This is a genomic window from Micromonospora sp. DT46 (assembly GCF_049841735.1).
Classification (GTDB): domain Bacteria; phylum Actinomycetota; class Actinomycetes; order Mycobacteriales; family Micromonosporaceae; genus Micromonospora; species Micromonospora reichwaldensis.
On the sequence record NZ_JBNCKW010000009.1, the window covers coordinates 1 to 57,671 of the forward strand.

Annotated in this window: 52 protein-coding genes, 1 tRNA gene and 4 pseudogenes (1 of these 57 running past the window's edge); 43 read left to right on the forward strand and 14 right to left on the reverse strand. The window is 72.1% G+C overall.

Annotation, left to right across the window (positions count from 1 at the left end; genetic code table 11):
* Positions 1-920: hypothetical protein (locus tag ACLQ20_RS24455; RefSeq protein ID WP_425857912.1), on the reverse strand; the 920-nt coding region annotated here is incomplete at its 3' end.
* Between ACLQ20_RS24455 and ACLQ20_RS24460 the strand changes: the two genes are divergently transcribed.
* Together ACLQ20_RS24460 and ACLQ20_RS24465 are read left to right on the forward strand one after the other, a co-directional pair.
* Positions 876-1,850 carry a tetratricopeptide repeat protein gene (locus ACLQ20_RS24460; RefSeq protein ID WP_425857905.1) on the forward strand — a complete coding sequence of 325 codons (975 nt, stop codon included), beginning with the start codon at positions 876-878 and terminating at the stop codon, positions 1,848-1,850. The genes ACLQ20_RS24455 and ACLQ20_RS24460 overlap by 45 nt on opposite strands.
* Positions 1,847-2,863 (forward strand): HAD-IIA family hydrolase, encoded by a 1,017-nt coding sequence (locus ACLQ20_RS24465; protein WP_358121541.1) that lies wholly within the window; start codon positions 1,847-1,849, stop codon positions 2,861-2,863. Before ACLQ20_RS24460 ends, ACLQ20_RS24465 begins: the two co-directional genes overlap by 4 nt.
* Before the next feature lie 94 nt (positions 2,864-2,957).
* Here the strand turns inward: ACLQ20_RS24465 and ACLQ20_RS24470 are convergent, their stop codons facing one another.
* A complete protein-coding gene (locus ACLQ20_RS24470; protein ID WP_425857906.1) occupies positions 2,958-3,296 on the reverse strand; it encodes an SCP2 sterol-binding domain-containing protein in 339 nt (112 codons plus the stop codon).
* A 113-nt stretch (positions 3,297-3,409) separates the two neighbouring features.
* Between ACLQ20_RS24470 and ACLQ20_RS24475 the strand changes: the two genes are divergently transcribed.
* The 13 genes from ACLQ20_RS24475 (at position 3,410) to ACLQ20_RS24535 (ending at position 19,183) form a co-directional block, all read left to right on the forward strand.
* Positions 3,410-4,012 (forward strand): hypothetical protein, encoded by a 603-nt coding sequence (locus ACLQ20_RS24475; RefSeq protein ID WP_425857783.1) that lies wholly within the window; start codon positions 3,410-3,412, stop codon positions 4,010-4,012.
* A 28-nt stretch (positions 4,013-4,040) separates the two neighbouring features.
* Positions 4,041-4,349 (forward strand): hypothetical protein, encoded by a 309-nt coding sequence (locus ACLQ20_RS24480; RefSeq protein ID WP_425857784.1) that lies wholly within the window; start codon positions 4,041-4,043, stop codon positions 4,347-4,349.
* 21 nt (positions 4,350-4,370) lie between these two features.
* The gene (locus ACLQ20_RS24485; protein ID WP_425857785.1) at positions 4,371-5,231 is read left to right on the forward strand and encodes a TlyA family RNA methyltransferase; all 861 of its coding nucleotides are present in this window, start codon (positions 4,371-4,373) and stop codon (positions 5,229-5,231) included.
* A gap of 40 nt (positions 5,232-5,271) precedes the next feature.
* Positions 5,272-6,189, forward strand: coding sequence for an NAD kinase (locus tag ACLQ20_RS24490; RefSeq protein WP_151455229.1), 918 nt, complete (start codon positions 5,272-5,274; stop codon positions 6,187-6,189).
* Between the two features lie 115 nt (positions 6,190-6,304).
* Positions 6,305-8,062, forward strand: coding sequence for a DNA repair protein RecN (gene recN / locus ACLQ20_RS24495; RefSeq protein WP_151455228.1), 1,758 nt, complete (start codon positions 6,305-6,307; stop codon positions 8,060-8,062).
* A 119-nt stretch (positions 8,063-8,181) separates the two neighbouring features.
* Positions 8,182-9,360: a putative cytokinetic ring protein SteA gene (steA, locus tag ACLQ20_RS24500; RefSeq protein ID WP_151455227.1), complete on the forward strand. Its 1,179-nt coding sequence runs from the start codon at positions 8,182-8,184 to the stop codon at positions 9,358-9,360.
* Positions 9,361-9,387: 27 nt separating this feature from the next.
* Positions 9,388-10,326, forward strand: a complete 939-nt coding sequence (locus ACLQ20_RS24505) for a copper transporter (RefSeq protein ID WP_151455226.1) — start codon at positions 9,388-9,390, stop codon at positions 10,324-10,326.
* Between the two features lie 61 nt (positions 10,327-10,387).
* On the forward strand, positions 10,388-11,254 hold the full coding sequence (locus ACLQ20_RS24510) for a hypothetical protein (RefSeq protein WP_151455225.1): 867 nt from the start codon (positions 10,388-10,390) through the stop codon (positions 11,252-11,254).
* Position 11,255: 1 nt separating this feature from the next.
* On the forward strand, positions 11,256-12,956 hold the full coding sequence (murJ, locus tag ACLQ20_RS24515) for a murein biosynthesis integral membrane protein MurJ (RefSeq protein WP_425857786.1): 1,701 nt from the start codon (positions 11,256-11,258) through the stop codon (positions 12,954-12,956).
* 55 nt (positions 12,957-13,011) lie between these two features.
* On the forward strand, positions 13,012-14,178 hold the full coding sequence (locus ACLQ20_RS24520) for a glycosyltransferase family 4 protein (RefSeq protein WP_151455223.1): 1,167 nt from the start codon (positions 13,012-13,014) through the stop codon (positions 14,176-14,178).
* Complete coding sequence (locus tag ACLQ20_RS24525) at positions 14,178-16,565, forward strand: hypothetical protein (RefSeq protein ID WP_225852262.1); 2,388 nt, start codon at positions 14,178-14,180, stop codon at positions 16,563-16,565. Before ACLQ20_RS24520 ends, ACLQ20_RS24525 begins: the two co-directional genes overlap by 1 nt.
* 151 nt (positions 16,566-16,716) lie before the next feature.
* A complete protein-coding gene (locus ACLQ20_RS24530; protein ID WP_151455222.1) occupies positions 16,717-18,468 on the forward strand; it encodes a CTP synthase in 1,752 nt (583 codons plus the stop codon).
* Between the two features lie 109 nt (positions 18,469-18,577).
* Positions 18,578-19,183, forward strand: coding sequence for an NUDIX hydrolase (locus ACLQ20_RS24535; protein WP_358121631.1), 606 nt, complete (start codon positions 18,578-18,580; stop codon positions 19,181-19,183).
* A gap of 64 nt (positions 19,184-19,247) precedes the next feature.
* Here ACLQ20_RS24535 and ACLQ20_RS24540 read toward each other — a convergent pair whose 3' ends face one another.
* Entirely contained in the window at positions 19,248-19,619 is a 372-nt protein-coding gene (locus tag ACLQ20_RS24540; protein ID WP_425857787.1) for a TM2 domain-containing protein, read from the reverse strand.
* A 196-nt stretch (positions 19,620-19,815) separates the two neighbouring features.
* Between ACLQ20_RS24540 and ald the strand changes: the two genes are divergently transcribed.
* From ald to ACLQ20_RS24595, 11 genes and pseudogenes are all read left to right on the forward strand, one after another.
* Entirely contained in the window at positions 19,816-20,931 is a 1,116-nt protein-coding gene (gene ald, locus ACLQ20_RS24545) for an alanine dehydrogenase (RefSeq protein WP_132234416.1), read from the forward strand.
* Positions 20,932-20,942: 11 nt separating this feature from the next.
* The gene (locus ACLQ20_RS24550) at positions 20,943-21,935 is read left to right on the forward strand and encodes a site-specific tyrosine recombinase XerD (RefSeq protein ID WP_425857907.1); all 993 of its coding nucleotides are present in this window, start codon (positions 20,943-20,945) and stop codon (positions 21,933-21,935) included.
* Positions 21,936-22,419: 484 nt separating this feature from the next.
* Positions 22,420-23,343: a ParA family protein gene (locus ACLQ20_RS24555; RefSeq protein ID WP_121397670.1), complete on the forward strand. Its 924-nt coding sequence runs from the start codon at positions 22,420-22,422 to the stop codon at positions 23,341-23,343.
* Positions 23,344-23,396: 53 nt separating this feature from the next.
* A pseudogene (locus tag ACLQ20_RS24560) lies at positions 23,397-24,353 on the forward strand (segregation and condensation protein A); the annotation flags it as partial.
* 626 nt (positions 24,354-24,979) lie between these two features.
* Complete coding sequence (scpB, locus tag ACLQ20_RS24565) at positions 24,980-25,894, forward strand: SMC-Scp complex subunit ScpB (protein WP_425857908.1); 915 nt, start codon at positions 24,980-24,982, stop codon at positions 25,892-25,894.
* Positions 25,881-26,651, forward strand: a complete 771-nt coding sequence (locus tag ACLQ20_RS24570) for a pseudouridine synthase (protein ID WP_121397673.1) — start codon at positions 25,881-25,883, stop codon at positions 26,649-26,651. The genes scpB and ACLQ20_RS24570 overlap by 14 nt, the downstream gene beginning before the upstream one ends.
* A 157-nt stretch (positions 26,652-26,808) precedes the next feature.
* Positions 26,809-27,489 (forward strand): (d)CMP kinase, encoded by a 681-nt coding sequence (gene cmk, locus ACLQ20_RS24575; protein WP_151453735.1) that lies wholly within the window; start codon positions 26,809-26,811, stop codon positions 27,487-27,489.
* Positions 27,486-28,889, forward strand: coding sequence for a ribosome biogenesis GTPase Der (gene der / locus ACLQ20_RS24580; protein ID WP_327027808.1), 1,404 nt, complete (start codon positions 27,486-27,488; stop codon positions 28,887-28,889). Before cmk ends, der begins: the two co-directional genes overlap by 4 nt.
* Before the next feature lie 198 nt (positions 28,890-29,087).
* Positions 29,088-29,161 (forward strand) — tRNA-Pro (locus ACLQ20_RS24585).
* 119 nt (positions 29,162-29,280) lie between these two features.
* Positions 29,281-30,429: a tyrosine-type recombinase/integrase gene (locus ACLQ20_RS24590; protein WP_425857788.1), complete on the forward strand. Its 1,149-nt coding sequence runs from the start codon at positions 29,281-29,283 to the stop codon at positions 30,427-30,429.
* A gap of 239 nt (positions 30,430-30,668) precedes the next feature.
* Positions 30,669-30,914 carry a DNA-binding protein gene (locus tag ACLQ20_RS24595; RefSeq protein ID WP_425857789.1) on the forward strand — a complete coding sequence of 82 codons (246 nt, stop codon included), beginning with the start codon at positions 30,669-30,671 and terminating at the stop codon, positions 30,912-30,914.
* Positions 30,915-31,111: 197 nt separating this feature from the next.
* Here ACLQ20_RS24595 and ACLQ20_RS24600 read toward each other — a convergent pair whose 3' ends face one another.
* From ACLQ20_RS24600 to ACLQ20_RS24615, 4 genes are all read right to left on the reverse strand, one after another.
* Entirely contained in the window at positions 31,112-31,813 is a 702-nt protein-coding gene (locus ACLQ20_RS24600) for a nucleotidyl transferase AbiEii/AbiGii toxin family protein (protein ID WP_425857790.1), read from the reverse strand.
* Complete coding sequence (locus ACLQ20_RS24605; protein WP_151453107.1) at positions 31,765-32,115, reverse strand: hypothetical protein; 351 nt, start codon at positions 32,113-32,115, stop codon at positions 31,765-31,767. Before ACLQ20_RS24605 ends, ACLQ20_RS24600 begins: the two co-directional genes overlap by 49 nt.
* Positions 32,116-32,520: 405 nt before the next feature.
* Positions 32,521-32,835, reverse strand: a complete 315-nt coding sequence (locus ACLQ20_RS24610) for a hypothetical protein (protein ID WP_425857791.1) — start codon at positions 32,833-32,835, stop codon at positions 32,521-32,523.
* Positions 32,836-33,143: 308 nt separating this feature from the next.
* Complete coding sequence (locus tag ACLQ20_RS24615; RefSeq protein ID WP_077938073.1) at positions 33,144-33,722, reverse strand: class I SAM-dependent methyltransferase; 579 nt, start codon at positions 33,720-33,722, stop codon at positions 33,144-33,146.
* A 241-nt stretch (positions 33,723-33,963) separates the two neighbouring features.
* On the opposite strand from ACLQ20_RS24615, the gene ACLQ20_RS24620 reads away from it, so the two are divergent.
* From ACLQ20_RS24620 to ACLQ20_RS24640, 5 genes are all read left to right on the forward strand, one after another.
* Positions 33,964-34,593, forward strand: coding sequence for a TnsA-like heteromeric transposase endonuclease subunit (locus ACLQ20_RS24620; protein ID WP_327031201.1), 630 nt, complete (start codon positions 33,964-33,966; stop codon positions 34,591-34,593).
* Positions 34,593-35,570: a hypothetical protein gene (locus tag ACLQ20_RS24625; protein WP_425857792.1), complete on the forward strand. Its 978-nt coding sequence runs from the start codon at positions 34,593-34,595 to the stop codon at positions 35,568-35,570. The genes ACLQ20_RS24620 and ACLQ20_RS24625 overlap by 1 nt, the downstream gene beginning before the upstream one ends.
* Positions 35,542-36,633 carry a Mu transposase C-terminal domain-containing protein gene (locus ACLQ20_RS24630; protein ID WP_425857793.1) on the forward strand — a complete coding sequence of 364 codons (1,092 nt, stop codon included), beginning with the start codon at positions 35,542-35,544 and terminating at the stop codon, positions 36,631-36,633. Before ACLQ20_RS24625 ends, ACLQ20_RS24630 begins: the two co-directional genes overlap by 29 nt.
* A gap of 89 nt (positions 36,634-36,722) precedes the next feature.
* The gene (locus ACLQ20_RS24635) at positions 36,723-37,766 is read left to right on the forward strand and encodes a TniB family NTP-binding protein (RefSeq protein WP_425857794.1); all 1,044 of its coding nucleotides are present in this window, start codon (positions 36,723-36,725) and stop codon (positions 37,764-37,766) included.
* Positions 37,767-37,774: 8 nt separating this feature from the next.
* The gene (locus ACLQ20_RS24640) at positions 37,775-38,908 is read left to right on the forward strand and encodes a TniQ family protein (protein ID WP_425857795.1); all 1,134 of its coding nucleotides are present in this window, start codon (positions 37,775-37,777) and stop codon (positions 38,906-38,908) included.
* Positions 38,909-39,136: 228 nt separating this feature from the next.
* On the opposite strand, the gene ACLQ20_RS24645 is transcribed toward ACLQ20_RS24640, so the two are convergent.
* On the reverse strand, positions 39,137-39,496 hold the full coding sequence (locus ACLQ20_RS24645) for a hypothetical protein (protein ID WP_327027829.1): 360 nt from the start codon (positions 39,494-39,496) through the stop codon (positions 39,137-39,139).
* A 1,305-nt stretch (positions 39,497-40,801) separates the two neighbouring features.
* Positions 40,802-41,314, reverse strand: a complete 513-nt coding sequence (locus ACLQ20_RS24650) for a TFIIB-type zinc ribbon-containing protein (RefSeq protein ID WP_151457746.1) — start codon at positions 41,312-41,314, stop codon at positions 40,802-40,804.
* A gap of 394 nt (positions 41,315-41,708) precedes the next feature.
* On the opposite strand from ACLQ20_RS24650, the gene ACLQ20_RS24655 reads away from it, so the two are divergent.
* The 5 genes from ACLQ20_RS24655 (at position 41,709) to ACLQ20_RS24675 (ending at position 46,553) form a co-directional block, all read left to right on the forward strand.
* Positions 41,709-42,128, forward strand: a complete 420-nt coding sequence (locus ACLQ20_RS24655; RefSeq protein ID WP_425857796.1) for a hypothetical protein — start codon at positions 41,709-41,711, stop codon at positions 42,126-42,128.
* Complete coding sequence (locus ACLQ20_RS24660) at positions 42,125-43,567, forward strand: relaxase/mobilization nuclease domain-containing protein (protein ID WP_425857797.1); 1,443 nt, start codon at positions 42,125-42,127, stop codon at positions 43,565-43,567. The genes ACLQ20_RS24655 and ACLQ20_RS24660 overlap by 4 nt, the downstream gene beginning before the upstream one ends.
* Before the next feature lie 18 nt (positions 43,568-43,585).
* The gene (locus tag ACLQ20_RS24665; protein ID WP_425857798.1) at positions 43,586-44,653 is read left to right on the forward strand and encodes a hypothetical protein; all 1,068 of its coding nucleotides are present in this window, start codon (positions 43,586-43,588) and stop codon (positions 44,651-44,653) included.
* Between the two features lie 41 nt (positions 44,654-44,694).
* On the forward strand, positions 44,695-45,165 hold the full coding sequence (locus tag ACLQ20_RS24670) for a DUF4913 domain-containing protein (protein WP_225852566.1): 471 nt from the start codon (positions 44,695-44,697) through the stop codon (positions 45,163-45,165).
* A 134-nt stretch (positions 45,166-45,299) separates the two neighbouring features.
* A complete protein-coding gene (locus ACLQ20_RS24675) occupies positions 45,300-46,553 on the forward strand; it encodes an NYN domain-containing protein (protein WP_425857799.1) in 1,254 nt (417 codons plus the stop codon).
* Between the two features lie 141 nt (positions 46,554-46,694).
* Here ACLQ20_RS24675 and ACLQ20_RS24680 read toward each other — a convergent pair whose 3' ends face one another.
* From ACLQ20_RS24680 to ACLQ20_RS24690, 3 genes are all read right to left on the reverse strand, one after another.
* Positions 46,695-47,189 (reverse strand): hypothetical protein, encoded by a 495-nt coding sequence (locus ACLQ20_RS24680; RefSeq protein WP_151452508.1) that lies wholly within the window; start codon positions 47,187-47,189, stop codon positions 46,695-46,697.
* Positions 47,190-47,265: 76 nt separating this feature from the next.
* A complete protein-coding gene (locus ACLQ20_RS24685; protein WP_425857800.1) occupies positions 47,266-48,570 on the reverse strand; it encodes a GNAT family N-acetyltransferase in 1,305 nt (434 codons plus the stop codon).
* Between the two features lie 186 nt (positions 48,571-48,756).
* Positions 48,757-49,437 carry a hypothetical protein gene (locus tag ACLQ20_RS24690; RefSeq protein ID WP_151452510.1) on the reverse strand — a complete coding sequence of 227 codons (681 nt, stop codon included), beginning with the start codon at positions 49,435-49,437 and terminating at the stop codon, positions 48,757-48,759.
* Positions 49,438-49,632: 195 nt separating this feature from the next.
* Between ACLQ20_RS24690 and ACLQ20_RS24695 the strand changes: the two genes are divergently transcribed.
* From ACLQ20_RS24695 to ACLQ20_RS24725, 7 genes and pseudogenes are all read left to right on the forward strand, one after another.
* Complete coding sequence (locus ACLQ20_RS24695; RefSeq protein ID WP_425857801.1) at positions 49,633-50,100, forward strand: aspartyl/asparaginyl beta-hydroxylase domain-containing protein; 468 nt, start codon at positions 49,633-49,635, stop codon at positions 50,098-50,100.
* Between the two features lie 217 nt (positions 50,101-50,317).
* Positions 50,318-51,549: pseudogene (locus tag ACLQ20_RS24700) on the forward strand (RNA polymerase sigma factor).
* A gap of 269 nt (positions 51,550-51,818) precedes the next feature.
* The gene (locus ACLQ20_RS24705) at positions 51,819-53,078 is read left to right on the forward strand and encodes a carotenoid oxygenase family protein (RefSeq protein WP_358120972.1); all 1,260 of its coding nucleotides are present in this window, start codon (positions 51,819-51,821) and stop codon (positions 53,076-53,078) included.
* Between the two features lie 19 nt (positions 53,079-53,097).
* Entirely contained in the window at positions 53,098-53,979 is an 882-nt protein-coding gene (locus ACLQ20_RS24710) for a GntR family transcriptional regulator (protein WP_358120975.1), read from the forward strand.
* A gap of 239 nt (positions 53,980-54,218) precedes the next feature.
* Positions 54,219-54,575: pseudogene (locus ACLQ20_RS24715) on the forward strand (transposase); the annotation flags it as partial.
* 146 nt (positions 54,576-54,721) lie between these two features.
* Positions 54,722-55,180 (forward strand): annotated as a pseudogene (locus ACLQ20_RS24720) (transposase); the annotation flags it as partial.
* Positions 55,181-55,323: 143 nt separating this feature from the next.
* The gene (locus tag ACLQ20_RS24725; RefSeq protein WP_425857802.1) at positions 55,324-56,028 is read left to right on the forward strand and encodes a hypothetical protein; all 705 of its coding nucleotides are present in this window, start codon (positions 55,324-55,326) and stop codon (positions 56,026-56,028) included.
* A 241-nt stretch (positions 56,029-56,269) separates the two neighbouring features.
* Here the strand turns inward: ACLQ20_RS24725 and ACLQ20_RS24730 are convergent, their stop codons facing one another.
* Complete coding sequence (locus ACLQ20_RS24730; RefSeq protein ID WP_425857909.1) at positions 56,270-57,571, reverse strand: toprim domain-containing protein; 1,302 nt, start codon at positions 57,569-57,571, stop codon at positions 56,270-56,272.
* Positions 57,571-57,671: the 3' portion of a type IV secretory system conjugative DNA transfer family protein gene (locus tag ACLQ20_RS24735; protein WP_358120987.1), read on the reverse strand. The gene runs 1,120 nt beyond the window's last position; only the last 101 of its 1,221 coding nucleotides appear in the window; its start codon lies off the right edge, out of view; its stop codon occupies positions 57,571-57,573. The genes ACLQ20_RS24730 and ACLQ20_RS24735 overlap by 1 nt, the downstream gene beginning before the upstream one ends.

A 57,671-nucleotide genomic window follows, 5' to 3' on the forward strand; every position in this document is an offset into this window, starting at 1 on the left:
AGGGTGGTTTCCGTGGTGGGGACCGTCGTGAGGGTGGTTTCCGTTCGGGTCCGCCGCGTGAGGGCGGCTTCCGCGGTGGCGACCGTCGTGAGGGTGGCGACCGTCCGGGTGGTGACCGCGAGGGTGGTTTCCGCGGTGGCGACCGTCGCGAGGGCGGCGACCGTCCAGGCGGCTACCGGGGTGGTGACCGCGAGGGTGGCTTCCGTGGCGGCGACCGTCGTGAGGGCGGCGACCGCCAGGGCGGGTACGACCGTCGTGAGGGCGGCGAGCGCCAGGGTGGTTTCCGTGGTGGGGACCGTCGTGAGGGTGGTTTCCGTTCGGGTCCGCCGCGTGAGGGCGGCTTCCGCGGTGGCGACCGTCGCGAGGGTGGCGACCGTCCGGGTGGTGACCGCGAGGGTGGTTTCCGCGGTGGCGACCGTCGCGAGGGCGGCGACCGTCCAGGCGGCTACCGGGGTGGTGACCGCGAGGGTGGCTTCCGTTCGGGTCCGCCGCGTGAGGGCGGCTTCCGCGGTGGCGACCGTCGCGAGGGTGGCGACCGTCCGGGTGGTTACCGGGGTGGCGACCGCGATGGCGGGTTCCGTCGTGAGGGTGGCGACCGTCCAGGCGGTTTCCGTGGCGGCGACCGCGAGGGCGGCTACCGTGGTGGCGACCGTCGTGAAGGTGGCGACCGTCCGGGTGGCTACCGGGGCGGTGACCGCGAAGGTGGCTACCGGGGCGGAGAACGCCAGGGTGACCGTCGTGAGGGCGGCTTCCGGGGCGGAGAGCGTCGCGACGAGCGGCGGGAGCGTCCGGAGGCGGCGGGGGAGCGTACGGCGGGCCCCGCGCTGCCCGACGAGATCGTCGCGACCGACCTCGACAAGGACGTCCGGGCCGAGCTGCTCTCGCTGGCGAAGCCGGTCGCCGAGACGGTCGCCCGGCACCTGGTGGCGACGGGTCAGCTGATCGACGAGGACCCGGCCGAGGCGCTGGCGCACGCGCTGGCGGCCCGTCGGCTGGCGTCCCGGATCGCGGCCGTCCGCGAGGCGGTCGGCCTGGCCGCGTACCACGCGGGGGAGTGGCAGACCGCGATCGCGGAGCTGCGTACGTACCACCGGATGAGCGGGTTGCAGAGCCACCTGGCCGTGCTCGCGGACTGCGAGCGGGCGCTGGGCCGGCCCGAGCGGGCGATCGACCTGTTCCGTGGCGCGGACCGGGAGAAGCTGGACCAGGCCGTGGCGACCGAGCTGCTGATCGTGGCGGCCGGGGCGCGCGGCGACCTGGGCCAGAAGGACGCCGCGGTGGCCATGCTCCAGGTTCCCGAGCTGACGAGCGAGACGGCCGAGCCGTGGACGGCCCGGCTGCGGTACGCGTACGCCGACGCGCTGCTCGCCGTCGGTCGTCGTGACGAGGCCCGCGAGTGGTTCTCCCGCGCCGCCGACGTCGACACCGAGGGCGAGACCGACGCCGCCGAGCGGCTGCTGGAGCTCGACGGTGTGGTGATCGAGGGCGACGAGGAGGACGAGGAGTCCGCCGAGGCGATCGCCTCCGGCCCCGGCGCCCCGGGTGCGGTACCGGCCCGGCCGGACGCCGACCTCGCCGGCGACACGGAGCCGACCGCCGACGCCGACGCCGACGAGGACGAAGACGACGACGAAGGTGACGAGGACGACGAGCAGGACGAGCATTACGAGGACGACGAGCAGGACGAGGCCGCGGTCGCGGCGGTGCCGTCGGACGACCTGACCGACGACGAGCTGACCGACGACGAGGCAAGCACCGTCGCCGCCGGTACGCCCGGCGACGACAGCGGGGCCGCCACCGGCGGTGGCGAGCCCACCGCCTCCGGCGGGTCGGACACCGCGCAGCGATGACGACGGGTGCCGGGGAACGGCTGGTCGACGGGTACGCCCTGGTCGTCTTCGACCTGGACGGCGTGATCTACCTGATCGACCGGCCGGTCCCCGGCGCGGTCGAGGCCGTCGGCCGGCTGCACGCCGAGGGCCGGTCGGTGGCGTACGCGACCAACAACGCCTCGCGCCGCTCCAGCGAGGTGGCCGACCTGCTCACCGGGATGGGTGTGCCCGCCCGGCCCGAGGAGGTGCTCACCTCGGCGGCGGCCGCCGCGGAGCTGCTTCGCGACCAGCTTCCCGCCGGAGCCGCGGTGCTGGTCGTCGGCACCGAGGCTCTGCGGGCCGAGCTGCGCGCGGTCGGGCTGACCCCGGTGTCCCGGGCCGACGAGTCGCCGGTCGCGGTGGTGCAGGGGTTCGGCCCGCAGGTCTGCTGGGCGGACCTGGCCGAGGCCTCGGTGGCCGTACGCGGCGGCGCGACCTGGGTCGCCACCAACACCGACCCGGCCCTGCCCAGCGATCGTGGACCGCTGCCGGGCAACGGTGCCCTGGTCGCCGTGCTGCGCACCGCGCTGCGCCGGGATCCCGACGTGGTCGTCGGCAAGCCCGAGCCGGCCCTGTTCACCACGGCGGCCCGACGTGCCGGCGAGGGCCGGACGTTGCTGGTCGGCGACCGGCTGGACACCGACATCGAGGGTGCCCGGCGGGCCGGACTGGACAGTCTGCTGGTGCTTACCGGCGTGAGTGACGCGGCCGAGCTGCTCGCCGCCCCGCCGCACCGCAGGCCGACGTACGTCTCGATGGACCTGGCGGGGCTCTTCGACCCGGCGGCCGTGGTGCGGGTCCCGGGCCCGGCGGACGCCGGTGGATGGTCGGTGGCCGCGCGGGAGGACGCGCTGGAGCTGGCCGGGTCGGGCCGCACGCTGGACGCCCTGGCGGCGCTCTGCGCGACCGTCTGGTCGACGCGGCCGGCGCGGATCCGTCCCGGCTCGGCCGAGGCGGAGAAGGCACTGGCCGAACTCGGCCTGTCCGCCTGACGGGCCGCCGACGCCGAACTGGCTCCCGCCGACGCCGAAAGTCATCCCGCTGACGACCGCCCGCATTCCCGGGTCAGGCCCCGAGCGGGTTGGCTCAGAGCAGCTTGCGCAGCTTCATCAGGTCGAGCGGGTTGGCCTTGATCGACACCCGCCGGGACGTGACCGCGCGGGTGATGTCGAGTTCGCCGCGGACCAGTGCGAGCAGGTCGTCGCTGCCGGTGCTCAGCGCGATCTTGGCCTTCGGGTCGTCGCCGTCGGCCAGGTCGACCAGGCGGCCGCCGGAGAGCCGGCCGTGGAAGGCGGTGTCCAGGTCGGTGATCCGGCAGGCCAGCGTCCGGTCGAAGTCGACCTTCTCGCGCACCGTCTCCGCGTTGTGGTCCAGCCGGGCCGCCAGATCCCGCAACGCCTGCCGGCATTCGTCCACGCTGGCCACCATCGCCCCCTCACCGCTCGCCACGCCGTCCCCGGCACCGTACCGCACAGGGCGTCGCGGGGTGCCCGGTAGCGTGGCACCTGCACACCCCCGCCCCGCGGAAGGAAACAGGCATGCAGGACGCGTGGCGCGCCTACCTCGAGCTGGCCATGGGCCTGACGGAGGCGCCCCGGAAGAAGGCCCAGGACGCGGTTCGCCGGGTCGTCGGCTCGGGCGGGGCGACCGCCGCCCAGCTGCAGACCCTCGCCGAGGAGTTGGTCTCCACGGGCGCGGCCAACCGGGAGTCGCTGACCAAGCTGGTGCGGTTCGAAGTGGACCGGGCCCTCGGCGCGGTGGGGCTCGCCACCGCCGACGAGGTCGCCGAGCTGACCCGACGGGTGCACGAACTCGAGCGCCAGCTCCGGGACGCCAAGGCGACCCTCGGCGCCCCGGCGCCGCTGCCCACCGGCACCGAGGCGTCGGCGCACCCGGTGCCCGCCGCCGGGCCGTCGCCCGCCCCGGGCGCGGCCGAGCCGGCCGTACCGACCTCGGCGGCCCCGGCCCCGGTGGCGAGGCCGGCCGTCGCGAAGAAGGCACTGGCCAAGAAGGCCGTGGTGAAGAAGGCGGTGGCCAAGCGGACGCCGTCGGCCCTCGCCCCGACCGAGGGCGCCGCGGAGCCGGTCCGGCCGGCGAAGAAGGCACCGGCCCGCAAGCGGCCGCCGGAGGACGAGGCGTGATGCGCCCGGCCCCGGCGGGGAGCGGATCGTGAGCGGCCCCTTCCGGCCCGGCCCGCCGCCCGGCGCCCGCCCCGGCCCGCCGGGCGCCGGACACGGCTCGGCGACCAGCCCGTTCCGCCCCGGTCCGCCGCCCGCCGCCCGGCCGGGCCCGCGCCCGGCTCCGCCGTCGCTGCCGGAGTCCGCCGACGACCTCGGCGACGACCGGCATCCCGCCGTGGACGCCGCCGTACGGGCGATGGCCAACGCCGCGACGCTCGCCCCGGCCGACCAGATCGCGCAGTACGAGGCGGCGTACGAGACGCTGCGGGAGACCCTCGCCACCATCGACCAGACCTGACCGACCGGAGAAGAACCACGCATGGCACGTCGTAACCGGCTGGACGCCGAACTCGTCCGCCGCGGGCTGGCCCGGTCCCGGGAACAGGCCGCCGCGCTGGTGGAGGCCGGCCGGGTCCAGCTGCGCGGCGTGCTGGCCCGTAAGCCCGCCGCGATGGTCGACCCCGCCGATCCGCTCCTGGTCACCGGCGAGGACCCCGGCTCGGAGTACGTCTCCCGGGGTGGGCACAAGCTGGCCGGCGCGCTGGCCGCCTTCGCCCCGGGCGGGCTGACGGTGGCCGGCCGGCGGTGCCTGGACGCGGGCGCCTCCACCGGCGGCTTCACCGACGTGCTGCTGCGCGCCGACGCGGCGGAGGTGGTCGCGGTCGACGTCGGCTACGGGCAGCTCGCCTGGCCGCTGCGCAACGATCCCCGGGTGCGGGTCTTCGAGCGCACCAACGTCCGTACGCTGACACCGGAGGTCATCGACGGCCCGGTCGACCTCACGGTCGCCGACCTGTCGTTCATCTCCCTGCGGCTGGTGCTGCCGGCGTTGGCCGGCTGCACCCGGCCCGACGGTGACCTGGCGCTGATGGTGAAGCCGCAGTTCGAGGTCGGCAAGGAGCGGGTGGGCGCCGGCGGGGTTGTCCGGGACCCGTCGCTGCGCGCGGAGGCCGTGCTCGACGTGGCCGCCGCGGCGGCCCGGCTCGACCTCGGCCTGGCCGACGTGGCCGCGAGTCCGCTGCCCGGGCCGAGCGGCAACGTCGAGTTCTTCGTATGGTTACGCCGGGACGCACCGCCGGTGGACCCGGAGCGGGTGCGCGCGGTGGTGACCGCCGGGCCGGGTGGCCCGGTGCCGTCCGGCGACCAGCCGGACGCGGCGACGGAGGAGGTGGCCGGGTGAGTGGACTGGCGAGCCCCGCGGTCGCGGGCGTGCCGCGCGGATGCCGCGCGGGCGCGACGGGACGGCCGTCCCGGTGAGCCGCACCGCGCTGCTGGTGACGCACACCGGTCGCCGGCGCAGCACCGAGCACGCCCGCGCCGTCGCCGCCGACCTGATCTCGGCCGGCTTCGAGGTGCGGGTCGTGGCCGAGGAGGCCGACGACCTCGACCTGCCCGGAGTGGTCCCGGTGACCGGCCTCGAGGCGGCCGCGGGCGCGGAGATCGTCTTCGCGCTCGGCGGGGACGGCACCTTCCTGCGCGCGGCGGAGCTGGCCCGCCCGGAGAAGGTGCCGCTGATCGGCATCAACCTCGGCAAGGTCGGCTTCCTCGCCGAGGCCGAGATCGACGACCTGGACAGCGCGGTACGCGACGTGGTCGAGCGCAACTACACCGTCGACGAGCGGCTCACCCTCGACGTGACCGCCGAGTTCGACGGCGGGCCGACCATCGAGTCCTGGGCGCTCAACGAGATCAGCGTCGAGAAGGGCGAGCGCGCCCAGATGCTGGAGCTGATGGTCGACGTGGACGGCCGCCCGCTGTCGCGGTACGGCTGCGACGGCGTGGTCTGCGCGACCCCCACCGGCTCGACGGCGTACGCGTTCTCCGGCGGCGGGCCGGTGGTCTGGCCGGAGGTGGAGGCCCTGCTGCTGGTGCCGATCAGCGCGCACGCGCTGTTCAGCCGGCCGCTGGTCACCGCGCCCACCTCCACGTTCGTCATCACCGTCGACCCGTTCACCACCCTCGCCGTGATGTCCTGCGACGGCCGACGGGTCTACGACCTGCCGCCCGGGGCGCGGGTCACCGTGCGGCGCGGCGCGCTGCCGGTGCGCGTCGTGCGGCTGCGGGACCGCCCGTTCACCGACCGGCTGGTGGCGAAGTTCGACCTGCCCGTGCACGGCTGGCGCGGCAACCGCCGCTGACCCCGGGCCCGGCCGGCGCCGACGGGCCGCCCCGGCGAGGTGTCGGCGGGCGGACGCACCGGCGCGCGCACGCCGGCTGGTCAAGTGTCGGGGGCCGCGTCTACTGTCGGTTGCTGTGCTGGAAGAGCTGCGCATCACCGGACTGGGCGTCATCGAGGACACCACGCTGCCGCTGACCGGCGGCATGAACGTCATCACCGGCGAGACCGGGGCGGGCAAGACCATGGTGGTCACCGGCCTCGGCCTGCTCTTCGGCGGGCGGGCCGACGCCGGGCGGGTGCGCGCCCAGCCGGGCCGGGCGGTGGTCGAGGGCCGGCTGCGGCTCGCGGGCCGCGTCGCCGCCACCGTGCACGCGCGGATCACCGACGCGGGTGGCGAGCCCGACGAGGACGGCTCGGTGTTGCTGAGCCGCACCGTCACCGTGGAGGGCCGCTCCCGGGCGCACCTGGGCGGGCGGAGCATGCCGGTGTCGATGCTCGGCGAGGTGGGCGAGCAGGCGGTGGCCGTGCACGGCCAGTCCGACCAGCTGCGGCTGCTGCGGCCGGCCGAGCAGCGGGCCGCGCTGGACCGCTTCGCCGGCCCGGAGCACGAGAAGCTGCTCGACGCGCTGCGCGAGGCGTACGCCCGCTGGCGCGCGGTGGTCGACGACCTGTCCGACCGGCGGCGCAACGCCCGCGAGCGCAACCAGGAGGCGGACCTGCTGCGGCTCGGCCTCGACGAGATCACCCGGGTGGACCCGCAGCCCGGCGAGGACGACGAGCTGAAGGCGGAGGCCCAGCGGCTGGAGCACGCCGAGGGGCTGCGCACCGCGGCGCAGGTGGCCCACCAGTGCGTGGCCGGCGGCGTGGAGGCGACCGACGAGACGCCGGACGCGGCGGCGCTGCTCGGCACCGCCCGCCGCACCCTGGAGGCGCAGGCCGGCACGGACCCGGCGTTGGGTGAGCTGGCGGGGCGGCTGGAGGAGGCGGCGACCCTCGTCACGGACGTCTCCGCCGAGCTGTCGGCCTACCTCGCCGCGCTCGACGCCGACCCGGCCCGGTTGCAGACCGTCTACGAGCGGCGGGCGGCGCTGCGCGCGCTGACCCGCAAGTACGCCGACGACGTCGACGGGGTGATCGCCTGGGCCGAGCGTGCCCGCACCCGGCTGGCCGACCTGGACACCTCCGACGACCTCCTGGACGAGCTGGACCGGGAGGCCTCCCGGCTGGCCGGTGAGGTGGCCGACCTGGCCGGCCGGGTGTCGACGTCGCGGCAGGAGGCGGCGACCCGCTTCGCCGAGCAGGTCACCGTCGAGCTGGCCGGGCTGGCCATGCCGCACGCCCGGATCGAGGTGGCGGTGCTGCCCCGCGCCGCCGGGCGCGCCGAGCCGACCCTGCCGGTCAACGGCACCGAGGTCGGCGTCGGCCCGGACGGCGGCGACGAGGTCGAGCTGCGCCTGCTGGCCCACCCGGGCGCGCCCTCGCTGCCGTTGCAGCGCGGCGCCTCCGGCGGTGAGCTGTCCCGGGTGATGCTCGCCATCGAGGTGGTCTTCGCCGGCTCGGGCGGGCCACCCACGCTGGTCTTCGACGAGGTCGACGCCGGGGTCGGCGGCCAGGCCGCGGTCGAGATCGGCCGGCGGCTGGCCCGGCTGGCCCGTAGCCACCAGGTGCTGGTCGTCACCCACCTGCCGCAGGTGGCCGCGTTCGCCGACCGGCACCTGGTGGTGGCGAAGGACACGGGCGGGGCGGTCACCACCAGCGGGGTGCGGGTGGTGGAGGACACCGAGCGCGCGCGGGAGCTGGCCCGGATGCTCGCGGGTTTGCCCGACTCGGACCTGGGTATCGCGCACGCCGAGGAGCTTCTCGCCGTGGCGGCCCGGGAAAGGCGCCCGTGAGGTCGGCGATTGTGAGCACAGGCACACCGGCCTGCGCGTTAGTGTGCTTCCCTGGGTAGGCGGCCCTGCTCAGGCATGTCGCGACAGAATTGCCTGCCTCACATGCCAGGATGGTCACGATGCGTCTACCCACGTTGCGCCGGACCCGGAACGCGGAACCGGGCAGGATCCTCGGCACCGCACGCCTCGACCGCCGGACAAAACGCCTGGTCGGCCGGCTCCGCCCCGGTGACATCGCGGTCATCGACCACGTCGATCTCGACCGTGTCGCCGCCGACTCGCTCGTCGCCGTCGGCGTCGGCGCCGTGCTCAACGCGAAGCCGTCGGTCTCCGGCCGCTACCCCAACCTCGGGCCCGAGGTGCTGGTCGCCGCCGGCATCCCGCTCCTGGACGACCTGGGGGAGGGGGTCTTCGAGCGGATCCGCGAGGGCGACACCGTCCGGATCGAGGGCAACACCGTCTTCCTCGGCGACGAGCCGGTGGGGCACGGCAGCCTCCAGGACGCCGAGTCGGTGGCCAAGTCGATGGCCGACGCCCGGGAGGGGCTCTCGGTCCAGTTGGAGGCGTTCGCCGCCAACACGATGGACTACCTCCGCCAGGAGCGCGACCTGCTCCTCGACGGGGTCGGCGTGCCGGAGATCCAGACCGAGATGCAGGGGCGGCACTGCCTGATCGTGGTGCGCGGCTACGACTACAAGGCCGACCTGGACGTGCTGCGCCCCTACATCCGCGAGTTCAAGCCGGTCCTGATCGGCGTCGACGGCGGCGCGGACGCGCTGGTGGAGGCCGGCTACACGCCGGACATGATCATCGGCGACATGGACTCGGTCACCGACGACGTGCTGCGCTGCGGCGCCGAGGTGATCGTGCACGCCTATCCGGACGGCCGGGCGCCCGGCCTGGCCCGGGTCAACGGCCTCGGCGTGCCGGCGGTGACCTTCCCGGCGGCGGCGACCAGCGAGGACCTGGCCATGCTGCTGGCCGACGAGAAGGGTGCCTCGCTGCTGGTCGCGGTCGGCACCCACGCCACCCTCGTCGAGTTCCTCGACAAGGGCCGCGGCGGGATGGCCTCCACGTTCCTGACCCGGCTCAAGGTGGGCGGCAAGCTGGTCGACGCCAAGGGCGTGAGCCGGCTCTACCGGCAGAGCATCTCCGGGTCGTCGCTGCTGCTGCTGGTGCTCTCCGCGATCGCGGCGATGGCCTCGGCCGTGGCGGTCTCCACCGTCGGCAAGGCGTATTTGGGCGTGGTCTCCGAGTGGTGGAACAATTTCGTGTTCCAGCTTGAACAGCTTTTCTAGCGTCCCACCGATCAAGAGGCTGCAGGTGTGATCAACTTCCGGTACCACGTCGTGTCCCTGACCGCCGTCTTCCTCGCGTTGGCGATCGGCCTGGTGGTCGGCACCGCCGCCCTCAACGGCCCGGTTGCCGACTCGCTCAAGGAACACGTCAACGGGCTGCGCAAGGACAACCAGCTGATGCGCCAGGCGGTCCAGAGCATGGAGAAGGAGCTCGAGCTCGAGGAGGAGTTCGCCGCCCAGATCGCGGAGGTCGTCCTGCCGGGCACGCTGACCGGCAAGCGGGTGCTGGTCGTCAGCCTGCCCACCGGGCGCGACCACACCGAGGGCGTGGTCAAGATGCTCCAGCTCGCCGGCGCCCAGGTGACCGGTCGCATCGACCTGCAGGACAAGTTCATCAACCCGGACAACAACAACAACCTGCTGGAGCTGGCGGTCACCGCTGCCCGCCCCACCGGCGCGCCGACCGCCGACCTGCCGAGCAACAGCAACGGTGTCGAGACGTCCAGCGCGCTGCTGGCCAGCGTCCTGATCGACCGGGCGGCCGGTGCCACCCCCGTCACCGAGGCCGACCGGCGGGCGGTGCTTGCCGCCTACGTCAACGCCAACTACCTGACCACCGAGAAGCCGGTCACCGCGCCGGCGGAGGCCGTCGTCCTGGTCAGCGGGCAGCCGTATGTGGACAAGGACTCGGCGAAGAAGGACGAGGCGGTGCTCAAGGTCGCCGAGCAGTTCGACCAGGCCGGCACCATCGTCGTCGGCGGCAACGGCTCGGCTGGCGGAAACCTGGTGGCCGCCGTCCGGAGCGACCCGGTGCTGGTGCAGACCATCTCCACCGTCGACAACGCCAACACCAACCAGGGCCAGCTGGTCACCGCCCTCGCGCTGGTCCAACAGGTCACCGAGAAGAAGGCCGGTCAGTACGGCGTCGCCGACAACGCCACCCTGCTGCCTAGACTGCCCCAGTGATGCTACGACGTACCCCGGTGTCCGGATCCAGCCTCGCCCACGTACGGCGGGAGGGGGACGCGTGAGCCTGCTCGGTCGACTGCTGATCGCCGGCGCGGGCGCCGCCGCCGCCCGCTACGCACTGCGCGAGGTGCGCACCTCACCGGCCGGGCCCGCGCTGGAGCGGACCAACTTCCGCGGCCGCACGGTGAGCCTGGCCGCCGGCCCCGCCCTCGCGGCCGGCGCCGCCGCGACGGGCGCGTTCGGCGCCTCCAGCGGCCCGTCGGGAGCCGCGGCCCTGGTCGCCGGGGTGGGCGCCGGGGCCGTCGGGCTCTACGACGACGTGGTCGGCACCCGGCCGGAGCAGAAGGCGGCCAAGGGGTTCGCGGGGCACCTGGCCGCGCTGCGCGAGGGCCGGGTCACCGCCGGGCTGGTCAAGGTCGTCGGGGTGGGCGCCGCGGGCCTCGGCGCCGCCGCGCTGCTCGCCGCCGACCCCCGGGTCGCCGGGCACCGGCGTCGCCAGCGGCAGGGCCCGCTGGGCCGGGGCGTCGACGTGCTGCTCGGCGCCGGTGTCATCGCCGGCACCGCGAACCTGCTCAACCTGCTGGACCTGCGTCCCGGCCGGGCGCTCAAGTCCGGCCTCCTGCTCGGCGCCCCGCTGGCCGGTGGCCCGCACGGCGGGATCGCCGCCGGTGCCGTCGGCGCCGCCGCCGGGCTGCTCCCCGCCGACCTCGGCGAGGACGTGATGCTCGGCGACAGCGGCGCGAACGCGCTCGGCGCGCTGCTCGGCGTGGCGCTGGCCGCGCGTACCGGGCCCGTCGGGCGGGCCGGGCTGCTCGCCGTGCTCGCCGGTCTCACCGCGGCCAGCGAGAAGGTCAGCTTCACCCAGGTCATCCAGCGCACCCCCGGGCTGCGCGAGCTCGACGCACTGGGCCGGCGCGCCGACTGACGTGACGACCCCGGCACCCCTCGCCGGCGCCGGCCGTGTCGCCGGAGCGGCCGCGCTCATCGCCGTACTCACCGTCCTCAGCCGGCTCGCTGGCTTCGGCCGTACCGCCGTCTTCACCTGGGTCGTGCAGAAGAGCGACCTCGGCGGCATGTACGTCATCGCCAACACCGCGCCGAACATCATCTTCGAGATCGTGGCCGGTGGCGCGTTGGCGAGCCTGGTCGTACCGCTGCTGGCCGGGCCGGTCGCGGCCGGTGACCGGCGCGCGGTGTCCGCCACCACCGGGGCCCTGCTCACCTGGACGGTCACCCTGCTGGTGCCGCTGGCCGTCCTGGTCGCGGTGGCGGCTGGCCCGATCGTGTCGCTGCTCAGCGAGGGGCGCTCCGAGGCCGAGCTGGCGGCCGGGGCGCGGATGCTGCGGGTCTTCGCCCCGCAGTTGCCGCTCTACGGCGTCGGCATCGTCCTCACCGGGGTGCTCCAGGCACACCGCCGCTTCGCCTGGCCGGTGATCGCGCCGCTGCTGTCCAGCCTCACCGTGATCGTGGTGTACCTCGTCTTCGCCGGGACGGAGGGACGAAGCGTCGGCGTGGCGCAGGTGAGCGGTGGAGGCGAGCTGCTCCTGTCGGCCGGCACCACGCTCGGCGTCGTGGTGCTGTCGCTGTCGCTGCTGGTCCCGCTGCGCCGGTTGGGCCTGCGGCCACGCCTCGGGTACGCGTTCCCGCCCGACGCCCGGGCGCGGGTGGGCGGGCTGGCGATGGCCGGGGCGGTCACCGTCACCGCGCAGCAGCTCGCGCTCCTGGTGCTGCTCAAACGGGTCTCCGGCGGCCCGACCGGTTCGCCGCAGGTGTTCAACCTGGCCCAGACCATGTACCTGCTGCCCTGGGCGGTGCTCGCGGTCCCGCTCGCGGTGGCGGCGTACCCGACGCTGGCGACCGCCGCCGCGGCGGGGCGGGACGAGGAGTACCGGCGCACGCTCTCCTCGACCGTGCGTGGGGTGGTGCTGTTCAGCTGCCTCGGCGCGGCGGCACTGGTCGGCACGGCCGCGCCGGTCGCCGCGTTCTTCTACCCGGGCGACCCGGCCTCCACCGCCGCGGCCATCGCCGGCTTCGCCCCCGGGCTGCTCGGCTACGGCCTCTTCGCGGTGCTCTCCCGCGCCCTCTACGCACGGGGCGACACCCGCCCGGCGACCTTCGCGATCACCGCCGGCTGGCTGGCCGTACCGGTGGTGGCGGTGCCGCTGGCAGTCCTCCTGCCGGTGACGGACCGGGTGCTCGCGGTCGCCCTGGCCAACTCGGTCGGGATGGTGCTGCTCGGCGGGCTGCTGCTCGTCGCGGTGTGGCGCTCGGCCGGGCGCCCCGCGCTCGCCGGAGCGGGCCGGGCCGGCGCCGCCGGACTGCTCGCCGGCGCCCTGGCCGCGCTCGCCGGAACGGCCCTCGCCCGCTGGCTCGACGCGGCCGCCGGCGGCACCCCGACGACACCGGGTGCACTCGTGCAGGGCATGCTGTCCGGAGCCTTGGTCGGCGTCGTGTTCCTCGCCGTCGTCTGGCTGGTCGACCGGCCGGACGTGACGCCGCTGCTCGCCGGGGTGCTCCGGCGGCTGGGCAGGGCGGGCCGGCGTGGGCCGGCGGCCCCCGCCGATGGGACGGGCGAGGGCGACATCCCCCCGGAACGGGGTGGCGGGAAGGAGACGGTGTCCCGGTGAGCGGGTGCAGGACGGGTGACCGGCCGACGACTACCGACGAACGGGGGTGGTCGCGGTGACGCAGCCGGCACCGTTTCCCGGCTGGCGCGGCACGGTGGCCCTGCTGCTCGCCTCCAGCACCGGCGGCGTCGGGCAGCACGTCCGCTCGCTGGCCGAAGGGCTGACCGCCGCGGGCGCCTCCGTGCTGGTCTGCGGCCCCGCCGCGACGCAGGAGCAGTTCGACTTCACGGGCGTCGGCGCCCGGTTCCTGCCGGTGGAGATCCCGGCCAGCCCGACCCCGGCCGACGCCCGCGCGGTCACCGCGCTGCGCCGGGCCCTCGCCGCCGAACCGGTCGACGTGCTGCACGCCCACGGCCTGCGCGCCGGGCTCGTCGCCGTGCTCGCTCGGCCCGCCGCCCCGCTCGTGGTCACCTGGCACAACGCGGTGCTCGCTGGCGGCCTGCGCGGTGGCGTGTCGCGCCTCGTCGAGCGGGTCGTCGCCCGGGGCGCCCGGGTGGCGCTCGGCGCCTCCACCGACCTGGTCGAGCGGGCCACCGCGCTGGGCGCGGCGGACGCCCGGCTCGCCCCGGTCGCCGCGCCGGCACTGCCCGCGCCGCGCCGCCGCCGGGCCGCCGTCCGCGCCGAGTTCGGCGTCGGCCAGGACCGGCCGCTGATCCTCTCCGTGGGCCGGCTGCACCCGCAGAAGCGGTACGACGTGCTGGTCGACGCCGCCGCCCGGTGGCGTACCCGGACACCGGCGCCGGTCGTGGTGATCGCCGGCAGCGGCCCCGCCTACCTGCCGCTGGCCGCCCGGATCTCCGCCGCCCGGGCCCCGGTGACCCTGCTCGGGCACCGCACCGACGTGGCCGACCTGCTGGCCGGGGCCGACCTGGCGCTGGTGACCAGCGACTGGGAGGCCCGTCAGCTCTTCGCGCAGGAGGCGATGCGGGCCGGCGTACCACTGGTGGCGACGGCGGTCGGCGGCCTGCCGGAGCTGGTCGGCGACGCCGCGGTGCTGGTGCCGCCAGCGGACGTGGACGCCGTCGACGCGGCCGTGCGCGCCCTGCTCGACGACGACGCCGGGCGGGCCGAGCTGGCGCGGCGCGGCGCCGCACGGGCCGCCTCCTGGCCCACCGAGGCGGACACCCTTGCCCAGCTGGCGGCGCTCTACGCCGAGCTGGCCCCGCACGGCGCCGGACCGGCCGCCCCCGGCGCCGACGCCCCGTCGACGGGACGCCGGTGATGCGGCGCAGAATCGCCCCGATCCTGCTGACCCTGGTCGTGGTGGCGCTGGGCATCACCGCGCTGACCGCCCGCCCCGAACGGGCGGCGTCGCCCGGGCGTACCGCCGACTTCGTGGTGCTGGTCGGGGTTGCCGGGCTGCGCTGGGAGGACGTCGACCCGCAGACCACGCCGACGTTGTGGCGGATGGCCCAGAACGGCTCGATCGGCTCCCTGTCGGTCCGATCCGCGCACCGCCCGACCTGCCCGGTGGACGGCTGGCTGACCCTCGGCGCCGGCAGCTACGCCGCCTGGAACGGCAGCCGGCAGGCCGGGGGCTGTCCACCGGCCCAGGTGACGGTCGAGCAGCCTGACGGCATCGGCGCGAACCTGCCCGACCAGGAGAGCGTCGTCCTGCACAACCAGGAGCGGCTGCCCTGGGGCACGGTGCCCGGCGCGCTGGCGGAGTCCGTGCGCTGCTCGGTGGCGGTCGGGCCCGGCGCGGCCGTGGCCGCCGCCCGACCGTTCGGCCGCGTCGACCGGTACGCGCCGGCGCTCCCGGCGGACCCGACGGGCCTGCTCGGCTCCTGCGTGCTGAGCATCGTCGACCTCGGCACGGTCACCGGCGAGGACCCGGCGGCCCGGGCCGCGGTCGCCCGGGAGGCGGACGCCCGCCTGGCCCGGGTGCTGGCCGCCCGGCCGCCCCGCTCGCTGGTGCTCGTCGCCGGGGTGTCCGACACCGACGCCCCGTCCCGGCTGCACGTCGCCGTCGCCGACGGGCCGGGTTGGGAAGGCGGGTGGCTCACCTCGGCCAGCACCGGCCGCGAGGGGTACCTGCAACTGGTCGACCTCGCGCCGACCGCGCTCACCGCGCTGGGCCGGCCGATGCCCGAACGGCTCTTCCTCGGCCGCCCCGCCGAGTCGGTCGGCGGGCGGCCGGCGGACCTCGCCGCCGCGATCGCCGCGCCGGCGGACGCCGACCGGGAGGCGGCCGCCCAGCGCCGGGTGGCCGACTGGTTCTTCACCCTGCTGGCCGGCGCCCAGGTGCTGCTGGCCGTGGCGGTGCTGCCGCTGCTGCGCCGGGCCCGCCGGCACGCCGGCCCGTACGGCCCGGAGCCGGTCTCGCGGCGGGTGGTGGCGGTCGTGGAGCTGCTGCTGGTCGCGGCGGCCCTCGCCGTCCCGGCCGCGCTGCTGGCCGACGCCGTGCCCTGGTGGCGCGGGGACCACGCGGGCGTCTACTTCGCCGGGGTGACCGTGCTGCTGCTGGTCGCCGCGACCGCCGTGGTGCGGCTCGCGCCCGGGCACGCGAGCACGCTCGGTCCGCTCGGTGCGGTGGCCGGCCTGACCACGCTGGCCGTGGGGCTGGACGTGCTCACCGGCGCCCGCCTCCAGCTCAACGGGGTGGTCGGCTACTCCGCCCTGGAGGGCGGCCGGTACGCCGGGCTGGGCACCGTCGGGCTCGGGGTGTTCCTGGCCGGGTCCCTGCTGAGCGCGGGATGGCTGGCCCAGCGGGTCCGCCGGTCCTGGCGGCCGCCCGTGATGGTGGCCGTCGGCGGCGCCGCCGTGCTGGTCGTCGGCAGCCCGTACCTGGGGGCCGACCCGATCGGCGCGATCGCGCTGACCGCCGGGCTGAGCGTCGCCGCGGCGATCAGCGCCGGCGGCTGGCTGACGATCAGCAGGCTCGCCTGGGCCACCATGGCCGGGCTCGCGCTGACGATCGGCTTCGCGGTGCTCGACCTGCGCCGGCCCGCCGCCGAGCGGGGCAGCCTCGGCCGGTTCCTGGCCGCCGTCGGTGACGGCACCGGCGGGCTCACCGTGCACCGCTCCAGCACGGCCAACTTCGAGACCCTGGTCAACAGCCCGCTGACGGTGCTGGCCCTGGCCGGCGCCCTGCTGGTCTGGTTCGCCCTGCTCCAGCCGTGGGGCGGGCTGATGCGGCTGTTCGGCATCTACCCGGCGATGCGGGCGGCGATGGCCGGCACCGCCGTCGCCGCCGTGATCGGCGGGGTGCTGGGCGGCGACGCCCTGGACGTGGCCGGCGCGGCCGCCGCCCTGGTGGTGCCGATGGCGGCGCTGGCCGCGCTGCGGGTGCTCGACCACTCCACCGACCGCACGCTGCCCGACGCGGCCCGCCCGCGCGACGAGGGGCCCGGCGGTACGGGCGACGGCTCCGGCGGGGACACCGGCGGGGGACCGGACGGCGCCGGCCCGGACCGCCCGGCACCGCCCGGCGCGGGGCCGGGCGCCGCCCGTACCCCCGATGCGGGTGCGGGACCGGCCACGGCGGCGGCGCCCCCGGCTCCGCGCGCCCCGGGCCCGGCGACCGGGGCGGCCGGACCGACGGCCGCAACCGGCGCGGGGGAGCGCGCGCCGGCCGGCCTGGCATCGACCGAGGTCACCGCCGGCTGAGGCGCGGGCGGGACGTCCCGCAGCCCGCTCCGGGTGCGCCCGGCGGGTGGGCCGGGAGAGGTGTTACCGTGGAATCCCGTGGATCGCGTGATCACTTGGCTGATCGGCACGGCGGTCTGCACGACCGCGACGGACGACACGGGAGCAGGCCTTGGCCCCTTCAGCACGGACGACCAGGCACATTTTCGTCACCGGGGGAGTCGCCTCCTCGCTGGGTAAGGGCCTCACCGCCTCCAGCCTCGGCAACCTGCTCACCGCGCGCGGCCTGCGCGTGGTCATGCAGAAGCTCGACCCCTACCTCAACGTCGACCCGGGGACGATGAACCCGTTCCAGCACGGCGAGGTCTTCGTCACCGAGGACGGCGCCGAGACCGACCTTGACGTCGGGCACTACGAGCGGTTCCTGGACCGGGCGCTCTCCGGCAAGGCGAACGTCACCACCGGGCAGATCTACTCGGAGGTGATCGCCAAGGAGCGGCGCGGCGAGTACCTGGGCGACACCGTCCAGGTCATCCCGCACATCACCAACGAGATCAAGTCGCGGATCCTGGCGATGGCCGACCCGGACGACGACGGCCAGGTGCCGGACGTGGTGATCACCGAGGTCGGCGGCACCGTCGGCGACATCGAGTCGCTGCCGTTCCTGGAGTCGATCCGCCAGGTCCGCCACGACCTGGGCCGCGACAACTGCTTCTACCTGCACGTCTCGCTGGTGCCGTACCTGGCGCCGTCGGGCGAGCTGAAGACGAAGCCGACCCAGCACTCGGTGGCCCAGCTGCGCAGCATCGGCATCCAGCCCGACGCGCTGGTGCTGCGCTGCGACCGGGAGATCCCCGACAAGGTCAAGCAGAAGCTGTCGCTCTACTGCGACGTCGACCGCGAGGCCGTCACCGCCGCCCCGGACGCGCCGAGCATCTACGACATCCCGAAGGTGCTGCACCGCGAGGGCCTCGACGCGTACGTGGTGCGCCGGCTCGGCCTCTCCTTCCGGGACGTCGACTGGGCCAGCTGGGACGACCTGCTGGACCGGGTGCACCAGCCCCGGCACACCGTCACCGTCGCCGTGGTCGGCAAGTACGTCGACCTGCCCGACGCGTACCTGTCGGTCAGCGAGGCGATCCGGGCCGCCGGCTTCGGCCACCGGTCCCGGGTGCAGCTGCGCTGGGTGCCCAGCGACGAGTGCGTCACCCCGTCCGGCGCGGCAGCCGCCCTGGCCGGCGTCGACGGCATCGTCATCCCCGGCGGCTTCGGGGTGCGCGGCATCGAGGGCAAGATCGGCACCGCCCGGTACGCCCGGGAGAACGGCATCCCGCTGCTCGGCCTCTGCCTCGGCCTGCAGTGCATGACCATCGACGTGGCCCGGCACCTGGCCGGCCTCGACGGCGCCAACTCGCTGGAGTTCGACGAGGAGGCCGCGCACCCGGTCATCGCCACCATGGCCGACCAGGAGGACATCGTGGCCGGCAGGGGCGACCTGGGCGGCACCATGCGGCTGGGCGCGTACCCGGCGGCGCTCGCCGAGGGCTCGCTGGTCGCCGAGGCGTACGGCAGCACCGAGGTCAGCGAGCGGCACCGGCACCGGTACGAGGTGAACAACGCCTACCGCGACGCGCTGACCAAGGCGGGCCTGCACATCTCCGGCACCTCGCCCGACGGGCGGCTGGTCGAGTTCATCGAGCTGGACCGGGACCTGCACCCGTTCTTCGTGGCCACCCAGGCGCACCCGGAGCTGAAGAGCCGGCCGACCCGGCCGCACCCGCTGTTCGCCTCCTTCGTGAAGGCGGCGGTGGCCTACTCGGAGGCCGACCAGCTCCCCGTCGACCTGGAGGCCGCCGAGAGCGCGGCGGCGCAGAACGCCGCCCGCAACGGTGGCGCCGCCGCGAAGGCGACGTCGGCCTCGTGAGCGAGCGTAGCGAGCGAACCATCGGGCACCGCTGCGCGGCGTCTCGCGCCGCTGGCACGCGAAGCGGGGCGGCGGCGTGAGCGAGCGGGGCACCGGGCCCGACAGCGGCGTGCGCGCCGTCGAGCACCGCTACGAGGTGCGCTCCCGCACCGAGCGCTACCGGGGTCGGATCTTCGACGTGGTCAGCGAGGAGGTGACCATGCCGGGCGGCGGGACGGGGGTCCGCGACTTCGTCCGGCACGTCGGCGCGGTCGCCGTGGTGGCGCTCGACTCCGCCGGCCAGGTGGTGCTGATCCGCCAGTACCGGCACCCGGTGGGGCGGCACCTGTGGGAGCTGCCGGCCGGGCTAACCGACGTCTCCGGCGAGGACCTGGCCGCCGCCGCGGTCCGGGAGCTGGCCGAGGAGGTCGACCTCACCGCGGGGCGGATCGACGTCCTGGTGGACCTGCACAGCTCGCCGGGCTTCACCAACGAGCTGGTCCGGGTCTTCCTGGCCCGGGACCTGGCCGACGTGCCGGCGGAGCAGCGGCACGAGCGTCGCGAGGAGGAGGCCGACCTCCAGGTCGTCCGCATCGACCTGGACGAGGCGGTCGGCATGGTCCTCGCGGGCGAGATCACCAACGCCTCCTGCGTGGCCGGGCTGCTCGCCGCCGCCCGGGCCCGCGACACCGGCTGGTCGGCGCTGCGCCGGGCCGACGCGCCCCTGCCGGGCTGAGCCGGGAAGAACGTGAAGGGGCCGTGCGGTACGTCCGCACGGCCCCTTTCGTCGTTCCGGGTCGTCAGTCGCGCAGCGGCCGGCCCTGCCCGTCGACGCCACCGTTGATCAGGATCAGGACGCCGTCGACGAGGCCCCAGATGCCGCCGATGCCGCACGTCACGAGGGACACGATGAGCTGGATGACGCCGGTCTTGGTGTCGCCCATGTAGAAGCGGCCGACGCCGAAGGTGCCCAGCACGATCTGCAGGACGCCCGCGACGACCTTGCTCTTGTCGGAGACACCCGACGGGTACCCGGGCTGGTTGGGGAAGCCGGGCTGGTAAGGAGGTGTGGTCATGAGGCGACACCCTAGTGATCCACTGCTCTCCTGTCCGCAGCGGCACCCGAAGAGTGGGACGATAATGGATGAACACTGTCCTGACGGCTGAGGCACGGGTCCCACCGCCGGCCCGGTTCACGCCTGACACATCGTCAGCGGGTGCGGGCACCGGATGTCACTGTGCTGCCTCATCGGGGGCGGCGACGCGCCTAGACTGCCGCCGGCGGGACCGGTGGACCGCGGCGGCAAAGGGGCCGTCGTGGCACCGCGCAGTCGGGGGAGCGCAGCCCCGAAGAGAGGTGTCTGCATCGTGAAGGTCGGAATCCCACGCGAGGTCAAGAACCACGAGTACCGCGTGGCGATCACGCCGGCGGGCGTCAACGAGTTCGTCCGCAGCGGTCACCAGGTCTTCGTCGAGTCCGGCGCCGGCGTCGGGTCCAGCATCGGCGACGACGAGTTCGCCGCCGCCGGTGCCAAGATCCTGGCCACCGCCGACGAGGTGTGGGAGACCGCCGAGCTGGTGCTCAAGGTCAAGGAGCCGATCGCCGAGGAGTACCACCGGATGCGCGAGGGGCAGGTGCTCTTCACCTACCTGCACCTGGCCGCCTCGAAGGCGTGCACCGACGCGCTGGTCGACCGCAAGGTCACCGGCATCGCGTACGAGACCGTCGAGCTGCCCGACCGGTCGCTGCCGCTGCTCGCCCCGATGTCCGAGGTGGCCGGTCGCCTCGCCCCGCAGGTGGGCGCCTACCACCTCCAGCGGCAGGGCGGCGGGCGCGGCATCCTGATGGGCGGCGTCTCCGGTGTGTACGCCGCGAAGACGGTGGTCATCGGCGCCGGCGTCTCCGGCATGAACGCCGCCGCGATCGCGCTCGGCCTGCAGGCCGAGGTGCTGCTGCTGGACAAGAACGTCGCCCGGCTGCGCCAGGCCGACGCCATCTACCGGGGCCACCTGCAGACGGTCGCCTCCAACGCGTACGAGATCGAGCGGGCCGTGCTGGACGCGGACCTGGTCATCGGCGCGGTGCTGGTGCCCGGCGCGAAGGCCCCGACCCTGATCTCCAACGAGCTGGTCTCCCGGATGAAGCCGGGCAGCGTGCTTGTCGACATCTCCATCGACCAGGGCGGCTGCTTCGAGGACTCGCGTCCCACCACGCACGCCGAGCCGACCTACCAGGTGCACGACTCGATCTTCTACTGCGTGGCGAACATGCCGGGCGCGGTGCCGCACACCAGCACCTACGCGCTGACCAACGTCACCCTGCCGTACGCGCTGGAGCTGGCCAACCACGGCTGGCGCGAGGCGCTGCGTCGCGACCCAGCGCTGGCGTTGGGCCTGAACACCCACGACGGGCAGGTCACCTACGGCCCGGTCGCCGAGGCGCACGGCATGGCGCCCCTCGCGCTGGCCGACGCGCTGGCCTGAGAGGTGGCGGGCTGACCGGCACAGCGGACGGGGCCGGCGCGGGCGTGGAGCCCGCGCCGGCCCTGCGTCGTGCCGTCCGTGGCTACCTCGACCACCTCACCGTCGAACGGGGACTGTCGGCGAACACGCTCGCGTCGTACCGACGGGACCTGGAGCGCTACCTGGCCACCCTGGCGGCGGCCGGCGTGCCGGACCTGGCCGCCGTCGGCCCGGGGCAGGTCGAGGCGCACCTGGCCCGGCTGCGCGCCGGCGACGAGGAGCATCCGCCGCTCGCGGTGGCCTCCGCCGCGCGGGCGGCCAGCGCGGTACGCGGCCTGCACCGGTTCGCGCTGCGCGAGGGGCTGGCCGGCGCCGACCCGAGCCGGGACGTCCGCCCGCCCACGCCGCCGCGCCGGCTGCCCCGCGCGCTGCCGGCCGACGCCGTGGTGCGGCTGCTGGAGACCGCCGGGTCGCTGACCGCCGCCGGCGACCAGGCGCCGCTCGCGCTGCGCGACCGGGCGCTGCTGGAGTTCCTGTACGGCACCGGGGCGCGGATCTCCGAGGCGGTCGGCGCCGCCGTGGACGACCTGGACGTGGACGAGGGCACCGTGCTGCTGCGCGGCAAGGGCGGCCGCACCCGGCTCGTCCCGGTCGGGGGGTACGCCGTCGAGGCGGTACGGGCCTGGCTGGTGCGGGCCCGCCCCGGGCTCGCCGCCGCCGGCCGGGGCACCCCGGCGGTCTTCCTCAACGCCCGCGGCGGCGCGTTGACCCGGCAGGGCGCGTGGACCATCCTGCGTCGCGCCGCCCAGCGGGCCGGGCTGCCGGTGGACGGCCCGGAGGCGGTCTCCCCGCACACCCTGCGCCACTCCTACGCCACCCACCTGCTCGACGGCGGCGCGGACGTACGGGTGGTGCAGGAACTGCTCGGCCACGCCTCGGTGACCACCACCCAGGTCTACACCCTGGTCACGGTCGAGCGGCTGCGCGAGGTGTACGCCACCGCCCATCCCCGGGCGCGGGGTTGACCCCGCCCGGCCCCGACCCCGCCCGGCCCCGACCCCGCCCGGCCCCGACCCCGCCCGGCCCCGACCCCGCCCGGCCCCGGCCCCGCCCGGCCCCGGCCCCGCCCGGCCCCGGCCCCGCCCGGCTCTGGCCCCGGCCCCGCCAGGCTCCGCCCCCGGCTCGGCCCCGGCTCCGGCCGCCGCTCGGCCCCGGCCCAGGCGCGGGACCGACCGCCGGGCGGCCCGCCAGGGTGATCGCCGCCGGCCGGCAGGGGCAGCGCGACGGTGTCCGGGGCGGCGCGCGCAGCACGCCGCCGGTGGCTGGCCTGGTCGGCGGGGCGGCGACACGCCGAGCGGGTGCGACCGGGCCGCCGGGCGGTGGCGTACAGTCGGCATCGGCGCGGACCTCCTGGGGCGATGGTGATGCAGACCGGGGTGCGCAGCGGCGCCGCGAAGGACGTCGGACGGCTCCGACGCCGGGTGGTCGTCGGGAGGGGGCAACGAGCACATGGCTGGCAACGGTGACCGTGCCGAGACCTGGACGTCGGAGCTCCGCGAGCAGCAGGCCACGCTCGGGGCGGATCTCGGTCCGGCGGATCCGGCGGCATACACGATGCGTAAGCCGATTCCCGAGCCGATGCCGACCGACCGGCACGGCCCGGCGCGGATCATCGCGATGGCCAACCAGAAGGGTGGTGTGGGCAAGACCACCACGACCATCAACCTGGGCGCCGCACTGGCCGAGTACGGCCGCAAGGTGCTGCTTGTCGACTTCGACCCGCAGGGCGCCCTCTCGGTCGGGCTGGGGGTCAACCCGCACAACCTCGACCTGTCGGTCTACAACCTGCTCATGCAGGACGACGTCACCGCCGAGGACGTCCTGATCAAGACCGACGTGGCGGGGCTGCACCTGCTGCCCGCCAACATCGACCTCTCCGCGGCCGAGATCCAGCTGGTCAACGAGGTCGCCCGGGAGATGGCCCTGGCCCGTGTGCTCCGGTCGGTCCGCAAGGAGTACGACTACATCCTGATCGACTGCCAGCCCTCGCTGGGCCTGCTGGCGATCAACGCGCTGACCGTGGCGCACGGCGTGCTCATCCCGCTGGAGTGCGAGTTCTTCAGCCTGCGCGGGGTGGCCCTGCTGCTGGACACCATCGACAAGGTGCGCGAGCGGCTCAACTTCGACCTGGAGCTCGAGGGCATCCTCGCCACCATGTACGACAGCCGCACCACCCACTGCCGCCAGGTGCTCCAGCGGGTGGTGGAGGCCTTCGGCGACAAGGTCTACCAGACGGTGATCACCAAGACCGTCAAGTTCCCCGAGTCCACCGTCGCCGGTGCCCCGATCACCACGCTCGACCCGGCCTCGTCCGGCGCCCGCAACTACCGTCAGCTGGCCCGCGAGGTGATCGCCGCCCAGGCCGAGCGGTAGGCCGGCGTGCACCTTCGCGTCGAGCCGGCCGGGGCGTGGACTACGGTCTTCCGGTGACCGCGCCACCCCTCGACCCTCCGACGACGCCGGAGCAGCCGCCCGTACGGGCCGCCGAGGCCGTCGCCGAGGTGCCGACGGATCCGGCCGGCGTGCCCGAGGCGGCGGTGGAGAGCGGCGGGTTCACCGTCCGGCTGGCGAACTTCACCGGCCCGTTCGACCTGCTGCTCCAGCTCATCGGCAAGCACAAGCTCGACGTGACCGAGGTGGCGCTGCACCGGGTCACCGACGAGTTCATCGCCTACATCCGCGCGATGGGCGACCAGTGGGACCTGGACGAGGCCAGCGAGTTCCTGCTCATCGCCGCGACGCTGCTCGACCTGAAGGCGGCCCGGCTGCTGCCCGCCGCCGAGGTCGAGGACGAGGAGGACCTCGCGCTGCTGGAGGCGCGGGACCTGCTCTTCGCCCGGCTGTTGCAGTACAAGGCGTACAAGGAGGCGGCGGCGCACATCGCCGCGCTGGAGGAGGTCGGCGGCCGGCGCTACCCCCGCGCGGTCACCCTGGAGGCCCGGTACGCCGACGCGCTGCCCGACCTGGTGCTCGGCATCGGCCCGGAACGGCTGCTGAAGCTGGCGGTCAGGGCGATGACGCCGAAGCCGGTGCCCGAGGTCTCCATCGCCCACGTGCACATGGTCCGGGTCAGCGTCCGGGAGCACGCGGGCATCCTCACCGAGCGGCTGCGCCGGGTCGGCACGGCCACCTTCTCGCTGCTCTGCGCCGACTGCGAGGCCACCCTGGAGGTGGTGGCCCGGTTCCTGGCCCTGCTGGAGCTCTACCGGGAGGGCCTGGTCGCCTTCGTTCAGGAGCAGGCCCTGGAGGAGCTGACCGTACGCTGGACCGGTCCCGCCGACGGCGGCCCCGACCTGCACGTCGACGAGTACGCCGGCACCCCGCCCGAGTCGGCGGGCTCCGATCCGTTGCCGGCCGCGTCGACCGAGCGGCGGCCGGTGTCGGACGGCATGGCCGAGTCGGCCTCGACGTTGGCCGAGCCGGCGGGCTCCGGCCCGCTGCCGGCGGCGGCCGAGCGGCGGCCGGTGTGGGACGGCACGGCGGACGAGAGCGGCTCAGACGCGGTCGCAGGTGCGCTGCCGGCCGACACCGCATCGGCGGCGGACGCCGGGCCGGCCGTGCTCGACAGCGACTCGATGCCGGGTGCGACGGCGGACACCGAATCGGTGGTCGACAACGGCTCGGCGCCGCCTGCGGTGGCGGACGTCGGTTCGGTGGCCGACGCCGGAACGGCAGAGGCTGACAGCGGGGCGGCGTCGGGTGTGGCGGTGGTGGAGAGCGGGACGTCGCCGGGTGTGGCGGCGGACGAGAGCGGGGCGGCGACGCCGGAGGAGCGAGCGGGATGAGCAGCGACGAGCGTCGGGACTCCCTGGCCGACCAGGCCGCCGCCTGGGTGCCGCCCTGGCAGCGCCCCACGACCCCCGCCGCGGCCCCCGAAGCCGGAGATCTTGGTAGTTCCGCGCCCCCTGAGGGGCCTGAACCTACCAAGATCTCCGAGGACTCCGACGCCGCACGGGAGGCGGGCGCGGGGGCGGGCTTCGAGGATTCCGACGCCGCGCCCGGCGCGGAGGTGGGCTCGGGCGCGGCGACTGCCAACGGGGATCAGCCCAGGGAGCCGGCAGGACCTGAGGAGCCGGCATCGGCGGCTGGGCTTGAAGCGCCGGCATCGGCGGCTGGGCTTGAAGCGCCGGCACCGGCGGCAGGGCCTGAGGAGCCGGCATCGGCGGTCGGCCCGGCGGGGTCGGCACCGGTGGCCGGGTCGGCGGGGCCAGCAGGGTCGGCGGGGGAGAGCGGGGCCGCGGTCGGGTCGGCGGGAAGGGGACCGGCGGGGGAGAGCGGGGCTGCGGTCGGGTCGGCGGGGCGGGGACCGACGGGGGGCGTACCCGCGAAGGGGCCGGCGGGGCGGCGGCGGGCGGTGCCCGAGCCGGCGCCGGAACTCGACGACGCGGAGCTGCGCGGGGCGCTGGAGGCGATCCTGCTGGTGGTGGACGAGCCGGTCAGCGAGCTGGTCCTCGCCCAGGTGCTGGAGCAGCCCGCCGAGCGGATCGGGCCGGTGATGGACGAGATCGCCGCGGGCTACACGGCCGCCGGACACGGCTTCGAGCTGCGCCGGGCCGCGGGTGGCTGGCGTCTCTACACCCGCCCGGAATACGCCACCTACGTGGAACGGTTCGTACTGGACGGGCAGTCCGTGCGGCTGACCCAGGCCGCGCTGGAGACACTGGCCGTGGTCGCCTACAAGCAGCCCGTGACCCGGTCGCGGATCTCCGCCATCCGGGGTGTCAACTGTGACGGGGTGATCCGTACCCTGGTCTCCCGCGGGTTGGTCGAGGAGTGCGGCACCGAACCGGACAGCGGGGCGTTCCTCTACCGGACCACCACGATGTTCCTGGAGAAGCTCGGGCTGAACAGCGTCGACGACCTCCCGCCGCTGGCCCCGTTCCTTCCCGACGACGTAGAAGAGCTTGCCGATGCCACGCGATGACCGCACGCCCCGCCCCGACGCGCCCGCCTTCGAGGGGGCCGAGCGCCTGCAGAAGGTGCTGGCCGCCGCCGGCGTGGGTTCCCGGCGCGCCTGCGAGGACCTGATCTTCCGTCGCCGGGTCACCGTCGACGGCCGGGTCGCCCAGCTCGGCGACAAGGTCGACCCCGCCACCGCCGTGATCCACGTCGACGGCGAGCGCCTCGTCGCCGACACCCGACTGGTCTACCTTGCCATGAACAAGCCCCGCGGGGTCGTCTCCACGATGGCCGACGAGAAGGGCCGCACGGCGCTCGCCGACTTCCTCGGCAACCGGGTGGAGCAGCGGGTCTACCACGTCGGGCGGCTCGACGCCGACAGCGAGGGCCTGCTGCTGCTCACCAACGACGGCACCCTCGCGCACAAGCTGATGCACCCGTCGTACGGGGTGCAGAAGACGTACCTGTGCGAGGTGTCCGGGCCGATCCCGCGCAACCTCGGCAAGCGGCTGATGGCCGGCGTGGAACTCGAGGACGGGCCGGCGAAGGTCGACTCCTTCCGGGTGGTGGACACGCTGGGACGGACCGCCCAGGTGGAGCTGAGCCTGCACGAGGGACGCAAGCACATCGTCCGCCGCCTGCTCGGCGAGGCGGGCCATCCGGTGAGCCGGCTGGTGCGTACCGCGATCGGGCCGATCCGGCTGGGCGACCTGCGCGCCGGGCGGACGCGGCGGCTGACCAACGCGGAGGTCGCCGCCCTGTTCAAGGCCGTGGGTGACTGACCCCCGAGTTCGGGGTACGGCTGCCGGTAGGCTCCCTGGCGGCCCGGCGCGGGCGGCGCCCACCGGGCGGCGCGACGCCGGGCATCATTGAGAACGTTTGGACAACCGCTCGCGACACATCCGGTGTTTCGTGAGGTACGGGCTGAGGAGGACGACGGTGGAGGAAAACGAACGGGCCGGGCGATGTGTGGTCGCTGTGGACGGACCGTCCGGTTCGGGTAAGTCCACCGTCTCCCGGCGGCTCGCCGTCGGCCTCGGTGCCCGCTATCTCGACACCGGCGCCATGTACCGCGCCATCACCTGGGCGGTGCTGCGCTCGGGGGTCGACCTGACCGACGCCGAGTCGGTGGCCAAGGTCGCCGGCGAGGTGGACCTGCGCATCGGCACCGACCCGCAGGGGTACGGCGTGACCGCCGACGGCGTGAACGTCGACGCCGAGATCCGTGGGCCGGAGGTGACCGGGGCGGTCTCCGCCGTAGCCGCCGTGCCGGCGGTGCGCGCGCTGCTGGTCACCCGGCAGCAGGAGATGATCACCAATGCCGGCCGGATCGTGGTCGAGGGCCGCGACATCGGGTCCGTGGTGGCCCCGGACGCCGACCTGAAGGTCTACCTCACCGCCTCCGAGGCGGCCCGGGCCGCCCGACGCAGCGCCGAGGATGCCGCCGACGTGGCGGCGACGGCGGCCGACCTGGCCCGGCGGGACCGGCTCGACTCGACGCGCAAGGCCGACCCGCTGACCCAGGCCGCCGACGCCGTGGTGCTGGACACCACCGAGTTGGGCATCGACGAGGTCGTCGGGCGCCTGCGCGACCTGCTGACCGATCGGGGTGTGGCATGACCGACACCGACGGGTGGATCGAGCTGCGGGAACCGGACGTCGACACCGAGGAGCCGACCGGGCCGCAGCCGGTCGTGGCCGTGGTCGGCCGCCCCAACGTGGGCAAGTCGACCCTGGTCAACCGGATCATCGGGCGCCGTCAGGCGGTCGTCGAGGACGTCCCCGGGGTCACCCGGGACCGGGTGCCGTACGACGCGCAGTGGGCCGGCCGGCAGTTCACCGTGGTGGACACCGGCGGCTGGGAGCCCGACGCCAAGGACCGGGCCGCCGCGATCGCGGCGCAGGCCGAGACGGCGGTCGTCACGGCCGACGTGGTGCTGTTCGTGGTCGACGCGATGGTCGGCTCGACGGACGTGGACGAGGCGGCCGTACGGATGCTGCGCCGCAGCGCCAAGCCGGTGATCCTGGTCGCGAACAAGGCCGACAACACCACCATCGAGATGGAGGCCACCTCGCTGTGGTCGCTGGGCCTGGGTGAGCCGTACCCGGTGTCGGCGCTGCACGGACGTGGCTCCGGCGACCTGCTCGACGCCATCATGGCCGCGCTGCCGGAGGCCCCGAAGATCGTCGAGAACCGCCCGCGCGGCCCGCGCCGGGTGGCCCTCGTCGGCCGGCCGAACGTCGGCAAGTCCAGCCTGCTCAACCGCTTCTCGGGCGAGGAGCGGGCGGTCGTCGACTCGGTCGCCGGCACCACCGTGGACCCGGTCGACAGCCTGGTCGAGATCGGCGGGGAGACCTGGCAGCTCGTCGACACGGCGGGTCTGCGCAAGCGGGTCGGCAAGGCCAGCGGCACCGAGTACTACGCCAGCCTGCGGACCGCCGGGGCGATCGAGGCCGCCGAGGTCGCCGTGGTGCTGCTGGACTCCAGCGAGCCCATCAGTGAGCAGGACCAGCGGATCCTGTCCATGGTCACCGAGGCCGGGCGGGCGCTGGTGATCGCCTTCAACAAGTGGGACCTGGTCGACGCCGACCGCCGGTACTACCTGGACAAGGAGATCGAGCGCGAGCTGCGCCGCATCCCGTGGGCGATCCGGCTCAACCTGTCGGCGCAGACCGGCCGGGCGGTCGACAAGCTCGCGCCGGCGCTGCGCAAGGCCCTGGCCAGCTGGGAGACCCGCGTACCGACCGCGCAGCTCAACTCGTGGCTGACCGCGCTGGTGCAGGCGACCCCGCACCCGGTGCGGGGCGGTCGGGCGCCGAAGATCCTCTTCGCCACCCAGGCGGGCGTGGCGCCGCCGCGCTTCGTGCTGTTCACCACGGCTCCGCTGGACGCCGGCTACCAGCGGTTCGTCGAGCGCAAGCTGCGCGAGGAGTTCGGCTACGAGGGCAGCCCGATCGAGATCTCCGTACGCCCCCGCAAGAAGCTCGGCCCCGGCGGCCGGGGCAAGGCGCACGGCTGACCCGCCCGATCTGAAGCCGGGTGGGAGCACGCTCCCACCCGGCTTTTTCGCAGCCCATCAACTTCCCTATCCTCCTAGGATGCTGTAGGGGATGTGCGCGGGACGACGCGTTCCGGCACGGGAGGGGGCAGTGCGGACGGCGCGAAGATCCTGCGCTAAGCTGTACCGGCTGTCGCGGGGAGATCCGCGCGAGAGCATCGGGACGTGGCGCAGCTTGGTAGCGCACTTGACTGGGGGTCAAGGGGTCGTCGGTTCGAATCCGGCCGTCCCGACTGGTGTTCACCAGCGGATATAGAAGATCATGTGTGATCTTGCGGTAACGCTGGCGGTAACGGAGATCGCTTAACGTGGGTTGCATCCCCCGATCCCGTTACTGCGGAGGTGCAGCCTCGTGGCTGTCTACAGCTACCGCCTCGCCAACGGTCAGACCCGCTGGTTCTTCATCATCGACCTCCCGCCCGACACCAACGGGCGCCGCCGCCAGCACAAGCGGCAGGGGTTCCCCAACCAGTCCGCTGCCCTGAAGGCGGAGGAACAGGCACGCGCCGCGTACGGCGGAGCGGACCTTGGCGCTGACGGCAGCGTCGCCGCCGAGCTGGAGAGCTGGCTCAACGAGCGTGAGTTGGACGTCCAGGAGACGACGCTCAGCAACTACCGGGACGTCATCCGCTGCTACGTGGTTCCGCACATCGGCGGTCGGCAGCTCTACGCTCTCGACAAGCGGGTAATCCACGACCTCTACAAGAAGCTGTTGAAGTGCGGCGGCAAGAATGGTGGGCCGCTGTCGCCGACCACCGTCCGCATCGTGCACCGGATCATGATGAAGGCGCTGGCCGACCTCGGGGTCAACGTCGAGGGCGTGCGGCAGCCCCGGCAGGCCGAGCGGGAGACGATGGGGCGCAAGGGCGTCTGGACGCCGGCGCAGTCGGCGAAGTTCCTCAAGTACCACGCCGACCACCGACTGCGTGCCGCGTGGGTGCTGGCGATCGTCGTCGGTGCCAGGCGTGGGGAGCTGGCTGGTCTCAAATGGCCGCGCGTCGATCTTGATCGCGGCGTGCTGCTGCTGCACTGGCAGCGCACGACGACCAGCAACGGGGTGGTGGAGAAGGCGCCCAAGGGCAAGAGCAAGCGGGCGGTAGCGCTCGGGCCGGCCCTGGTAGCGGAACTGCTCGCCCACCGGGAGCGTCAGGCCGTGGAAAAGACCGAAGCTGGGGTCCTGTACCACGACGGCGGTTACCTGTTCTGCCGCGAGGACGGGGAGCCGTACTACCCGAAGTACTTCACCGACCAGTGGGCGAAGGCGTGCGCGGATGCTGGGGTGCCCGTGATCGCGTTGCACGACGCCCGGCACACCTCCGCTACCACCGGCGCCGACGCCGGTGTTCCCGAGCACGTGATGCAACGGCGGCTTGGTCACGCTGACAGCCGGACGACGCGGGAGGTCTACACCCACGTACTGCCGGAGAGCGAACGGAAGGCCGCAGAGCTCATGGAGGCAGTACTCGGCGACGCAGCGACCTGGTCGCCGCGGAATAGCTAGACCGAAGACGCTGGGTCACGCCCGACTGCAGTACTTCTGGCTGCGGAGGTTTCCGGTGAAAGAGCCCGATGTCGGGACCGTCAGCTCGGGGATCGGCACGGTAGCCAGCGGCTGTGGCCGTTGCCGTTACCCGTGGCGGTTGCTCTCACTCGGCAACGCGCCGAGTAACCGGATGATCGCATCGTGAGGGCTGACGCCGGTATCGGCGTGCTCACGACCTCAGGGGAGGGCGGCGGACGATGTCAACGACCACAGCTGGCGGACGCAAGCCGGGCCAGGCGCTAAACCCGGTCTGGACGATCGAGGCGGTGCGGGAGCTCGGCGTCACCACCGACGTGGAGACCGCCGGAGCGATCCTGGGAATCGGGCGCACCAAGGCCTACGAGCTGGCCAAAACCAACAAATTCCCGGTACGCCTTCTGCGCGTCGGCCGGCGGTACCTCGTGCCCGTACCGGCGATCCTCAAGCTGCTTGCCATCGAGTAGCCGACCTGCCGCTAGCCAGGCTCAGAGCCTGAGACAGGGAAGCCCGGGACCGACCGGGCTGGTGCGCCGACAAAACAAAAGGACCGACGGCGCGCACGGTGTGAGCCGGCGCGCCGTCGGTCAGCCGTGTGAGTCGTTACGGTCCAGAGCGCTGGGACAGCGCCAATGAACTCCTGCAGCTCGGTGCGCCCGATCGATCAGCGGGGCCAGGCTGCGAAGCGTCGCCGTAGCTGTACCACGTCGGCGCGAGTGAGCTGGTACGGCACGAATGCCTCGTCGGGCATCCTGTCCAGGCGCCGACCCACCACTGGACCGTCCTTTGCCTCAAGTCCGGGGTCAACGCGGCGGGCCATGGCCAGCAGCTGGGCCGGTGTGTACTGGTCAAGCACTGCGGCCACATCGACGTAGTCACGCTCGCGGGCTCGTCCCACGAGCGCGGTGACTTTCCAGGCGAGCAGGTCAGCCAGGTCCATGACCGGGCCGACATCCATCACCACCGGAGCATGGAGCCGTGCCTGACAGGACAGGCTCAGCCGGACCACCTTGTTGCCCCGTTGAATCTCCCATTCCGTCATGTGGTCGTCAAAGCCGTAGATCACTGCCGACAGCTCGCTGTCGTCGGCGACCCGTGATACCTGGAAGCCTGCTTCGAGCAACGCCGTCTCCACGGCCTCGGTCGCTGCGGCGACTCCGTCGGCGCGGTCGGTGAAGGCATCGACGTCCTCGGTCGGCCGGTCGACGACTCCGTGCAGGAGCAAGGCCAGTCCACCGCCGAGGGCAAATCCGTGCCGCTTGGCTACGGAGAGCGCGACCCGCGCGACCTCGACGTGCTCTGGGTCAGGGTGAGGCATCAGGCTGCGGCCGAGATCTGGCGCAGCACCGCATGCCGGTCCTCCCATGCGTGGCGCACACCCCGCGGCAGGTAGAGGTCGTTCCATACCCGGATCAGGGTCGGACCGTCGAGCCAGGCGCAGAGTTCATCAACCCGCACCGCTTCGGTCAGCACGACCTCGTACAGGGCGTTGCGCGCCCATTCCTGGTCCAGGTTGACGCTGCGGTCTGGCCGCCAGAGCAGCCGGTGTGGCAGCTCCACGACACCGCTGGTCGGCCCGTGCAGGGCGGCAAGATCGTCTACGACCACGGCGGATCGGCCCGGCCGGGCTAGATACCGCCGGGCGGAACGGGTCGAAGTGGCGCCCATGCGTCGAGGGTAGCGCCTCGAATGGGTAAAGGCGGGATGCTGCCGATGCCAACCGGGACGCCGTCAACGGCGGTCGGTCATTGGCTCCGCCTCGGCTCGTCGGCATCGCGACCGCCGCCACGGCACCGACTCGCTAATCATGGCCGCGCAGCCTCTGCCATAGGGACAGCGAGGGGCCGGTCAGCCAGCGCTGCTGTCGTGGCACGATCAACCCTCAGCGCTGCCCGTCGATGCCACGGACGTGGCCGCGCGTCTGCCAACCCGCGGATCCACACGTCGGCGCAGAGCTCGTTCGCCGATCCCACCGCCGCCAGCCCGAACGCGTTCTCCCCGGCGGCCGTCCGCGTCTCGTCGCCAAAGTCGTCGAGCAGATAGTCCTCGCCGGGTTCCCGTCACCGCGGAAGGTCAGCGTGGTGGTGCCGGCCCGAGCCTCGTATCCCACTGCGCCTCGCTGGGCAGCCGGAACGGCAACAGCTTGAGCAGGTCGTCTTCGAGCCGCGCCGTGCAAGTGTCCGCCTGGGCGTACGGGTCCTCGTGCTCGGGCAGCCAATACCGGACCTGCGCCACTGTCAGCGGGTGCCGGGCGACTAGGAACGGCTCGACCCGCACCTCGCGTATCGGCTGTGCGTCCCCGGCGCCAGCGACGGACGGCTCGACGGTGTCCTCGACCTCGCCGCTGCGCTTGATGGCGCGTACCGCGTCCAGCTCCGCGTGGGCCAACCACCACCCCGCCGGGTGCCCTCGACCGCGCCCGGTCGAGATTGGCGGCCAATGGCCATATCTTGCTCCGACCGTGGCGGGTTTCATCCGATGCAGTCTTCGCGACCGTTCTGTCCCGTCCGCGTTGAGTTGGCACCGTCCGGTATGACTTGGCACGAGGTTGGCACTGTCCGGGTTGAGGTGGCACGTCCGGTACGGTGCTGTCCGGTCTCAGCGAGGTTTGAGGGTTCTCGGCGAGTTGACAGGCTTCCCGATGAGTGTGCGTGTATTTGGTCTCGACCGGCAGTCAGCTGTGTGCCGATCGGGCACTACGGCGCGGCGACTGTTGCGGCAATGGCCGCGTACTTGCGGTCCGGGCGGTCCGGGGACTGCTGCTGCAAGCGCTGAAGTTCGGTGAAACCAGCCTTTGCCAGGCGGGCAGAGAATGTGTCTACGGGCCAGCGGTATGCCGTGTGGACCTTGTGGTCGAACGCGGCCACATCGTCGTCGCTGTCGAAGAAGCCGATCACCAGGTTCCCGGAAGGAGGCAGCATCCGGCGGAACTCGGCGAGTACCGCATCCAGCTCCGATGGCGGTAGGTGGATGGTCGAGTACCAGGAGAGGATGCCGGCCACCGAGTGGTCGGGAAGGTCCAGGTCCGTCATTGATCCGAGCTGGAACGCCGGCCCGGGAAAGTGGGTCCGGGCGTAGCCGATGAACTCAGGTACCAAGTCGACGCCGGTCACGTTGGCGCCGAGCGAATGCAGGTAGGCGCTCCAATGCCCGGGGCCGCAACCGAGATCGAGCACGGCGCCGTCCAAGCCGACGAGGTGGTCTCGGACAAGGGCCGTGTCATCCACGTGGGCCTGCCAGTCACCATCGAACAGGGCGATGTACTGCTCGGACATGTGCGAGTAGGCGTCGCGGACCGGCTGGTTGCTCACGGCGCCACTCTAAAGTCTGCCCGCGTTCCGCCCCGAACCCAGTACGCGTCCGGGTTGAGGTGGCACGTCCGGTACGGTGCCGGGGTGCTGCGCGCGGTGCCGGGCCTGGGTGGGCCGCTGACGGCTGAGTTCGAGGTGGGCTACGTCGGCGCCGAGGGATCGGAGGTCCGCACCTCCTTGATCGACTCGGCGGGGGCTGTTCGAGCTGGTCAAGCCGGTACGCGGCTTCCCGTCGTACAAGCGGCAGCGCAACTTCCCGGGCTTGTGGTGGTCGTCGACGACCGGCGCTCACGTCGGGTACGAGTCGTGGCTGGAGCGCGATCACCTGATGCTGCTCGACTTCGACCCGGCGGTGGCCGGGATCGCGTCGCAGCCGTTCTGGCTGTTCTGGGACGACGAGGCTTCCGGCCGGCGCCGTTCGCACGCGCCGGACTACTTCGCCCGGCTGGCCGACGGGCGGGGCCTGGTGGTGGACTGCCGACCAGTCGACCGGATCAAGCCGCGTGACGCCGCGGCGTTCGCCGTGACTGGCCGGGCGTGTGAGCTGGTCGGATGGGAGTATCGGCTGGTCGGCGCGCCGGAGCTGGTGATGGTGCGCAATGTGCGCTGGCTGGCCGGTTACCGGCATCCGCGGTACCGGCTGCCGGCGGTGGGCGCGGCGTTGCGGGAGGTGTTCGCCGAGCCCGCGCAGTTGATGGACGGTGCTGGCGCGGCGGGTGAGCCGATCGCGGTCCTGCCGGTGTTGTTCCACCTGCTGTGGTGCGGTGAGCTGGCCTGTGACCTCGGGGTACGGCTGCACGAGGCGACCATCGTGACCACGGCCGGGGCCTGCTGATGGGCGCGGGCAAGTTGCCGGTGCTGCGTGTCGGGGAGTGGGTGCGTTTCGACGGCGACGAGCACCAGGTGGTGGCGCTGGCCGGCACGTCAGTGCGGCTGCGCTCGCGGGGTGGGGTTGCGCAGGTGGTGCTGCTGGCGTTCCTGCTCGCCGCCGCGGACTTCGAGCTGCTCGACGAGCAGCAGGCGGTGCCGGCGGTGGAACCGCTGGGGCTGCTGGAGACCCTGCCGCACGAGGTGCTCGAGCGGGCCCGGCGCTGGGAGCGGCACCTCGTCGAGGTGGTCACCGGCCGGGCACCGGAAGCGCCGGAGGGCGCCGGGCCGCGGCCGGGTTACGACCCGGCGGCGAGCACGCTGAAGGACCGCGACGCGGCCAAGGCCGTCGAGCTGAGCGCCGCCGGGCAGCCGACCTCGGCGCGGACGGTGACGCGGATGCGGCTGCGCTACGCCGAGCAGGGCCTGTGGGGGCTGGTCGACCAGCGATACACCCGCGGCAGCGACCCGGTCGGCCGGGCCGACGAGCGGCTGGTCACGGCGATCCGCGCCGAACTGGACGCGCAGACGCACGCCTCGACGGGCACCCGCGGGCGCCTGATGCGACGGGTGCGCACCGCGCTGGACGCCGAGCACGGGCCCGGGGTGGTGCCGATTCCGGGTCGCAGCGCGTTCTACGAGTTGGTCGGCGTGCTGGCCGGCGGGCGGCACTCGTTCGGCGCGGCGACCACGCGCCGGTCCCTGGCCAACCGGCCGGTTGCGCCGTTCACCCCGACGTTCGCCACCCGGCCCGGTGAGCTGGTGCAGATCGACTCCACGCCGCTGGACGTGATGGTGCTGCTGGACTCCGGCGTCCCCGGCCGCCCCGAGCTGACGATGGTCGTCGACGTGGCCACCCGCACCATCGCCGCGGCGGTGCTGCGCCCGGCCGGCACCCAAGGCCGTCGACGCCGCGTTGCTGCTGGCCCGCACGCTGGTCCCTGAGCCGATGCGGCCCGGCTGGTCGGCCGCGCTGCGCATGTCCGCCTCCCGGCTGCCACACACGCGGCTGCTCGACATCGACGCCCGGCTGGAGACCGCCGCGGCCAAGCCGGTGATCGTCCCGGAGACGATCGTCATCGACCACGGCCGGGTGTTCGTCTCCGAGGTGTTCACCCGCGCTTGCGACCGGCTGGGCATCTGTATCCAGCCGGCCCGCAAGGGCACCCCGACCGACAAGCCGCTGGTCGAGCGGCAGTTCTCCTCTATCGCCAGCCTGTTCTGCCAGCACGTCGCCGGCTACACCGGCGGCAACGTCACCCGCCGCGGCGACCGGATCACCGACGAGCCGCTCTGGAGCCTGCCCGAGCTGCAAGACCTGCTCGACGAGTGGATCGTCGCCGGGTGGCAGCACCGGCCCCATGACGGGCTACGCGACCCGCACGCGCCGCGCCGGGCGTTCAGCCCGAACGACGCCTACGCCGCGATGGTCGCCGTGTCCGGCTACCTGCCCCTGACGCTGTCCGGGACCGACTACCTGGAGCTGCTGCCGGTGCACTGGCGCCACGTCAACGAGTACGGCATCACCATCGACCACCGCACCTACGACGACGACGCCCTGCCCCACAGCGAACGCTCCACCGTCGCTGAGCAGGGCGGGCGCTGGGAAGTGCACTACGACCCCTACGACCTGTCCCACGTCTATGTCCGCACCCCGGCCGGCTGGATCACCGCGGCCTGGACGCACCTGCCGATGGTCAGCGCGCCGTTCGCCGACTTCACCTGGCGCCACGCCCGCCGGATGGCCGCCGCCCGCGGCCTGCCCGACGACAACGAGACCGAGGTCGCCCGGGTCCTCGACGAGCTGCTCACCCGCGCCGGCAACGGGCCGCCGAACAAGGCCACGGCCCGCGTCGCGGCCCGCACCCGGGCGGCACGCCGCCGGGTGCTGCCCGAGGCGCAGGTCATCGACCTGCCCACGCCCGCACCCGCACCCGGCGCCGGGCCGGCGCCGGTGGAGCCGTTCGGGCTGTTCGACGTCGACGCCGAAGCCGAGCGCTGGCTATGACCCGGCGCAGGGCCACAGTCCCGGCTCCCGTCTCGGTGCGCCTCCGCCGCAAACGTCCCTTCCGATTGAGAGGCAAAGGCCCCGCCCCGATGGAGCACCTGAGCCAGCCCGACCAGGCCAAGCAGGTCCTGGCCGACGAGCCGTTGACCACCAAGGAGGGCTGGGCGCGGTTCGTGGACCGCCGGCCCACCCCGCCGGCCGCCGGCGACGGGACCGACACCGACGACGCGCGCATCGACTACCTGTCCGAGCTGGTCATGGTCAACACCCCGGTCGTTGCCGAGGTCGTGGCGACGGCACGGCGCTTGGTGCTGCTCAACCGCCGCCAGCTGTCCGCACGCCGCGGGCTGATCGTCACCGGCGTCCCGGGCACCGGCAAGACCACCGCAATCACCGCGCTGGGCCGCACCCACGAAGTCGCGGTGCGTCGCCGGCACCCGCACGAGAAGAACCGGCTGCCGGTCGTCTACGTCACCGTCCCGCCCGCGGCCACACCCCGGATGCTGGCCGTCGAGTTCGCCCGCTTCTTCGGTCTGCCGCTGGGCCGCCGGGCCAACATCACCGACGTGACCAACGCCGTCTGCGCGACCGCCGCTCACGTCGGTGTCGAGCTGGTCCTGGTCGACGAGGTGCACAACCTCAACCTCGCCACCCGCGCCGGGGCCGAGGTGTCCGACCAGCTCAAATACTTCGCCGAGCGGCTGCCCGCCACGTTCATCTACGCCGGCGTCAACGTCGAACGCGTCGGCCTGTTCGCCGGCCCCCGAGGTCAGCAGCTCGCCAGCCGGTTCACCACCATCCCCACCACCGCGTTCGCCTACGGCACCGCCGACCAACGCGCCGCCTGGCACGCCCTGGTCGCCAGCCTGGAAGCCACTCTGCCGCTGCGCGCCCACCAGCCCGGAACGCTCGCCGCGCTGGACGAGTACCTGCACCGGCGCACCGCCGGCATGATCGGCAGCCTGTCGCACCTGGTCCGCGGCGCCGCCATCGACGCCATCCTCAACGGCACCGAACACCTGACCCGCGCCCACCTCGACCGGGTCCGCCTCGACCACGCCGCCGAGGCATACGCCGCGACCCACCCCAGCCCCGCACCGGCGCCACGGGCGCCGGCCGCCACGACCGCATGATCCGAAGGTTGCCGATCACGGTTCGGCCTGCCCAGCAGGAAACCGTCACCTCCTACGTCCGGCGCCTCGCCGCACTGCACTCCATCGGCTACCGAGACCTCTGGCAGCACCTCAGCGCTTCGGTGCCCTACGGCGGCACCAGCAAGCGCCGCCAGCTCATCGTCGCGCAGCGGCTCGTCGCCGCGACCGGCCACCAACTCGCCGCGCTCGCGCACGCGATGCCCGAACTGCGTGACCCCGCCCCGCGCTGGCGGGAGTTGCGTCACCTTCCCCAACGGGCCTGCCCCGTCTGCACCGCACGGCACCCGGGCGGGCCGGTCGTCCGGTTCTTCGCCCACCACGAGTTCGTCTGCACCCGCCACGGCTACTGGATCGGCCCGCCGGTCCCCACCATCCCGGACCTGCGTCCTCGACAGCTCGCGCGGCTGGTCCCCGAACTCGTCACCGCGCAGCGACGGCACACCCGGCTGCTGCGCCGCCGAGGCTGGCGGCACGTCTTCAACGCGTTCGACGTCTCCATCGCCGTCTGCGTCGACCGGCGGTTTCAGCAACGTATCGACGTTCCCGGACGCCGCAGTTGGCAGGAACGCATCGACCTGCTCATCCCTACCCGCACCCGGTTCAATACCTCGGTGTTCCTCGCCGCGTTCTACCCCGAGATCGTCAACCTTGCGCGGCTGTTCTGCTCGCCTACGTGGCGGGCCGTTGCCCGCCGGGCGCTGACCTCCGCGGAGCACCGGCTCACCATCACCGCCGACATCAGCCGGCAGATCGGACCTGAGCCCGTCCCCCATAACTGGCCCGTCACCCAGGAGTGGACCGGGTACGAAACGGACCGTTGGCTGCGGGCGATGGCCGGCCTGCCGGATGTCGTCGTGCCCAACCGCACGTTCCCGCAGACCCGCCGGGTCACCTTCGACGGCGTCCCGGTCAACCACGCCACCTCCGACGAGACCCTCGCCAAGAAAGCCAACAAGGAGTTCAACAAGCACCGCCATGTTCCGAGCTGGGCGCTACCGAACTACGCCGACCGGCCCACCAACCACGACCTGCCGCTCGACTACCAACCCGAGCCCGAACACCACCCACGCCTCAGCCTGTCGCAGCTGCTGGACGCACTCATCGCCGACAGTGCCAAGTAGATCCGGACGACTAACCTGATCTTGTCCGCGCGGACCTGGCACAACCGCAGCTCAGGCACCGACACCAGTGCCACTTTCCGCCGGACGGGACACCAGAGGGGCGTTAACCGGCCAGGCGTCACGATCACGCCTCAGTCGCCTTCCTAGATCGTATGTCGCAGGTTCGAACCCGCCCGTGGGCACCAGGTCACCGCCGATCCGCGACCGCTGTCCCGCCCTTCAGCGGTGTCACGCTGCCTGCCGCGACCGCCTCAGCCGGCTCAGGTCGACGCCGTAGGCGAGCGCGATGGTGAAGGTCAGCGCCGCGCCGGCCCAGGCGGCCCACCAGAACAGGAAGCCGCGCAGGTCGAGTCCATTGCCGTTGGCGAGCATCGGGTCGTACGGCGGAGGAAACAGCCGGTGGAAAGCAGGACCGCCGAAGAGGAAGATTGCCCCGGACACGATCATGCCGCTGGCCACGAAGCGCCGCAGGGACCGCCTGCCAAACTCTCGCTGCCGCCGGATCAGGTTGGCGACCAGGCTCAGGCCGATTGGTCCGCCGAGGACGAGAGCCCCGCAACCGATGAGCGTCGCTGTCCCGTACGTCACGGACCGATGCTACTTCCGTACCTGACCGTGATCGAACGCAGGAACCAGGATGGCCGGCGGGTCACGCTCGTGCACGGTGGCGGCAGGCCAAGTGTGGACGCTGCAGCCCTGCCGGTGCGGCCGGACACCGATGTGCTGGGGTGACCTTCCGACCTCGGAACGCCTGCAGGGGACGTAAAGCAGCGGCGAGGCAGCAGGAGGGCAGCACCAACGTCGGTCGAGTCTGGTCCATGACGTCAAGCAATGCGTACCAACGCCTGCTTGTCGACCCAGCATGGTACGGCCCAACACCGGGCGGTAGGTTGAGACCGCATCCCTCCAGCGGGGTCAACCGGGGTCGCCAGAGGAACGGCTGTCGACAGCAACGTTGCCGGACGGCGGCACTCTGCCGAGCGCTCGCAGAGTACTCAGGTCTACGCCAATGCTCGTCCCGGACCGCACGGAACTCCGCCCGCCGCGCTCGGCCTGCTGGCGGCCTCCGGCCGGCATCGGCCGGCGCGGCGGGCCAGACTGCCCGGCCGCGCTACTCCGCTGGGTTCGCCGCAATGAGTAGGTGGCCCCACTTGCGCTGGGACCAGCTCAGCAGTCCAAGAAGGAAGACGACGGGACCTCCTAAGGTCCACAGCACGCCGACCTTCTGGCTGCCAGGGAAGGAGACAACTTCTGCGACCAGAAGAACTCCGACGACGGCTACCAACGCGCCCGTCGCAGGCTGTAGCCATCGCGGTAGGCGGTTCGAGCGGCTCTTATGTAGCAGATACTCCCCGTACTTGCGGGCGGCTAGGGATACCTTGGGATCCGGCGCTGACTTTCCCTCCTTCGCTCGCAGTACGGCCTCGCGTCGCTGCTGGGCACTCACCCGACGCCAATCGGTGCGGGCCTGCCGTCGCTGCTGCCAGGTTAGAACGAATAGATCATCACGCACGTCTGGGAGGGTAGCCGGTTCAGACCAGCAGGCAGCACGAGAATGGCCGTGCCGATTGCGTAGGTGGTCGTCCGCCGCCGTGGTCCCGGCAATCGCTGCCGCACCGCTTCGCGGCTTGCCACCGAAGTACGTGGTTCAGGCGCGCGACAACCCGGCGCCACTGCAAGCCGCCCCGGCCCGAAGGCCGGGGCGGAAAGCCGTACGACGCCGGACGACCGCGCCCAGGGCGAGCCGTGCCAGCCACGTGCCATAAGCCGGTGCCGTAGGCGGTCACTAGAGGTCAGCACCGGTCAGCGTTACCCCGCCGCCGACCAGGCACAACAGACAGACCGGGACAGCCGGATACGATCTTCCAAAGTGGCGGTGCCGTTGGTCGGCGGTCAGGGCAGCAGCGCCCGAAGCCGGCCTATCCCTTCCAGCACGTCGGCGCGATGCTTGCCTTCCTTGATCCATGCGGGTAAGCGCTCGACAAGGGTTTGGCTCCCCATGTCTCGGCCGCGCTCCCGCAATCGAGCGGACACGTACGCCTCCAGCAGGTCCAGATGCTCGGCGTTGTATGCCCAGAGCACCCGCCCGCGGCAGTCGACCGAAAGCCAGAGCGGCAGTCCGAAGTACGGGTCATTCGGGCCTGAGAAGTCAGGAAGTGTTCGCGCGTTGTCGCCTGCGCGGCGAGGAGCATCCCAGACGCCAGTAAACGGGCACCCGAGACAACTGAGCCGACGACGCAGCCAGACATGATGCCGGGAGCCGTCGGCCGACTCAGGATCAGGAAGGACCGAAGCCCGCCCGGCACAGCGTGGGCAACGGACGAAGATCGCTCCAGCGGCCAAGCCACGCAGCCAGTACTTTGGGTCGCGGAAGCGTCCCGCGATCCCTGTCTCGGCTGCTGTCATAGATCAAACCGTACAGCCATCGGTACAGCCAGGCCGACCAACATCGGTCGTGAGCGGGCGACGACGGTTAACAGCTCACGCAGGTCAACGGTGAGGAGCGACGCCGGCCGACAGAGCACTTGATCTTTGCGAGACAGAGTTCGGAGCGCTAGCCGTGCCCGCAGCGCATCATCTGAGAGTCAGCGAATCGTCAGCGAACGCCGTACCGCGTGCCGGCTCTCGATCATGCTCGACGGCACGACCGATGCCTTTGACCGCGCGGTACGGCACTTGATCACACTCGCTGTTACGTCAGGTCACTTCCCCCGCCGACGGTGGTCGCTGAAGCGCTGGCCGGTGCCGGTAACGGTTCCGCTCACCGGGGCGTTAACGGCCGGGCGTAAGGCTCGTTGCCGTGAGCACCGAAGGCAATGTCAGCGATTCTGGTCAGGCTCGGCACCGGGAGCACCTCAGCCCCGGTCGCTCCCACCGGATCTACCCTCGGCTCTCGGACGAGGAGAGGGCGCTGGTCGTTGAGGCGGCCCGGCGAGCGGGTCTCACGCCAGCGGGATACACGGCGCAGGTGGTGGTCGGCGCAGCGCGCGCAGAAGAACCGGCCACGTGTCTCACCGGTGACCTGCGGGAGTTGCAGCGAGAACTGTTCGCTGCCCGCCGTGCGGTGAACATGTTCGGCTCCAACGTCAACCAGGCTGCGGCGGCCGCGAACTCGACCGGGGAGCTGCCCGGCTGGGCCGTCGAGGCGGTGCAGTTCTGCGCGCACGCCGTCGCCCGCCTCGACCAGGTGACGGAACTGATCGACCGGCGGCTGCGGTGATCTCGCGCGTCCACCGTCGCGGCTGCCGCGTCGGTGGGCTGCTGCGCTACCTGTACGGGCCGGGGAAGCAGGAGGAGCACGTCGACCCGCGGTTGGTCGCGGCGTGGGACGGCGCCGGGGAGCTGGCCGATCTGGAGCCGGAAATCACCGCCTCGGGTAAGCGGGACTTCCGGAGATTGACCGCTCTCCTGGAGGAGCCGGTGCGAGCCGGGAAGAGGCCGCCGGCGAAACCTGTGTGGCACTGCTCGATGCGCCTGGCGCCGGAGGACCGCGACCGGGTGCTCACCGACGGCACCTGGGGGCGTATGGCCCGGGAGATGCTCACCGAAGCGGGACTTGCCACGGAAGCGGACGACCCGGGTCTGCGGTGGGTGGTGGTGCGGCACAACGACGATCACGTCCACATCGTCGCGACCCTCGTGCGTGAAGACGGCCGCACGAACTGGGCCCGCAACGACTACCCGAGGTGCGTGAAGGCCACCTGCAACGTCGCCCGCCGCTACGGCCTGCGCAGGCAGGTACCCCCGGCCGACCGCACCGCAGACCGGAGGCCCCACCCGGCGGAGGTCAACAAGGCCCGCCGCAAGGGCTGGAGCGACACCCCTCGCGACGAGTTGCGACGGCGGGTCCGTACCGCCGTCGCCGCCGCAGGCAGCGAGTTGGAGTTCCTCGACCGGCTGGCGGAGGCAGGGGTGCTGATCAGAGTGCGTCGCAGCACCGTCAACGCCGATGAGATCACCGGCTACGCCGTCGCGCTGCCTGGCGCGGGCACCGGTGACGGGCAACCGGTGTGGTTCTCCGGTGGGCGACTCGCCCCCGATCTGACCCTGCCGAAGCTGCGCCGTCGGTGGGGAGACCCGCTGCCGGCTGCCGGCCTACCGTCGGGAGGTCGGGTCACGGCCCGCGCCCAAGCTCTACGCGACGCCGCTGGCGTCACCCAGGCGGCGGCTGGAGAGATCCGGCGCAGCGCGCGTGAGGATCCCGCGACGGCCCAGGCTGCCGCTACCGCCGCAGCAGACGTGCTCACGAGCCTGGCGTACGCGAGGGAAGGCAGCCTGCGTGGGCCGTTGCACCGGGCGGCGGAGGTGTTCGACCGGGCCGCACGCGACATGTACGCGCGGACCGCACACACGACGTCCCGCTCGTACGAACTGAGGGCGATGTCGCGGCTGGTAGCGCTCATGGGTCGCATTGCCGGAGACGAGGACTCGGTCGCTGCGATGGCGCTGGTGCTCGACATGGCCCGGCTTGCCGACGCGCTGGAGTACCTCCGTACTGCTCAGCATCGGCTGCACCAGGCGCAGGCAGCCCGGGATGCGGCCCGGCAGCTCCGGGCCCTTGCCGCCGGCTGGCAGCGGCCGGTAACGACGCCGCTCACGGTGGCGGCAACGACCAGCCACACAGTGGACAGTGCCCGCCGCGCGATGCGGACCCGTTAGCGGAAGGAGCCCAGCATCATGCAACCGCAGCACGATGACCCGGTCGACGAGGCCAGACAGAAGGCGATGCAGTTCTTCGGCGTCGTTTCCACCCTCAGCGAAGCCGTCGCCCGCTTCGCCGCAGTGAGCATCCAGCGCAAGGCCGCCGAGGAGGAACGTGCCGCCGGCCGGGAGCGGGCCGCCGAGGCGGCCAGCCGCGCCGCCGCCCGGCTCGGCGACTCCGTCCGTGCCGACCGGGAGCGACTCGCCCGCCGAGTCGACGGCTCGTGGCTGAAGGACGCAACCCTCACCGAGGTGGCCGAGGTATGGCGTACCGCGACGGTGCACGCCGCCGCCGGCGACCCCGTCGCTCAGAAGCTCGCGGGGCTCGCACTGGACCGCCTGGGCGAGTTGCACCCGCAGTGGCGGGCCGCGTACGACCGGCAGCGGGCGGCTGGAAAGTCCGCCCCCGCCGCCGCCCGCGCCGCGGCCCACGAGGTCTGGGAGAGCGAAGCGACGAGGGCCGGCGCCAGCGGCAGAGCGGCGCGACCACACGGTGGCCCGGAGGGCCCGAAGCTGCGCGCCGGCGCAAACGGGAAGGCGCTACCCGCCGGTGGGAAGGCGCTCAACGACCTGGACGCCGCCGTACGCGCTGAAGCAGTGGGGCTGCTCGCCGACGTCAGTCCCGAGGCGCTGGACCGGCTACAGCGTGACCTGCGCTCCAGCGGCCGAGCGCCGGCGGCGGACGGTCTCGGACTGGCACGCCAGTACGTGGGTCAGGCCCGCAAGGCAGGTGCACTGACGCCGGTGGTCGCCGATGCCGCCGACCACGACTTGCTGGCACGCGCGGACGAGGAGCGGGCGCGGGCCCGCGCCGTCGCCGGGACGCCGGACTACCCACGCACCGCAGCCGACGAACACACCGAGGGGCTCGTCGTGGCCGCCAAGCACTACGGCTCGGCCGGCCACGAAGAAGCCGCAGCCCAGCAACGTCGCCTGGGCGAGACCTTCGCTCCGCTGGTAGTCGGCGGAAAGGTGGATTCCCTCGTGGCTGCCAAGCGGCCGGCGACCGTGGTACCGGAGCAGGTTCGGGCGGTGACTCGATGACTAGCGCGGAAACGTCAAGTCCCTTCGGCGAGGTGGACGGGATGACAGAGGACCTCACAGCTCAAGTTGCGCTGTTGGCCAAGCAGGTCGCCGAACTTCAGCAGTTTGTCGCCGACCGCGCGGGCAGCGACGGCGGGCAGGGACAACCACCGGTATACGGGACTGTTGAGGAGTGGGTCCGCGACTACCTCCTGCCGGGATTTCCCCGGCCGGTCGGCGAGGTTGGGCTGGTGCGGTGGCACTGGTGCGAGCAGTGGTGGCGCCACGACGAAGCCATCACCCGGCTGACCGCCTTGTGGTACGGCTGGGAACACGCCCGGCTCGAGATGACCGGCATGCTGGGCTGGCTGCGCGAACTGGACCACCACCTGCCGATGCTGCTCGGCCCCGACGGGCCATTCCGCTCCTGCGCCCCCGGCATCGACGGCAGCACTGCCCGACACAAGGCGCCTACCGTTGCTGCCTTTGAGCAAGCGCCGGAGCAGTGGTGGGACTGGTGGGATACCAAGTAGGCACAGGGGCCTTCCTCTACCCGCTGGTCCTCGACACTCGTCCTGGCGGCACGGAACTGGGGGTCGAACGGTCGACGCCGGGCACGTCCTCGGCCGTCTATGGTCGATCAGTCCACGTTCCCGGAGGTAGCGCCATGGCCGAAGCCCCGCTCGCTTCGTATCGCCGTGCGGCGCTATTCGTCGACTTCGAGAACGTGTACATCGGTTTGCGCAACTCAAGCCCCGACGCGGCTACGGCGTTTGCCACTGACCCGGGGCGCTGGGTGCGGTGGATGGAGCAGGATCTGGGCCCATTCCGGGTCGACGACGACGAAGTCCCGCGGGTGCTGCTACGTCGGATCTGCTACCTGGAGCCGAGCCATTCCGGCAAGTTCCGTTCATACTTCACTCGGGCGGGGTTCCGGGTCGTGGACTGCCCGTCGCTGACGAGCATGGGTAAGAACAGTGCCGACATCCACATGGTGCTCGACATCCTCGACACCCTTACTCACCCGACCCGGTTCGACGACTTCGTTGTCCTGTCGACCGACGCAGACTTCACCCCGGTGTTCATGCGGCTGCGGGAGCACGACAGGACCTCGGCGATGCTGGTGAGCGGGCCGACCGCCGCCGCGCTGCAGTCGGTGTGCGACTTCGCGATTCCGGACATCATGTTCATCGAAGAAGCCTTGGGCCTGAGCCCGTCGCAAGCCGGAGTGGACCAGGTCCGCACTCCCGTGCCGCAGCCACGCGCGACTGCTGCTGCGTCGATCGACCGTGACAGCAACAGCGTGCGGAACCGCCTCGAGGCGGCGGTGCGGCAGCTTGTGGCACAGTCGACGACACCGGTCGACCTCGCCTCCGCAGCACACTACGTCCGCAAGACCGTGGGACGGGAGGCGACGACAAACTGGGCCGGGGCGGGCGGGTTCAAGCAGTTCGTCGCGGCGATCCAGAGCGACACTCTGGTGCTGGAGCCGCGCCACCCCGGCTGGCTGCTCGACCCGGCCAGGCATGAGCTGGTCCAGCCCGCGAGCGCGCCGGAGATCGCCGAACGGGTGAGCCGGGTCGTCGGAGCACCGCTGATCGGCACAGACGCCTACCAGGCACTGTTCCGGTCGATCGCCGAAGAGGGCCGCGCCAACCCCGCCTTACCACAGGCGCAGGCGGAGGAGGTGATCCGTGAGGCGTGCGGCCGGCGGGGACACACGGTCACGAGGAGCGCGATCCACTTTGTGCTCATCGGTCTGAAGTACAGCGGGGTCGAGTGGCGGGAAGCACGACACGACGCGGCGAACCTCGCCTCGGAGTTCGCCGGTAACGTGCTGCGGCTGACGGTCAACGCTCGGATGGAGTTGTCGGAGGCGGAGCGGGCCGCGGTGTGCGCGTGGATCCAGGACGAGCACTGAACCACGCCAAGCCCGCCCGCCGCCACTATGAACTCCGACCAGATCCCAGTGCGCTGTCATCGGCACGACCGTGCACCCGCCACCCTTGGACGGCGGCTGCCACCCGTGACGCGCGGTCAGCGGCAGATCCGTGCACCGTTGTCATGCGAAGGACTGCTCGGCGAAGCTCATCCCGGCGCGCTCGGTGGAGGTGAGTGCCTGCCGGGGGACGTGTTGCGGCGGCAACCGCAGGTACTGGGTGTAGCCAACCGCTCGGAGGCGGAACTCGAAGTTCTGACCCTCGATGTGCCACAACGGTTCCGGGTTGCTGTCTGGGGAATCAAGCCGGTGAACGTCGGCGATCTCCATGACTTCGTGAAGCGGGCCGAGTCTGCCGTCGATGTTCCACGCCCGTTCGAACACGAGCGTCGCGGGCGCGATCCAGAAGGTGAAGTTTCGGTCTCGTCCTGCAGGTTGCACCCACCACACGATGTAGTCGAGGTCCAGCAGCATCCTGGCGGGCGGAAGGGTGCCATCCGCGTACTCGCGGATGCTCACGGCATGGACCCGGCAGTCATGCCATCCCATGCCCGGGAAGTCGGCGTCGGTCCAGGTCGCCTTGGTCAGTCCTGACGGGGGGTGCGGCAAGGTGAACACCGGGTCAGTATCCGCGACGGCGCGCTTTCATCGGCAAAGTCGCGCGGTCAGCGGCATGAGCGGATGCACCATCGGTTCAGAATCCGATCGAGTTGAAAGGCTCGGGATCGGTGCGGAAGAGTCGTGAAAGGGTGGCCAGGGCATCCGCTTCTTGTGGGCGGATCTTGCCGGCGCGAGCCAGGGCGGCGGCGGACATCCCCCCGAGGTAGAGCGATCCGAGTGCCTGTATGTCCAGGGTCAGGTCCGTGGCGCCATCAACGCGCCGACATTCGGCTTCACCTTTGCTGATCTCAAGTTCCCACGTACCGATGTTGTGGGGGCACTCTGGGTCTTTCTCGACGGTGATCCTGAGGTAACCGTCGGTGTCGTAGCCGCGGCTGGTCAGGGCTTTGGGAAGATCGAGGACTCGTACCCAGAGGTTGTCCGACTGCCGCGTGACGCGCATGGCCCGCGGGTTGCGTAGCATCCAGCGCAGAGGCTCGTCGGCCGGTCGGGCCGGGGCGACGACTTTGCGCGTGAGGTCGAAGTCAAGCAGCAGGGACCACATGGCTCGGTAGGCCTCATCGGTGAGCGCCTCCAGCGCTTCGACCACCAGCACGCCGACCCCATCGGGGTTTGTCGACCACGGCAGGCGATAGTTCGCGATGCCATCCACCTGCCCTGCCGCGTCGCGGTGGATAAGGAATCGCAGCGGCCCGTCGGTGCCATTGGCCTCATCGGACAGGCCCGCCCAGCGGCCCTTGGGTGCCGCGATCTCGCCGACCCGTGCCCGTCGCACCCTGTCAAAGATCCCGGGCCACACCTCCCGCGCTGTCGCTGCATCGACCAACTCCAGGCTTCCCAGGTCAGGATCGGCGTCGACAAGCCGGGCGGCCGAGCGTTCCATCTCCCAACGGGTGCGCAGCGTCGCTGGGGAGAACCCAAACCGCCCATAGATGTTGCCCTCGCTCGCGCTGAGCTCGGCGATCGCCTCACCACGCTCAAGGGCATCGGTGAACATCGCCTGCATCATGCCCCGCAGCAGGCCTTGCCGCCGATGAGTGGCGATGACGCCGGTGCCGGTGACGCCACCCATGGGCACCACGCGCAGCCCTGGAGCTGTCACCTGGAGCGACAGCATCGCCGTGGCCCCCACCACCTTGCCGTTCACGATCGCCGCTTGTGGTCGGAAGGTTTCGTCCTTCATCAACTCATCAGCCCACGACTCCAGCTGCTCGCGAGTCGCTGGCGGACGCGGACACGGCCAAGCCTCCGCGCCGCCGTGCCACGCTGCGGGGTACGGCTCCCAGCTCGGTAGCCCGTTTGCGAACGGCAGCGCCCGCAAATACTCGACAACCTCGTGACGCTCGACAGGACGAATCTCAGTCACCACACGGCCCATCCCTCCAGGAAGGGGGCCAAGCACGCAACCGAGTTACGGAAAAGCAACCTCACCAGCGTCCCCTCATCGGCAGTTCCGGGCGCCTGCCGGCGTGCCGACCGCGCTCACGTTACGTGACGCGCGGATCGCGGCAAAGTAGTGCGTGTGCATTCGTCTCGCCGAGCCTGCCGCCGGTCAGGGAAGCCCTTACGCGATCGGCTCAGGCTGGGTGGTCGGGTGGCCGGTCCAAGGTTCTCCGCGGCGGGCGCGTTGTGCGCTACTTCCCGGCGGCAGGTCGAGAACGTCGATCAAGGTCGGATCTTCGTCCACGACGTGGTGGAGGTGTCCGATCCTGCCGGTGCTGCTGTCCGCGTCCGTGGCGCCGATAAGTTGCCAGAGCCCGTCGTCAACCTCGTTGCTCACCAGCAGAACAGGTTCGCGACGCTCGAAGACCTCGATGGTCTGGATGCACGTGGTGCCCACCAGCCAGTGCCGCATCCACCACGCGCGTCGATCATGCCGCATGACGTGGTCCGCAACCCACCACACGAACGGCAGATCCTCATGGGATCGAGCCTGATCTGCGGTCAAATCCGGGCCGCCCTGTGGTACCCGCTCGAACGGCTCGTCGATGAGTGAGAACGCATGACCGTCCTGGTGCTGGAACACGACGGCGTGGACCGTGCCGCCACCTGGATTGCCGGCACCGATCCCGATCGACAGTCGGGCGACGTGGGGCTGCGACCGCGTGGTCCAGCCGAACGCGTACGAGGCCAACTCGCCGCGAGGCCCGACGAACTCGCCGAATGCGCGGCGGTCCATTCCCGCGCCCTCGCCCTCGGCAGTCGGCACCTCGACGAACGAACCTTCCAGCACCTGGACATCCACGTGGCCAACCTAGCCGAACTGCTAACCGGCTGCAGATGCGACAAGACGTCCAACGCGCCCTGGGCCTGGAACAGACTGCGGCACCGTCAGCGGCATGAGCGTGCGTCTACCGCTGGAGGTGCGTACGAGGGCCACGATCGTCACGAGGCGGCGCCGTAGCCCGCATCATCCGTCGTTGGTGCATCATGGTCTCTCATGTTCCTGGATCAGCGGCATTTTCCCTTCCTGGCCGATCTTCGGGCACGGTGGGAGGCCATCCGGGATGAGTGCCTTGCTCTGCCGCGGAAGACCTATCAGCCGTGGGTGCAACGCGAGATGTACGGCCAGGGCTGGAGCGTGTACGGGCTTGTCGCCTTCGGGGAACGGATTGAGGAGGCGCTCGAAGCTTGCCCGAACACTGCCTCCGCGTTGACGAAGGTTCCTCGCCTGACGACCGCTGGGTTTTCTCGGATGGCTCCTGGCACCCAGATCAAGCCACATCAGGGGTGGGTTACGACCGTTCACCGCGCGCATCTCGGGCTGGTCGTGCCTGAGGACTGCGCACTGCGAGTGGGCGACGAGACCCGGCAGTGGCGCGAAGGCAAGACCTTTGTCTTCGACGACACCGTCACGCATGAGGCGTGGAACTACGGCTCCAGCGACCGCGTCGTGCTCTTGTTTTGATTTCGCCCGTCCTGGCTACGAGGACATGCCGCAGGACGAACTGCCGGCCTCGGTGGCAGGCTTCGTACGACGCGGTGGATGAGCGAGACACCCCCAGCGCATCTTCACGGCCCTGCATCGAGGCCCCCGACCTGGACGTGGCGCTCAAGCTCGCCGCCGAGGGGTCGAAGGCCTGCAACCGGAAACTCGAGGTGCGGCCGTTCCTGTCAGGAGCCCTGTGGTCGACGTCCGGGATGCGATCACCCAGGCGCACACGCGGGAGTGGGCCCGGGTGGTCGCGCCCTCTCCAGGCGGTTCGGTGACCTCGACATCGCCGAGGAGGCGGCGGCCGGAGCTCGCGACCGCCGTCGAGCGGTGGCCGGCCAACGGCGTACCGCCCAATCCCGGCGCCTGGTTAACCACCACCGCCAACCGCAAGGCCATCGACCGGATCCGACGCGAGAACAAGCGCGACGACAAGCACAAGGAGGCTCAGATGGTGTACGACGACGACCCGCCCGAGCCTGTCGGCACCATCGACGACGATCGGCTCCGGCTGATCTTCACCTGCTGTCACCCGGCGCTGGCGATGCAGACCCGCGTAGCGCTGGCGCTGCGCATGGTCGGCGGTCTGACCGTGCCCGAGATCGCCCGTGCCTACCTGGTGCAGGAGACCGCCATGGAGCGGCGGATCACCCGCGCGAGGCCAAGATCAAGGCGGCCCGCATCCCGTATCGGGTGCCGTCCGTGGAGGATCTCCCGGCACGCGTGTCTGGCGTGCTTGCCGTCCTGTTCCTGGTGTTCAACGAGGGCTACCTGGCCACCGGCCCCGACACCGATCCCCTACGTCACGACCTGACCGCCGAGGCGATCCGGCTCACCCGCCTGATCCGTGCCCTCATGCCCGACGACGGTGAGGTGGCCGGGCTGCTGGCGCTGATGCTGCTCACCGAGGCCCGCCGCACCGCCCGGGTCTCGGCCAGCGGCGAACTGGTTTCCCTGGCCGAGCAGGACCGTGGGGCCTGGGACGCCGCGCTGATCGCCGAGGGGCATCGGCTGGTGCGCGAGCGCCTCGCCGCTGCCGCCGCCGGGGTGGCTCCGGGTCGCTACCAGATCTTCGCCGCGATCAACGCCGTGCACACCTCCGCCCGCGATATGCGCGACACCGACTGGTCGCAGGTCCTCGCCCTCTACGACCAACTCATCCGCCTCGACCCCTCCCCGGTCATCGCCCTCAACCGGGCAATCGCAGTAGCCGAACTCGACGGCCCGGACGTGGCACTGGCGGCCGTCGACCGTCTTGAGGACAAGCTGTCCGGCTACCACCCCTACCACGCCACCCGCGCCGAACTTCTGCGCAGGCTGGGCCAAAGTCAGCAGTCGCGCGCGGCATACGACAAGGCCATCGAGTTGGCAGGCAACGCCGCCGAGACCGCCTACCTGACACGCCGCCGCAACCAACTGCGGTAGCGCCCACGGATCCCGATCGACACCCCGCGCGCAGCGGCGGCCGACCCCGGCGCAATCAGATCGGCCCGACACCAGCATGAGGTCGTCAGCTTCTGACGGTCGGCACTGCACTGTCATCGGCACGAGCGGTCGGCGTTAGGTCTGCCGGGTAGCCGGACTGCGATGCCACGAGGGCTTATCCAGAGGGCTAATGCTTTTGCACTAGTGCACAGCGTGGCATTTCCCCTTACAGGCGAGGGCTCAGGCGTCTTTTTTCGTACGGTGTCCACATGAGGTATCTGGAACGCCGTTTCGCGTCCGTCACTGAAGAGGTCACCGCATATGATCTCCCGGTTACCGGGCGGATCCCGGCCGAGCTCAACGGCCGCTACCTACGCAACGGGCCCAACCCGCTGGGCGTGGAAGATCCCGTTGTGCACATCTGGGGTATGGGCCAGGGCATGGTGCACGGGGTGCGGCTGCGTGAAGGCCGGGCCGAGTGGTACCGCAATCGCTTCGTGCGGACCCCGGGCTTCGCGCCCATGGTGCACGTGATCGAGCATGCCCAGCGAACCTTCGCCATGGCGGAGGGTGGCCTGCCGCCCGCCGAGCTGGACGAGGAGCTGAACACCGTGGGCGTTTGTGCCCTGGGAGGGACCGCGGAAGGGTTCACGGCGGGAGCGCACTCCAAGCACGACCCGCTCACCGGCGGGCTCCATTCGCTGTCGTACATGCCGGGTCACGACGTCGTCCAGTACATCGTGACCGACGCCGAGGGAAGCGTCGTCCAGACCACCACCATCCCCATGACGCGAACGCCATTCATGCACGACTTCGCCCTCACCGAGAACCACGTGGTGTTGTGGGACACGCCGCTGGGCTTCGACGGGTTTGACTGCCGGTGGTTGGCGGAGCACCCGACGCGGGTGGGCGTCATGCCGCGGACTGGAGGTGACGTGCGCTGGCTGGACATCGACCCGATCCATGTCAGTCACACGCTCAACGCCTACGACGACGGCGACTCGGTCGTGGTCGACCTGGTCACGGCCCAGGGGCCGTTCGATCCCGCCGACCCTGGGGCGATCCGGCCCACACTGGACCGTTGGACGATCACGTCGGAGGCGATCCACCAGCGGCACATCGACGACCGGCCGCAGGACTTCCCGCGCGTGAACGAGACGCGTACAACCCGCCCATACCGATACGGTTACTCGGCCGCGACCGCCCTGTACGGAATCCCGTTCACACCCCAGGGCTCGCCATCGGACGACGCCTTCACCAACGCCCTGGTCAAGCATGACCTGGAACGGGGAACGACCGAGGTACACGGGTTCGGGAATGACGAGGCGGTCGGGGAGGCCGTGTTCGCCGCCGCGGGGCATGGGGAGGACGAGGGGTACCTACTCACGTACGTGCACAATCCTCTTCGCAACGCCAGCGACCTGGTGATCCTTGCGGCCCAGGACTTCACGGGCGAGCCCGTCGCGCGCGTCCACCTCCCGGTCCCGGTGCCGCTCGGCCTGCACGGCAACTGGCTGCCTGACCGCTGAGGCATGGCAGCATGACGTCGTGAACGATCTCCAACCGCCGTATCTCCAGATCGCCGCCGACATCGAGCAGCGCATCGCCGATGGAGAGCTGCGGCCCGGCGATCCCATCCCCACCACCAGGGCGATCATGGGCGAGTGGGGCGTGGCAATGGCGACGGCCACCAAGGCGCTGGCCGCCCTCAAGCAGGCAGACGCCATCGAGTCCGTGCCTCGGGTCGGCGCCGTGGTCGCTCGCCGGAGACTGCCCTCGCGTTCGGCCGGCGGTCTCGAACGCGACCGAGTCGTCCGCGTGGCAATGGAGATCGCCGACGCCGACGGCTTGGCCGCCCTGTCCATGCGGGCGGTGGCGGCCAAGCTCGGGGTCGCCACCATGACCCTCTACCGGTATCTCGACGCCAAGGCCGAGCTCACCCAATTGATTGCCGACGCCGCATTCGCCGAGATCAAGTATCCGGAGCCGCCGCCGGGATGGCGTTCCCACCTGCGGGTGGCCGCTCAGCTGCAGTGGGCGACCTACCAGCGCCATCGCTGGCTGCCACGGCTCGTGTCCATCACCCGGCCGGCCACGCTGCCGGGCCTGCTGGCGTACGCACTGTGGACCCTGCGCGCGCTTGACGGCCTCGACCTGGACCCGCGCACACGGCTTCACGTCTACGCCACGATGGTCAACTACGTGCGAGGGACGGCGGTGAACATCGAGAGCGAGGCTGGTGCTGAGCTGGACACGGGGATGACGAGCGAGCAGTGGATCAAAACCCGGCTCCCCATCGAGGGGCCGCTGATCGCCCAGATCACGGAACCGGGCACGGAGCTCGATCTCGAGTCACTGTTCGCCTTCGGCCTCGAACGACTACTCGACGGCCTGACCCTCATGATCACGCCCCGGAAGATTCGCCGGTGACCGGACCTTCACCAGCGCGGTGTCGTCAAACACGCCGGCTGGAATCCACTTGGCCGTGTAATCCTGTGTCACCTGCGGGCAGCGATCTGCCGGACGCCGGGTCGGCGAAAATCCGCAGACGCCCACCTCGGTGAGCGTGGCGGACAGCGGGCCCGCGCCCGTCCTAATGAGTTCTGGGAGTAAGAGCCTGGTAAATAAGGGTTTCGGGAGGCCGGCGGGGTCGGTGCAGATCGACAACCGTGACGGCGTCGGCGTGGCTGCGTGACATAGGGAAAGGCCTCCGGTACGAGCAAAGGCGACAAACCAGCACGACCGAAGGCCCAACCCTGTCTGTATACCTTGTCGCCGGTGTCGCCGCATCCACCACCCCGGCCACCCTCGATGCTCACCTGCCCACCGCCCGGCCACGGCACTACCCGTCCGACACCAGCGACGCCGAATGGGCCGTCCTCGCCCCGTACGTCCCGGCCGGCACCGGACGTGGCCCGCCGATCATCTACCCACGCCGCGACATCGTGGACGCCATCCGCTATCTCGACCGCACCAGCTGCCAGTGGGACGCGCTACCGGCCGACTTTCCCCACCACAAGCTCGTCTACCAATACTCAAGACCTGGACCGCCGACGGAACGCTGCACCGCATGCACAACAGCCTGCGAGAACAGGTACGTGAGCAGATCGAGGAACGTAACCGGCAACCGACGGCCGCGCTGGTCGACTCTTAGTCGGTACGCGCCGCGGAGACCGTCGGCCGCCCCAGCCGCGGCTACGACGCGGGGAAGAAGGTCAACGGCCGCAAACGGCACATCGCCGTGGACACCTGCGGACTGCTCCTTGCGGTCCTGGTCACCGGCGGCAACGTCCAAGAGCGTGACGGCGCCGGACCCCTGCTGTGGGCGCTACACGCATGCTTCCCCACCATCCAGCTGACCTGGACCGACAGCGGCTACGCCGGCAAACTCGTCACCTGGGCCGCCACCCACCTCACCCTGACCGTGCAGATCGTCGCCAAACTCGCCGGACAGACCACCTTCGTCGTCCTACACCGCAGATGGGCGGTCGAGCGCACCTTCTCGTGGATCAACCGGTGCCGACGCACCATCCGCGACTACGAACGGCTACCCGGCCACCACGCCGCGATGGTCCAATGGGCCATGATCATCGTCATGGCCCGCCGCCTCGCCCGCCACCAACACACCTGAAACCCTTATTTACCAGGCTCTTATCCCGCCGTTCCTAGAACCTGGCCGAACGCCGGGTGAGCACTGCAGCATCCGAGGGCATCACGCTCCGCGCAGCGCCGTACGCGGCAACAGCGGATGGGCGTTGTGCCCGTCTCACCCGGGTGACAGACGGTGCCGAGACCATGGAAGCTCGCTTCATGGATTCGTTGCTCGCTGACCTCAACCACCCGGCGATCGAGGCGTTCCTCGACGCCGTGGACGAGGTCATGAACAGCAATACGCTTATGCTCAAGGTCCGCGCCGACGTCCCGGTACAACCGGGCAACCGGGCAGCGATCCTGTCCGACTTCCTTCGCGCCCCTTTGTTCCACGAGATGATGCTCACCGCGGACCGGGCGCGCGGCTGGTGGATGTTCCACGAAATGCCGTATGAGCCGACCGCAGCGGCGCCGATCCCGGCTGCGGGCGCCCCGGGGTCGCTGGTCCGCGACGGGTTCCGACTGACCCTCAGCCCACTCGACGGCGCCGGCATGGCCGCCCGCCTGCGATGGATGCTCACCAGCGCCTGCAGCCCCTACCGCCGCCACCTCGACGAGAACCGCGCGCGAGACCTGGCCGGGGAGTTCCTCCGGCACGTGTTCGACTCCGGAGGCGGCCTTGGTCCCGTCGAGCCGGACCGGCGGTCGGGGACCGAAACACCGTGGGAGTTCTGCACCGTACGGCCGGACTTCCTGCGGGGCATGGACGAGCACGCCGACGAGCCGTACCAGCCCGCGTACTTCGAAGGCTGCGAGTCGGCCGACACCGCAACGTTCTTCCACCAAGGTGAGGTCTTCTACCTCCTGCTCACCAACGGCGCCCCATAGAGCCAACAGAGTTCGAATGGGCATGCAAATGCATGGTCGTCGATTTCTGAACTTCCTGTCATCGGCATGAGCGGGCATTCAGGCGGTCGGCGCCGGTCGCTCCTCCCGTTACGCGACATGACTCGGCTCGTTGAGATCGGATCTCCGTGGGGCCAGTCATGGGCGTCCTGGTGGGCCAGGTTCGGCAACTGCGGATGCAGCGCAAGCAGAGCCCTCGTGCTGAATCGAGCATCGTCCTCATTCATGCTATGCGGCGCTGCTGGCGTGGGCCGCGCTGACTGATATACGCGGGCCCAGGCCGAGAGGGGTCGGCAAGTGCCCGAGGAGCGGTGGGTACGGATCGCAGCGGTGGAACCGCGCTCGGGCGGGGGCGACCAACGTTTGAGTCGGCGGAGCCGCTGTCGAGTCCTGCGGGGAAATGACCGATCTGGCGCAGTAGACCGTCTGCGGCGTAGGCCATCACCGTGCCGATACCGTCGTGGGACCGCTCGGCGATCCGGGTCCTCTCGACGATGTGCTGCGCCAACCGGTACGCCTCACCAGGGCCTGCCGCGTCGAGCACCCGGGGTGAGAGGATCCGCGCCGCCTCGTAGCGGCCCCCGATGTCGTCGAGCAGCTGCGGGCTGCGGCCGAGCAGGCGGTCGAGGTGGTGGTCGACGACGGCGAAGAGCAGCGGCCGGGTCTGGTGTCGCAGCGCGGCGCGCAGCTGGGCGCGACCGTTGGGCCGGGCGAGCAGGTCGGCCGGGTCGGCGCCGGTCGCGAACTCGGCGGCGAGCAGCCTGCCCTGCGCGCCCGGCTGTCGTAGCAGGTCGAACGCGGTGTCGGCGGCCCTGCGTCCGGCCGGGTCGGCGTCGAAGGCCACCACGATCGCGTCGCGGCATCCAGGCATCGAACGGAGGATGGCCGCCTGGGCTGCGCCGAAGGCCGTGCCACACGGTGCGACCGCGACCGCCCCCGGGAAGGCCGGAGCGGGAGTACGAGAGCCAGATGGCGATCGTGTCCGCCGGGCCCTCGACGAGTACGGGCTGCCAGCCGGCCCGGATGCGGTCCTGCTGCTCGGCCACGCCGAAGAGCAGCTTGTCCTTGTGGTAGAGGGGCGACTCATGGGTGTTGAGGTACTTGGGCAGCTGCGGGTCGGCGGTGAGGAGCGGTCGCTGGCACGGCCGATGAACGCCGCGACGTGTCCGTCGGGATCGCGGATGGGAAAGATGATCCGGTCGCGGAACACATCGATCAACCGGTCCGGGTTGTCGCGGGTGGGCTTGGAAAGCCCCGCGACTACGAGGTCCTCGGGAGAGAAGTCCATTCCCCTCAAGTGATCGGTCAAGGCCGACCAGGTCCGTGGCGCGTAGCCAACCCGCCAGGGCCATTCCCTGTCGACCAGGGTGCCCAGGGCGCGGCTGGTCAGGTAGCGGCGCGGCTCTTCGGTGGCGGCGAGCTGGCCGCGGAACCAGGCCACCGCGGCTTCGTTGGCGGCAAGGAGTCGCCGTGGATCGTGCTCCCGGTCGGTATTGCCCGCTCGGACTGGGTCAGGGGAGGCCATCACGACGTCGTCGCCTCCTCAGGACGCGTCATCCCGTGGTGGTTCCGGTTGGCGTTGGTGGTGATCCGTGCCTCGGCGGCGGTTGCCGCCGCAGCGAGCT

Bases quoted from the DNA above. Each gene is read 5' to 3' on its own strand.
- der (WP_327027808.1), top strand. From the start codon at position 27,486: ATGACCGACACCGACGGGTGGATCGAGCTGCGGGAACCGGACGTCGAC.
- ACLQ20_RS24635 (WP_425857794.1), top strand. From the start codon at position 36,723: ATGGAGCACCTGAGCCAGCCCGACCAGGCCAAGCAGGTCCTGGCCGAC.
- ACLQ20_RS24600 (WP_425857790.1), bottom strand. From the start codon at position 31,813: ATGGGAGGACCGGCATGCGGTGCTGCGCCAGATCTCGGCCGCAGCCTG.
- ACLQ20_RS24595 (WP_425857789.1), top strand. From the start codon at position 30,669: ATGTCAACGACCACAGCTGGCGGACGCAAGCCGGGCCAGGCGCTAAAC.
- ACLQ20_RS24490 (WP_151455229.1), top strand. From the start codon at position 5,272: ATGCCGCGCGGGCGCGACGGGACGGCCGTCCCGGTGAGCCGCACCGCG.
- ACLQ20_RS24475 (WP_425857783.1), top strand. From the start codon at position 3,410: ATGCAGGACGCGTGGCGCGCCTACCTCGAGCTGGCCATGGGCCTGACG.
- ACLQ20_RS24485 (WP_425857785.1), top strand. From the start codon at position 4,371: ATGGCACGTCGTAACCGGCTGGACGCCGAACTCGTCCGCCGCGGGCTG.
- ACLQ20_RS24525 (WP_225852262.1), top strand. From the start codon at position 14,178: ATGCGGCGCAGAATCGCCCCGATCCTGCTGACCCTGGTCGTGGTGGCG.
- steA (WP_151455227.1), top strand. From the start codon at position 8,182: ATGCGTCTACCCACGTTGCGCCGGACCCGGAACGCGGAACCGGGCAGG.
- ACLQ20_RS24650 (WP_151457746.1), bottom strand. From the start codon at position 41,314: ATGACAGCAGCCGAGACAGGGATCGCGGGACGCTTCCGCGACCCAAAG.
- ACLQ20_RS24705 (WP_358120972.1), top strand. From the start codon at position 51,819: ATGAGGTATCTGGAACGCCGTTTCGCGTCCGTCACTGAAGAGGTCACC.
- ACLQ20_RS24665 (WP_425857798.1), top strand. From the start codon at position 43,586: ATGCAACCGCAGCACGATGACCCGGTCGACGAGGCCAGACAGAAGGCG.
- ACLQ20_RS24675 (WP_425857799.1), top strand. From the start codon at position 45,300: ATGGCCGAAGCCCCGCTCGCTTCGTATCGCCGTGCGGCGCTATTCGTC.
- ACLQ20_RS24730 (WP_425857909.1), bottom strand. From the start codon at position 57,571: ATGGCCTCCCCTGACCCAGTCCGAGCGGGCAATACCGACCGGGAGCAC.
- ACLQ20_RS24555 (WP_121397670.1), top strand. From the start codon at position 22,420: ATGGCTGGCAACGGTGACCGTGCCGAGACCTGGACGTCGGAGCTCCGC.
- ACLQ20_RS24625 (WP_425857792.1), top strand. From the start codon at position 34,593: ATGGGCGCGGGCAAGTTGCCGGTGCTGCGTGTCGGGGAGTGGGTGCGT.
- ACLQ20_RS24615 (WP_077938073.1), bottom strand. From the start codon at position 33,722: ATGTCCGAGCAGTACATCGCCCTGTTCGATGGTGACTGGCAGGCCCAC.
- ACLQ20_RS24465 (WP_358121541.1), top strand. From the start codon at position 1,847: ATGACGACGGGTGCCGGGGAACGGCTGGTCGACGGGTACGCCCTGGTC.
- ACLQ20_RS24695 (WP_425857801.1), top strand. From the start codon at position 49,633: ATGTTCCTGGATCAGCGGCATTTTCCCTTCCTGGCCGATCTTCGGGCA.
- ACLQ20_RS24570 (WP_121397673.1), top strand. From the start codon at position 25,881: ATGCCACGCGATGACCGCACGCCCCGCCCCGACGCGCCCGCCTTCGAG.
- ACLQ20_RS24685 (WP_425857800.1), bottom strand. From the start codon at position 48,570: ATGGGCCGTGTGGTGACTGAGATTCGTCCTGTCGAGCGTCACGAGGTT.
- ACLQ20_RS24605 (WP_151453107.1), bottom strand. From the start codon at position 32,115: ATGGGCGCCACTTCGACCCGTTCCGCCCGGCGGTATCTAGCCCGGCCG.
- ACLQ20_RS24670 (WP_225852566.1), top strand. From the start codon at position 44,695: ATGACAGAGGACCTCACAGCTCAAGTTGCGCTGTTGGCCAAGCAGGTC.